Origin of the sequence: Agromyces sp. NPDC056965 (genome assembly GCF_042673425.1) — a bacterium.
Classification (GTDB): domain Bacteria; phylum Actinomycetota; class Actinomycetes; order Actinomycetales; family Microbacteriaceae; genus Agromyces.
Map to the genome: position 1 here is coordinate 1 of NZ_JBHURI010000016.1, position 56,325 is coordinate 56,325.

The 56,325-nt window shown below is 70.5% G+C and carries 50 protein-coding genes and 1 tRNA gene (1 of these 51 only partly in view); 14 read left to right on the plus strand and 37 right to left on the minus strand.

What is annotated here, in order from left to right:
* Positions 1 to 63: 63 nt before the first annotated feature.
* The 6 genes from ACFTQE_RS05880 to ACFTQE_RS05905 are packed head-to-tail and all read right to left on the minus strand — an operon-like array spanning position 64 to position 6,800.
* Positions 64 to 1,527, minus strand: a complete 1,464-nt coding sequence (locus ACFTQE_RS05880; RefSeq protein ID WP_376924182.1) for a polysaccharide lyase 6 family protein — start codon at positions 1,525 to 1,527, stop codon at positions 64 to 66.
* On the minus strand, positions 1,524 to 2,879 hold the full coding sequence (locus ACFTQE_RS05885; protein ID WP_376924183.1) for an alpha-L-fucosidase: 1,356 nt from the start codon (positions 2,877 to 2,879) through the stop codon (positions 1,524 to 1,526). The genes ACFTQE_RS05880 and ACFTQE_RS05885 overlap by 4 nt, the downstream gene beginning before the upstream one ends.
* Entirely contained in the window at positions 2,876 to 3,637 is a 762-nt protein-coding gene (locus ACFTQE_RS05890; RefSeq protein WP_376924184.1) for a tyrosine-protein phosphatase, read from the minus strand. Before ACFTQE_RS05890 ends, ACFTQE_RS05885 begins: the two co-directional genes overlap by 4 nt.
* A 6-nt stretch (positions 3,638 to 3,643) precedes the next feature.
* Positions 3,644 to 4,510, minus strand: a complete 867-nt coding sequence (locus ACFTQE_RS05895; protein ID WP_376924185.1) for a carbohydrate ABC transporter permease — start codon at positions 4,508 to 4,510, stop codon at positions 3,644 to 3,646.
* Positions 4,507 to 5,478: a carbohydrate ABC transporter permease gene (locus ACFTQE_RS05900; protein ID WP_376924186.1), complete on the minus strand. Its 972-nt coding sequence runs from the start codon at positions 5,476 to 5,478 to the stop codon at positions 4,507 to 4,509. Before ACFTQE_RS05900 ends, ACFTQE_RS05895 begins: the two co-directional genes overlap by 4 nt.
* Entirely contained in the window at positions 5,475 to 6,800 is a 1,326-nt protein-coding gene (locus ACFTQE_RS05905) for an extracellular solute-binding protein (protein ID WP_376924187.1), read from the minus strand. The genes ACFTQE_RS05900 and ACFTQE_RS05905 overlap by 4 nt, the downstream gene beginning before the upstream one ends.
* 171 nt (positions 6,801 to 6,971) lie before the next feature.
* On the opposite strand from ACFTQE_RS05905, the gene ACFTQE_RS05910 reads away from it, so the two are divergent.
* A complete protein-coding gene (locus ACFTQE_RS05910) occupies positions 6,972 to 7,973 on the plus strand; it encodes a hydroxyacid dehydrogenase (protein WP_376924188.1) in 1,002 nt (333 codons plus the stop codon).
* A gap of 260 nt (positions 7,974 to 8,233) precedes the next feature.
* Here the strand turns inward: ACFTQE_RS05910 and ACFTQE_RS05915 are convergent.
* The 3 genes from ACFTQE_RS05915 to ACFTQE_RS05925 form a co-directional block, all read right to left on the minus strand.
* Positions 8,234 to 8,305, minus strand: a tRNA-Gln gene (locus tag ACFTQE_RS05915).
* Between the two features lie 97 nt (positions 8,306 to 8,402).
* On the minus strand, positions 8,403 to 9,917 hold the full coding sequence (gene gltX, locus ACFTQE_RS05920) for a glutamate--tRNA ligase (RefSeq protein ID WP_376924189.1): 1,515 nt from the start codon (positions 9,915 to 9,917) through the stop codon (positions 8,403 to 8,405).
* 11 nt (positions 9,918 to 9,928) lie between these two features.
* On the minus strand, positions 9,929 to 10,870 hold the full coding sequence (locus ACFTQE_RS05925) for a LysR family transcriptional regulator (RefSeq protein WP_376924190.1): 942 nt from the start codon (positions 10,868 to 10,870) through the stop codon (positions 9,929 to 9,931).
* Positions 10,871 to 10,951: 81 nt separating this feature from the next.
* Here ACFTQE_RS05925 and ACFTQE_RS05930 point away from each other — a divergent pair, with 81 nt between their 5' ends.
* A complete protein-coding gene (locus ACFTQE_RS05930; RefSeq protein ID WP_376924191.1) occupies positions 10,952 to 11,983 on the plus strand; it encodes an aminotransferase class V-fold PLP-dependent enzyme in 1,032 nt (343 codons plus the stop codon).
* 36 nt (positions 11,984 to 12,019) lie between these two features.
* On the opposite strand, the gene ACFTQE_RS05935 is transcribed toward ACFTQE_RS05930, so the two are convergent.
* The 5 genes from ACFTQE_RS05935 to ACFTQE_RS05955 all read right to left on the minus strand — a co-directional run bounded on the left by ACFTQE_RS05935 (position 12,020) and on the right by ACFTQE_RS05955 (position 17,232).
* On the minus strand, positions 12,020 to 12,793 hold the full coding sequence (locus ACFTQE_RS05935) for a fumarylacetoacetate hydrolase family protein (protein WP_376924192.1): 774 nt from the start codon (positions 12,791 to 12,793) through the stop codon (positions 12,020 to 12,022).
* A 113-nt stretch (positions 12,794 to 12,906) separates the two neighbouring features.
* Positions 12,907 to 13,380: a GNAT family acetyltransferase gene (locus ACFTQE_RS05940; protein WP_376924193.1), complete on the minus strand. Its 474-nt coding sequence runs from the start codon at positions 13,378 to 13,380 to the stop codon at positions 12,907 to 12,909.
* The gene (locus ACFTQE_RS05945; RefSeq protein ID WP_376924194.1) at positions 13,377 to 14,492 is read right to left on the minus strand and encodes a branched-chain amino acid aminotransferase; all 1,116 of its coding nucleotides are present in this window, start codon (positions 14,490 to 14,492) and stop codon (positions 13,377 to 13,379) included. Before ACFTQE_RS05945 ends, ACFTQE_RS05940 begins: the two co-directional genes overlap by 4 nt.
* A gap of 25 nt (positions 14,493 to 14,517) precedes the next feature.
* Positions 14,518 to 15,579, minus strand: coding sequence for a 3-isopropylmalate dehydrogenase (locus ACFTQE_RS05950; RefSeq protein WP_376924195.1), 1,062 nt, complete (start codon positions 15,577 to 15,579; stop codon positions 14,518 to 14,520).
* A 69-nt stretch (positions 15,580 to 15,648) separates the two neighbouring features.
* A complete protein-coding gene (locus tag ACFTQE_RS05955; protein WP_376924196.1) occupies positions 15,649 to 17,232 on the minus strand; it encodes an MFS transporter in 1,584 nt (527 codons plus the stop codon).
* A gap of 104 nt (positions 17,233 to 17,336) precedes the next feature.
* On the opposite strand from ACFTQE_RS05955, the gene ACFTQE_RS05960 reads away from it, so the two are divergent.
* Positions 17,337 to 17,900: a TetR/AcrR family transcriptional regulator gene (locus tag ACFTQE_RS05960; protein WP_376924197.1), complete on the plus strand. Its 564-nt coding sequence runs from the start codon at positions 17,337 to 17,339 to the stop codon at positions 17,898 to 17,900.
* Between the two features lie 84 nt (positions 17,901 to 17,984).
* On the opposite strand, the gene serA is transcribed toward ACFTQE_RS05960, so the two are convergent.
* From serA to ACFTQE_RS06020, 12 genes are all read right to left on the minus strand, one after another.
* Entirely contained in the window at positions 17,985 to 19,574 is a 1,590-nt protein-coding gene (gene serA, locus ACFTQE_RS05965) for a phosphoglycerate dehydrogenase (protein WP_376924198.1), read from the minus strand.
* 134 nt (positions 19,575 to 19,708) lie between these two features.
* Positions 19,709 to 20,098 (minus strand): hypothetical protein, encoded by a 390-nt coding sequence (locus ACFTQE_RS05970; RefSeq protein WP_376924199.1) that lies wholly within the window; start codon positions 20,096 to 20,098, stop codon positions 19,709 to 19,711.
* A 1-nt stretch (position 20,099) separates the two neighbouring features.
* On the minus strand, positions 20,100 to 20,573 hold the full coding sequence (locus tag ACFTQE_RS05975; RefSeq protein ID WP_376924200.1) for a hypothetical protein: 474 nt from the start codon (positions 20,571 to 20,573) through the stop codon (positions 20,100 to 20,102).
* A 25-nt stretch (positions 20,574 to 20,598) separates the two neighbouring features.
* Entirely contained in the window at positions 20,599 to 21,648 is a 1,050-nt protein-coding gene (locus tag ACFTQE_RS05980) for a hypothetical protein (RefSeq protein ID WP_376924201.1), read from the minus strand.
* The gene (locus ACFTQE_RS05985) at positions 21,645 to 22,385 is read right to left on the minus strand and encodes a copper homeostasis protein CutC (protein ID WP_376924202.1); all 741 of its coding nucleotides are present in this window, start codon (positions 22,383 to 22,385) and stop codon (positions 21,645 to 21,647) included. Before ACFTQE_RS05985 ends, ACFTQE_RS05980 begins: the two co-directional genes overlap by 4 nt.
* A gap of 39 nt (positions 22,386 to 22,424) precedes the next feature.
* A complete protein-coding gene (locus ACFTQE_RS05990; protein WP_376924203.1) occupies positions 22,425 to 23,186 on the minus strand; it encodes a copper homeostasis protein CutC in 762 nt (253 codons plus the stop codon).
* Entirely contained in the window at positions 23,183 to 24,529 is a 1,347-nt protein-coding gene (locus ACFTQE_RS05995) for an alpha-L-fucosidase (RefSeq protein WP_376924204.1), read from the minus strand. The genes ACFTQE_RS05990 and ACFTQE_RS05995 overlap by 4 nt, the downstream gene beginning before the upstream one ends.
* 19 nt (positions 24,530 to 24,548) lie before the next feature.
* A complete protein-coding gene (locus tag ACFTQE_RS06000) occupies positions 24,549 to 26,081 on the minus strand; it encodes a M81 family metallopeptidase (protein WP_376924233.1) in 1,533 nt (510 codons plus the stop codon).
* Between the two features lie 80 nt (positions 26,082 to 26,161).
* Positions 26,162 to 27,151: an ROK family protein gene (locus ACFTQE_RS06005; RefSeq protein WP_376924205.1), complete on the minus strand. Its 990-nt coding sequence runs from the start codon at positions 27,149 to 27,151 to the stop codon at positions 26,162 to 26,164.
* Positions 27,152 to 27,204: 53 nt separating this feature from the next.
* Positions 27,205 to 28,134 (minus strand): carbohydrate ABC transporter permease, encoded by a 930-nt coding sequence (locus tag ACFTQE_RS06010; RefSeq protein WP_376924206.1) that lies wholly within the window; start codon positions 28,132 to 28,134, stop codon positions 27,205 to 27,207.
* Positions 28,124 to 29,035: a carbohydrate ABC transporter permease gene (locus ACFTQE_RS06015; RefSeq protein WP_376924207.1), complete on the minus strand. Its 912-nt coding sequence runs from the start codon at positions 29,033 to 29,035 to the stop codon at positions 28,124 to 28,126. Before ACFTQE_RS06015 ends, ACFTQE_RS06010 begins: the two co-directional genes overlap by 11 nt.
* Before the next feature lie 27 nt (positions 29,036 to 29,062).
* Positions 29,063 to 30,313: an ABC transporter substrate-binding protein gene (locus ACFTQE_RS06020; protein WP_376924208.1), complete on the minus strand. Its 1,251-nt coding sequence runs from the start codon at positions 30,311 to 30,313 to the stop codon at positions 29,063 to 29,065.
* A gap of 223 nt (positions 30,314 to 30,536) precedes the next feature.
* Between ACFTQE_RS06020 and ACFTQE_RS06025 the strand changes: the two genes are divergently transcribed.
* The gene (locus ACFTQE_RS06025) at positions 30,537 to 31,724 is read left to right on the plus strand and encodes an ROK family protein (protein ID WP_376924209.1); all 1,188 of its coding nucleotides are present in this window, start codon (positions 30,537 to 30,539) and stop codon (positions 31,722 to 31,724) included.
* 21 nt (positions 31,725 to 31,745) lie between these two features.
* On the opposite strand, the gene ACFTQE_RS06030 is transcribed toward ACFTQE_RS06025, so the two are convergent.
* The gene (locus ACFTQE_RS06030; RefSeq protein WP_376924210.1) at positions 31,746 to 33,005 is read right to left on the minus strand and encodes an alpha-L-fucosidase; all 1,260 of its coding nucleotides are present in this window, start codon (positions 33,003 to 33,005) and stop codon (positions 31,746 to 31,748) included.
* Positions 33,006 to 33,180: 175 nt separating this feature from the next.
* On the opposite strand from ACFTQE_RS06030, the gene ACFTQE_RS06035 reads away from it, so the two are divergent.
* Positions 33,181 to 34,026 (plus strand): hypothetical protein, encoded by an 846-nt coding sequence (locus ACFTQE_RS06035; RefSeq protein WP_376924211.1) that lies wholly within the window; start codon positions 33,181 to 33,183, stop codon positions 34,024 to 34,026.
* 67 nt (positions 34,027 to 34,093) lie between these two features.
* On the opposite strand, the gene ACFTQE_RS06040 is transcribed toward ACFTQE_RS06035, so the two are convergent.
* The 6 genes from ACFTQE_RS06040 to ACFTQE_RS06065 form a co-directional block, all read right to left on the minus strand.
* On the minus strand, positions 34,094 to 35,962 hold the full coding sequence (locus ACFTQE_RS06040; RefSeq protein WP_376924212.1) for a bifunctional metallophosphatase/5'-nucleotidase: 1,869 nt from the start codon (positions 35,960 to 35,962) through the stop codon (positions 34,094 to 34,096).
* 151 nt (positions 35,963 to 36,113) lie between these two features.
* Entirely contained in the window at positions 36,114 to 37,142 is a 1,029-nt protein-coding gene (gene ilvC, locus ACFTQE_RS06045; protein ID WP_375833986.1) for a ketol-acid reductoisomerase, read from the minus strand.
* 48 nt (positions 37,143 to 37,190) lie between these two features.
* Entirely contained in the window at positions 37,191 to 37,700 is a 510-nt protein-coding gene (gene ilvN, locus ACFTQE_RS06050; protein ID WP_375833988.1) for an acetolactate synthase small subunit, read from the minus strand.
* Between the two features lie 2 nt (positions 37,701 to 37,702).
* The gene (locus tag ACFTQE_RS06055; protein ID WP_376924213.1) at positions 37,703 to 39,505 is read right to left on the minus strand and encodes an acetolactate synthase large subunit; all 1,803 of its coding nucleotides are present in this window, start codon (positions 39,503 to 39,505) and stop codon (positions 37,703 to 37,705) included.
* A gap of 44 nt (positions 39,506 to 39,549) precedes the next feature.
* Positions 39,550 to 41,244: a dihydroxy-acid dehydratase gene (gene ilvD / locus ACFTQE_RS06060; protein ID WP_376924214.1), complete on the minus strand. Its 1,695-nt coding sequence runs from the start codon at positions 41,242 to 41,244 to the stop codon at positions 39,550 to 39,552.
* Positions 41,245 to 41,253: 9 nt separating this feature from the next.
* Positions 41,254 to 43,500 (minus strand): bifunctional alpha,alpha-trehalose-phosphate synthase (UDP-forming)/trehalose-phosphatase, encoded by a 2,247-nt coding sequence (locus ACFTQE_RS06065; RefSeq protein ID WP_376924215.1) that lies wholly within the window; start codon positions 43,498 to 43,500, stop codon positions 41,254 to 41,256.
* 87 nt (positions 43,501 to 43,587) lie between these two features.
* Between ACFTQE_RS06065 and ACFTQE_RS06070 the strand changes: the two genes are divergently transcribed.
* Positions 43,588 to 43,989: a RidA family protein gene (locus tag ACFTQE_RS06070; RefSeq protein WP_376924216.1), complete on the plus strand. Its 402-nt coding sequence runs from the start codon at positions 43,588 to 43,590 to the stop codon at positions 43,987 to 43,989.
* 54 nt (positions 43,990 to 44,043) lie between these two features.
* On the opposite strand, the gene ACFTQE_RS06075 is transcribed toward ACFTQE_RS06070, so the two are convergent.
* Genes ACFTQE_RS06075 through ACFTQE_RS06085 form a run of 3 tightly spaced genes read right to left on the minus strand, consistent with a single transcriptional unit; the run spans position 44,044 to position 49,480 of the window.
* Positions 44,044 to 45,987, minus strand: a complete 1,944-nt coding sequence (locus ACFTQE_RS06075) for a YhgE/Pip family protein (RefSeq protein WP_376924217.1) — start codon at positions 45,985 to 45,987, stop codon at positions 44,044 to 44,046.
* The gene (locus ACFTQE_RS06080; RefSeq protein ID WP_376924218.1) at positions 45,984 to 48,869 is read right to left on the minus strand and encodes an MMPL family transporter; all 2,886 of its coding nucleotides are present in this window, start codon (positions 48,867 to 48,869) and stop codon (positions 45,984 to 45,986) included. Before ACFTQE_RS06080 ends, ACFTQE_RS06075 begins: the two co-directional genes overlap by 4 nt.
* Positions 48,870 to 48,877: 8 nt before the next feature.
* The gene (locus tag ACFTQE_RS06085; protein WP_376924219.1) at positions 48,878 to 49,480 is read right to left on the minus strand and encodes a TetR/AcrR family transcriptional regulator; all 603 of its coding nucleotides are present in this window, start codon (positions 49,478 to 49,480) and stop codon (positions 48,878 to 48,880) included.
* 97 nt (positions 49,481 to 49,577) lie between these two features.
* Between ACFTQE_RS06085 and ACFTQE_RS06090 the strand changes: the two genes are divergently transcribed.
* The 7 genes from ACFTQE_RS06090 (at position 49,578) to ACFTQE_RS06120 (ending at position 54,933) form a co-directional block, all read left to right on the plus strand.
* Positions 49,578 to 49,766: a hypothetical protein gene (locus tag ACFTQE_RS06090; protein WP_375834008.1), complete on the plus strand. Its 189-nt coding sequence runs from the start codon at positions 49,578 to 49,580 to the stop codon at positions 49,764 to 49,766.
* Between the two features lie 102 nt (positions 49,767 to 49,868).
* A complete protein-coding gene (locus ACFTQE_RS06095) occupies positions 49,869 to 50,375 on the plus strand; it encodes a hypothetical protein (RefSeq protein ID WP_376924220.1) in 507 nt (168 codons plus the stop codon).
* Positions 50,376 to 50,527: 152 nt separating this feature from the next.
* Positions 50,528 to 51,253 (plus strand): biotin transporter BioY, encoded by a 726-nt coding sequence (locus ACFTQE_RS06100; RefSeq protein ID WP_376924221.1) that lies wholly within the window; start codon positions 50,528 to 50,530, stop codon positions 51,251 to 51,253.
* Positions 51,250 to 52,485, plus strand: coding sequence for a long-chain fatty acid--CoA ligase (locus ACFTQE_RS06105; RefSeq protein WP_376924222.1), 1,236 nt, complete (start codon positions 51,250 to 51,252; stop codon positions 52,483 to 52,485). Before ACFTQE_RS06100 ends, ACFTQE_RS06105 begins: the two co-directional genes overlap by 4 nt.
* Positions 52,482 to 53,657 (plus strand): thiolase family protein, encoded by a 1,176-nt coding sequence (locus ACFTQE_RS06110; protein ID WP_376924223.1) that lies wholly within the window; start codon positions 52,482 to 52,484, stop codon positions 53,655 to 53,657. Before ACFTQE_RS06105 ends, ACFTQE_RS06110 begins: the two co-directional genes overlap by 4 nt.
* Positions 53,654 to 54,343: an energy-coupling factor ABC transporter ATP-binding protein gene (locus tag ACFTQE_RS06115; protein WP_376924224.1), complete on the plus strand. Its 690-nt coding sequence runs from the start codon at positions 53,654 to 53,656 to the stop codon at positions 54,341 to 54,343. Before ACFTQE_RS06110 ends, ACFTQE_RS06115 begins: the two co-directional genes overlap by 4 nt.
* Positions 54,340 to 54,933 (plus strand): energy-coupling factor transporter transmembrane component T family protein, encoded by a 594-nt coding sequence (locus tag ACFTQE_RS06120; RefSeq protein WP_376924225.1) that lies wholly within the window; start codon positions 54,340 to 54,342, stop codon positions 54,931 to 54,933. The genes ACFTQE_RS06115 and ACFTQE_RS06120 overlap by 4 nt, the downstream gene beginning before the upstream one ends.
* 61 nt (positions 54,934 to 54,994) lie before the next feature.
* On the opposite strand, the gene ACFTQE_RS06125 is transcribed toward ACFTQE_RS06120, so the two are convergent.
* Entirely contained in the window at positions 54,995 to 56,113 is a 1,119-nt protein-coding gene (locus ACFTQE_RS06125; protein ID WP_376924226.1) for a glycosyltransferase, read from the minus strand.
* Between the two features lie 88 nt (positions 56,114 to 56,201).
* On the opposite strand from ACFTQE_RS06125, the gene alr reads away from it, so the two are divergent.
* A protein-coding gene (alr, locus tag ACFTQE_RS06130) for an alanine racemase (RefSeq protein ID WP_376924227.1) crosses the window boundary here: on the plus strand, positions 56,202 to 56,325 show its 5' portion. Its footprint extends 1,016 nt past the window's final position; the window shows 124 of its 1,140 coding nt (coding positions 1-124); it begins with the start codon at positions 56,202 to 56,204; its stop codon lies off the right edge, out of view.

Consider the following 56,325-nt stretch of genomic DNA (forward strand, 5'->3'; position numbering starts at 1 on the left):
CGCGTCGAACGACAGCGAGGGCTGATGCCGTACGGCATCCGCCCTCGCAGCCATCGTCGCGCGCTATCGTGCGTGGGGACCGACGTCCTCGGTGCCGAGCGGTCCGCGGAGGCCGGGAGCCGGCGTGTACTCGTGCGCGCCGGCGTCGGCCACGGCACGGCGGCGATGCCCGTCGATGTCCTCGCGCGTGACCTCGTCGTACGAACGAGTCGCGGCGTTGATCGCGGGGCTCGCCCCCGTGATGCGGAAGACGCCGTCGGCATCCTGCTGGAGCGAGGGGTCGACGCGCGTGAAGCCCGAGGCGGGCAGGTCGCCGTCTTCGGCGGCGCCCCACAGCAGGTTGCCCGACCAGGTGAAGCCCTGGGAGTTCGGCACCCGGGCGAGCGCCCCGGCGTCTCCGACGATGATGTTGTCGGCGATCACGGCATCGTGCGGCTCGATCGGACGGTGCGTCTCGCCGATGATGCCGTCGCCGTTGCCGGCGAAGGTGTTCAGGGCGATGAGCACCCGGTCGGCGGCGTCGTTCTTCGTTCGCGACGTCGCGGGCTCGCCCTCGTAGTGATCGCGCACGGTCCCCGCGCCGATCACGACGGCGCTGCCGGTCAGACCGACGAGCGAGTTGTTCACGATGACGTGATCGTTGCCGTAGATGCGGATGCCGTTCTCGCCGCCGATGAGGTGATTGCCCTCGACGCGTGTGCGGTTGCCGTGCCGCAGCACGATGCCGCCGAAGCTCGATCGGATCGTGTTGTACCGCAGCGTGTTGTCCGAGGACTTGACCGAGATCGCCTCGGGGTCTCCGTTCGCGCGCTCGAAGAGGTTGTACTCGATCAATGCGTTCGCGCTGCTGAGCGCTCGCGGGCTCACTCCGAGCCGGATCGGCTCGCCGCCGTTCGAACCCGCGAAGTGGTGGTCGGCGAAGAGGTTGTGGTGCACGTGCGTGTTGCGCGCCATCGCCGTCGTGCCGGCGCCCTCGATTCCGAGGAAGATGCCGAGCGTCGTCTTGCCGTGGAAGTGGTTGTACTCGACGACGGAGTCGTCGGAGCGCACCATGACCCAGTGCAGGCCTTCGACGTCGGCGAAGGTCAGCTCGTTGCGACTCAGCGTGATGCGCGTGCTGTCGGCCGGGATCTCGAGCGTCGTCGACTGCGTCAGCACGAAGCCCGAGATGACCACGTCGTGCGCATCGGCGAACTCGAAGCTCTGAGCGCCGGTGAAGGTCACCCCGCCGACGGTCTCGGCCGCGATCGTGATCGGCCGGTTCTGCCAGCCGCGCACCCCGGCGATGCGGATCGGTGCGCCGTCGGGAACCGCGTAGACGCCGTCGCGAACCTCGATCGTGGTGCCGGGCCTCGCCGCGTCGATCGCCGTCTGCAGCGCTGCGAGGTCGGAGACCGAGATCCGCGGCGGCGCGGCGACGGGCGGTCGGCCTGCCGGCGGCGCCTCTTCGGCGTACGCCGGTGCGGTGCCGCCGGCCGCGGCGACCACCGCGCCCGCGGCCCCGAGAATCAGTGTGCGTCGTTTCATTCGTCCTCCTCGTCGAGGGTGGTCCCGCCGGAGATCTCCGCCGGGTCGCTCAGGAACAGCTCGATGACGGGCACGAGCGTGTCGGGCCGCTGCACCGGGAGCTGGAGCGTGAGGGTGCCAGCGGGCTGTCCGCCCATCTGGGTGTTCTGCGGCGGGCGCTTCGGGTCGATGTGCTCGACACGGATCTCCGAGGCATCCGTCATCAACTGGGCGTAGACGACGCGATCGGCGAGCCCCTCGAGGTGCAGGTGCTTGTACGGCCACGCGAAGAGGTGCACGTAGAGGCGGTCGCCGCGCAGCGTGTAGCGAGCGTCGACGGGTGGCGCGAACGGTGCCGGGCCGGCGCCGCGGATGGCGCGCTCGTGATCGTCCATCCAGGCGCCGAGGGCGGCGAGCGTCTCGGCCGCGCGCGGCTCGATTCGCCCGCGCCCGTTCGGCCCGACGTTCAGCAACAGGTTGCCGCCCTTCGAGACGCCGTCGACGAGCAGTCGCACGAGGGTCTCGGGGCTCTTGAAGTCGAGGTTGTCGCGGTGGTAGCCCCAGCTGCCGTTGAGCGTCTGGCAGGCCTCCCACACGACCGGCCGACCACCGCGTTCCATCGCCCGCACCGGTTGGTACTGCTCGGGGGTCACCAGGTCGCCCGGAATGCCGAGCCGGTCGTTCACGATGATGCCGGGCTGGAGTTCTCGAATCATCCCGAGCAGGTCTTCGGAGCCCCAGTCGGCCGCACCCTTGCCACCCCAGTAGTCGATGCGGTGCTCGTAGGAGAAGTCGAAGAACAGGTAGTCGATGCGACCGTACGAGGTGAGCAGTTCACGGACTTGGCCGTGCAGATACTCACGGTAGAGACGGATGTCGCGGCCCGCCGCCCTGGTCTTGAACTCCTCGTCGTCGCGCTGCGGATGCGTGCCGTCGACGGGGAACTCCTCATGATGCCAGTCGATGAGCGAGTAGTAGAGGCCGACCTTCAGCCCCGCTGCGCGGCACGCCTCGACATACGGGCCGACCGCGTCGCGGCCGTACGGCGTGTTGGTGATCTTGTAGTCGGTCAGCGCCGAGTCCCAGAGGCAGAAGCCGTCGTGGTGCTTCGCGGTCAGCACGACGTAGCCCATGCCCGCCGCCTTCGCCGCCCGCGCCCACTCGCGTGGCTCGTAGTGATCGGGGTCGAATCGATCGAAGTATCGCTGGTACTCGGCGTCGCCCATGCGCTCGTTGCTCTTGACCCATTCGTGGCGCGCGGGCAGCGCGTAGAGGCCCCAGTGCACGAACATGCCGAGGCGGTCGTGCGTGAGCCATGCACCGTCGGGGCCGAGTGCGGGTGGCGATGCGGGGCGATCGTCGATCGTCGTCATGTGGATGCTCCTGGAGAGTGGGCTGATGCTGGATCCGATGCGGAGACCGGGGAGGGAGTGAGGAGTGCCGCGTGCAGCGCCGCCGCGTCATCGGCCGAGAATCCATGCGCGCTCAGGTATCCGGCGGCTCCGCCCCAGGTGCGGTCCACCAGGGCGAGCGTGTCGCGCATCACCGCGGCCGGGGATTCCGTCGCGAGCATCGCAGCGTGGCGCGATCGCGGGTAGGTGCGGGCCAGCCGCTCGGACGTCGCCCGGCGATCGGCGGCGGGAATGAGGTCGGCCGTGAGCGAGTAGTCGGCCACGACGGCATCCCGGTCGGCACCGACCGCGGAGAGCGCGATCGCGATCGTCAGGCCGGTCCTGTCCTTGCCGGCGGTGCAGTGCACGAGGGTCGGATCGCCCTGCGCGATCACTCGCACGGCCGCGACGAGCTCGGCCGACGAATCCGCCAGGAGGTGTGCGTAGATCTCATCGAGCGAGTAGTCCTCGAGGAAGAACGAGCGCGGAGAGCCCAGGTACAGCGGAAGGCGAGTGATGGGGATGCCGGCGACAGCGGTCGCCGCCTGGTCCACCTCGTCGTCGGAGCGGAGGTCGACGATCCGGCGCACGCGCGCCCGGACCTCGTCGGCGCCACGATCGTCGGCCGCCGCGAGGTGACCGGAACGGAACAGCACGCCCTCGCGGATCCTGCCCTGCGATGCCGCCATCCCGCCGACGTCGCGGAAGCCCACGACACCGGCGATCTCGATGACCATCATCCGTGCTCAGCCCTTGAGCGCGCCGGACGTGAGTCCGCGGGCGAACGAGCGCTGGAACAGGAGGAACACGATCACCGACGGGGCGAGCGCCAGCAGCGAAGCCGCCAGCACGACGCCCGGGGTGACCTCGGGCTCGATGCGCAGGGTGCGCAGGGCGAGCGGCAGCGTATAGGTGGCGCTCGAGGTGGAGACGAGCAGCGGGAGCAGGTACTGATCCCAGATCATCGTGAATCCGAAGACGCCGATCACGCCGATCGCCGGCTTGCACAGCGGGAGGATGATCTGGGCGAACACGCGAAACTCGCCTGCGCCGTCGATGCGGGCGGCCTCTTCGAGCTCGAGGGGCACGTCCTTCATGAACTCGGTCATCACCAGGATCGAGAACGCCCAGGCGCCGATCGGCACGATCATGCCGGCGAGCGTGCCCATCAGGTTGATGTGGAGGAGCGGCACGTCCGCCAGCAGGATCGAGAGCGGCAGCGCGAGGATCTCGTCGGGCAGCATCATGGTCGCGAGGATCGCCACCAGGGCCAGCGCCGAGAAGCGGAACTTCTTGCGGGCGAGGGCGTAGCCCGCGAGCACCGACACGACCACCTGCAGCAGCAGGCCGAAGCCGACGACGAAGAACGAGTTCGCCAGGTAGCCGAGCACGCCGAAGTCGAACGCGACCGCGAAGTTCTCGAGCGTCGGCCGGTTCGGCACGACGCTGAGCTCGGTCGGGTCGGTGACCTCGCTGAATGCGCCGGAGAGCAACGCGATCAGCGGCCCGGCGAACAACGTGACGACCACCGCGTACAGCAGCACCTTCACGCCGATGCCGACGACGGTGCGGCTCTCGGTGAGGCCGAGGGCAGTATCGGTTCCGACGCTCATGCGTCCTTCCTCCTTCGCAGCAGGAGCTGCACCACGACGGTGAGCACGAGGGTTGCGAGGAACAGCAGCACGGCACCGGCGGAGCCGACGCCCAGCTTCTGCTGCTCCAGGCCGAGTTTGTAGAGGAGCGTCATCACGACCTCGGTGGACCCGTTCGGGCCGCCGTTCGTCATCAGGTACACCTCGGTGAACACCCGGAAGCCGCGGATGGCAGCCAGGATGAACAAGATCGTGAACACCGGACGCAGGCCCGGCAACGTCACGTGCACGATGCGCTGCCAGCGATTCGCGCCATCGACGGTGGCGGCCTCGTAGAGCCCCCGATCGATGCCGGCGAGGCCGGCGAGGATGATCATCATGTCGTAGGGACCGCCGCGCCAGATTCCCATCAGCATGATCGACCACATCGCCGACTGCGGGCTGTTGATGTACTCGCTGGGGCCGAGGCCGACGTGGGCGATGATCGAGTTCAGGAACCCGTCGTCGGACGGGTGGTACATGATCCGCCACAGCTCCGCGACGACGGCCATCGGGACCACCACGGGCAGGAAGGCGGCGGAACGGATGAAGGAGAGCTTGCGGGTCTGGCCCTCGAGCAGCAGCGCCAGCGCGAAGCCGAGCACGAGGCATCCCGCGGTCTGGCCGAAGGCGAGGATGAGGGTGTTGATCGTCGCGTTGTGGAAGTCCGGCGACGACAGGATCGTCTCGTAGTTGTCGAAGCCCACGAACTCGTTGCCGAGGTAGGGGCGGACGTTCTCCACCGACATGCCGACCGCCTGGACCATCGGGATGTAGCGGAAGACGAGGAAGAGCAGGAGGGCGGGGGCGAGGAAGGCCCACGGGATCCACCACTTGCCCTGAACACGGTGGCGGCGATGCCGCCGGGCGGGCGGCGGGGACGCGCCGGCCCCCGCCGCTGCCTTCGGAGCGTCGGCCGCGAGCACGGCGTCGGCTACATGGATCGTCACTGCTTGAGGATTCCCTGCGTCAGGAGCTCGGCCGTCAGCTTGCCGTCGAGCTTGGTGAGTTCGTCTTCCACGTCGAGCGAGCAGTCCGCGATGAGCGCGTTGATGGTGTCGGCGCTCATCTGACGGACCGGAGTCCAGCTCGGGATGGTCGGGGCGTAGCGGCCGCTCTCCTGGTACGCGGTCGCGAACGTCTGCCAGCGCGGGTCGTCGCGCACGTCGGCGATGTCGACCGTCTCGTTGACCGGCAGCTGGATGGCGAAGGCATCCGTGCCCTCCATGCCGTACGTCTGCGCCTCGGGGCTGACGTACCAGTCGGCGAATGCGGTCTGGCCCTTCGTGTTCTCGGACCCGGCCATCAGGTAGACCGTGCCGCCTTCGGCGAGCACGGAGGAGTCCTTCGGGCCCTGCGGCGCCGGAACGACCTCGTACTTGTCGGCGCCGAGCACCTTGTCGAAGCGCGGCATCATGTACGGGCCGGTCACGTACATGCCCGCGACGCCGGACTCGAACGCCTCGTTGGTCGGCGGGGTGTCCATGCTGGGAGCGCCCGGCTGCATGACGCCCGCCTCGCACTGGAGGTCCCGGAACCACGTGGTCGCCTCGACGGCCTCGTCGGAGGTCATCGACGGAAGCCACTCGTCGCCGGAGCCGGTGATGAAGTCGCCGCCGGCCGCCCACAGGAAGTTCGAGAAGTACCACGAGGCGTAGCCGCGCTTGGTCGATCCGGGCACCGCGAGGCCGTACGTGTCGGCCTGCCCGTTGCCGTCGGGGTCCTGCGTCGTGAAGGCCTCGGCGACGGCGAGCATCTCATCCCAGTCGGTGGGGGCCTCGAGGCCCAGCTTCGCCAGCCAGTCGCTGCGGATCATGAGGGCGTTGGCCTGTGCCGAATACGGGAGGCCGTAGGTCTTGCCGTCGACGGCCTTGCTGGCCTCGAGCGCCTGCGCGGTCATGTCCTTCGAATTCTCGATCTCGTCGAGGTCGATCTCGCGGAGGATGCCCTGCGACTGCATGGTGCCGAGCTGGCTGACGTCGTTCAGCACGATGTCGGGCAGGTCCTTCTGCCCGGCGCGCTGCGCGAGCTTGATCTCGAAGTCGTCGAAGATCGCGGTGACCTCCGCCTTGTAGCCGGTGGCCTCCGTGAAGGCTTCGACCTGGCGGATCGTCGCGGCCTCGCTCGGGCTGCCGGGCGTGGTGCGGGTCCAGACCTCCAGGGTGGCCTTCTCGTCTTGGGGGACCCCGCTGTCACCGGTGGTATCGCCGCCCTGTGCGGAGCATCCGGCGAAGACGAGGGTGGCGACGCCGACCATCGCGGTGGTCCTCAACAATCTCTGCATTGCGCTGTGCATGGTTTCTCCGTTACTTTGGCAAACGCTTGCCACATTGCAAGACGTCGCTTGCGAACCTAACCTAAAGAGCGTCACACTGTCAACGATCATCGGATGTCTGTCCACGTGTCGTGACATCCCTCCACCAACGATGCAGGAGCACCCCAGATGACCGACCGACTTCGCGCAGCACTCGTGATGGAAACGCGTCGCCGCGACGACGTGTATCCCGAAGCGGTCCTCGCCCGCATCGATGCGCTGGTCGACCTCCGTCGCCCGATCCTCACCCGCGAGGAGCTCGCCGCGGATCCCGCTGCGCTGAGCGAGGTCGACGTGCTCTTGACGGGCTGGGGTGCACCCGACCTCGACGCAGCGCTCCTCGCGTCGGCACCTCGACTTCAGCTCGTGCTGCACGCTGCGGGCTCCGTGAAGCACATCGCCGGCGAGGCGTTCTGGCGATCCGGAATCCCCGTCGTCTCGGCGGCGGCGGCGAACGCCGAGCCGGTCGCCGAATTCGCCTTCGCGCAGATTCTGCTCGGCTTGCGCCGGACCGCGCTCGCCGCTCGGACGTTCCAGGATGAGCGCCGGATCGCAGCTGCCCGGGTCGCCACCGGCGTGGCCGGATCCACCGTCGGCCTCGTCGCGCTCGGCGAGATCGGACGACGTGTCGCGGCGATGCTCGGCACCACGTCCGCCAGGGTGATCGCCTACGACCCGTTCGCCGATCCCGATGAAGCGGCCGCCACGGGCATCGAACTCACGAGCCTCGAGGATGTCTTCGAGAGATCAGATGTCGTGAGCCTGCATGCTCCCCTCGTGCCCGCGACCGAGGGAATGGTCGACGCCGCGCTGCTCGCGCGCATGCGATTCGGGGCGACGATCGTGAACACCGCGCGCGGCGGCATCATCGACGAAACCGCGCTCATCCGCACACTCGCGTCGCGTCCCGACCTCACCGCCCTGCTCGACGTCACCTCGCCCGAGCCGCCCACCGCGGACTCCCCCCTGTACACGCTCCGGAACGTCGTGCTCACTCCGCACATCGCCGGCGCGACGGGCGCCGACCGCTCCGCGATGGGTCGCCTGGTCGCAGAGGAACTCGCTCGATTCATCGCCGGCGAGCCACTGCGTCGCCGGGTCGACCCCTCCGTCATCGACCGACTCGCCTGAGCCCCCTACCGGGCTCGTCACCGGCTCGACGGTGTCCGTTCTGGCAATCGATTGCCAGAGCTGACGTCGTCCATGCGCGTGCGGCGCCTCAAGCGAGCGAACCTGACGGCCCGACGTCGCCCGGTGGACATGACGTGCACGCCGAGCCGCATGAGCGGCGTTCACGCCCTTCGCGGCGAGGCTGGGCCACACCCGGAAAACAGCGAAGGCGCAGGACGGGCGACAAGTGATGCCGCCGTGAAATCCTGCGCCTGCAAAAGCTGGGGTACCTGGACTCGAACCAAGAACAACGGTACCAGAAACCGCCGTGTTGCCAATTACACCATACCCCAATGGCCGAATCCGAAGTTCCGTGCCGACATGTAACTCTAGCCTACGGTGCGGCGCCCACCAAACTGAGCAGCGCTCACCCGGCGGGCGCCGCGCGCGTCACGCGAGCAGCGCCGTCAGACGGTCGATCCGCTCGATCGAGTCGACCTTGCCGAGGATCTGCATGGACTCGAAGAGCGGCGGCGAGATGCGCCGTCCTGAGATCGCAGTGCGCACCGCGCCGAAGGCCACACGCGGCTTGAGCGCGAGCCCGTCGACGAGGGCAGCGCGCAGCGCCTCCTCGATCTGCTCGTGCGTCCAGTCCTCGGCCGGCAGTCGATCGAGCGCCTCGCGCGCCGCGGCGAGCACGGCGGGGGCGTCCGCGGTGAGGGCACCGACGGCGGCTTCGTCGAACTCCAGGCCCGCGGCATCCGTGAACAGGAAGCCCAGCATGCCCGGAGCCTCGCCCAGCAGGGCGATGCGCTCCTGGATGAGGGGCGCGCCTTCGGCGAGCACGGCCTCTTCAGCGGGCGCGATCGGGCTGGAGACGGCCCCGGCCGCCTGCAGGTACGGCACCGTGCGCGCTGCGAAGTCGGCGACGTCGAGCTGGCGGATGTGGTCGCCGTTGATCGCCTCGGCCTTCTTCAGGTCGAAGCGAGCGGGGTTCGGGTTGACGTTCGCGACGTCGAACGCGGCGATGAGCTCGTCGCGCGAGAATACGTCGCGGTCGGCCGAGAACCCCCAACCGAGCAGCGCGAGGTAGTTGATGAGCCCCTCGGGGATGAACCCCCGGTCGCGATGGTGGAACAGGTTCGACTCGGGGTCGCGCTTGGAGAGCTTCTTGTTGCCCTCGCCCATGACGTAGGGCAGGTGACCGAAGCGCGGCACGAACGTGGTCGCGCCGATGTCGATGAGCGCGTGGTACAGCGCGATCTGACGCGGCGTCGACGAGAGCAGGTCTTCGCCGCGGAGCACGTCGGTGATGCCCATGAGCGCATCGTCGACGGGGTTCACGAAGGTGTAGAGCGGCGCACCGTTCGGGCGCACGACGACGAAGTCGATCGTCGACCCGACCGGGAAGTCGATGCGGCCGCGCACGAGGTCGTCGAAACCGAGGTCGACCTCGGGCACGCGCAGTCGCAGGGCGGGCTGGCGGCCCTCGGCGCGGAACGCCGCCTTCTGCTCGTCGGTGAGATCGCGGTCGAAGTTGTCGTAGCCGAGCTGCTTCGGCCGCCCGTTGGCCTCGTTGCGGGCGTCGATCTCCTCCGCCGTCGAGAACGACTCGTAGAGGTGGCCCGATGCCTTCAGTCGCTCGATGATCTCGAGGTAGATCTCACCGCGCTGCGACTGCCGGTAGGGGCCGTGCGGGCCGCCGACGTCGATGCCCTCGTCCCACGTGAGGCCGAGCCAGGTGAGCGCGTCGAGGATCTGCGCGTAGCTCTCCTCGCTGTCGCGAGCGGCATCGGTGTCTTCGATGCGGAAGACGAAGGTGCCGCCGGTGTGGCGCGCATGGGCCCAGTTGAACAGGGCCGTGCGCACGAGTCCGACGTGCGGCGTTCCGGTCGGCGATGGGCAGAAGCGCACGCGGATGTCGCTGCCGGTGGCCGTGGTCGTGGGGTGAGCTGTCTCAGACATACCCCTCAATGCTATCGAGCGGCGAGCGATTCCAGCGCGGCGAGTGCTGCGGCGACGGCCGGCACCCGTTCGGCCCCGCGCGCGGTCACGAGATGGAGCGAGCGCACGTCGGCGCGAGCGGTGGGCCTGGCCACGACGTCCTCGTGCCGCGGCGAGGCCGCGAGCGCGAGCGCCGGCAACAGCGCCACCCCGAGCCCCTGTGCGACCATGCCCTCGACGGCGACGAAGTTGTCGGTCTCGAAGGCGATGCGCGGCACGAATCCCGCGGCACCGGCGAGCTCGAGCAGGTGCCCGCGGCACCGCGGGCAACCGGCGATCCACGGCTCGTCCCGCAGCATCCCGAGGTCGACGAAGTCGGATGCCGCGGCGGGATGCCCGGTGGGCAGCACGAGCCGCATCGGCTCGTCGCCGTAGACGCGCACATCGAGCCCGCGTGCGCTCGCCTGGTGCGGGTCGTCGCGGTCGCCGGGGTAGCTGAAGGTGATCGCGAGATCGGCCTGGTCTGCGCGCACCGCCTGCACCGCCTCGGGCGGTTCGGCCTCGACGTAGGTGACGTCGATGCCGGGGTGGGCGGCGGCGAGCGCCGCGATGAGGCGGGGCACGAGCGTCGCCGAGGCGGAGGGGAAGGCGACGAGTCGCACGCGGCCGGAGCGAAGCCCGCGGAGCTCGGCGAGTTCGCCGGCCGCGGCCTCGAGCGCCGTGGCGACGTCTTGCGCATGACGGGCGAGCACGCGGCCCGACTCCGTCAAGCGGATGCCGCGCCCCACGCGCTCCACGAGCGCGATGCCGGTGCGACGCTCGAACCGTCGCAGCTGCTGGCTCACGGCGGGCTGGCTGTAGCCGAGCCATTCGGCGGCCGCGGTGAGCGAGCCGTGCTCGGCGATCTGGTGCACGACGCGCACCGTCTGCAGGTCGAGTGCTGCGGCGAGGGCGTCGATCGAGGCATCCGACATGCATGAATCATAACCGGAGCGCATGTGTGTGATCATTCACCGGGCCTTGTCGAATGAATCACGCGCGCCGAGACTGGGTGCATGCACCACACTCGCGAGCGGTACGCCGCAGGCCGCGGCTATCTCGCCGCCTGCACGATGGGTCTCCCGGCCGATGTCACACGCGACGCGGTGCGACGCGACCTCGAATCGTGGTCGACCGGAACGGCGTGCGGCGTCGAGTACGGACGGATCCACGACCGGGCCCGGGCGCACGCGGCGACGCTGCTCGGCCGCGCGCCGAGCGAGATCGCCACCGGCTCGCAGGTCTCGGTGTTCGCCGCCATCGCGGCGGCCTCGGCACCCGCGGGAGCGGAGATCGTCTGCGTCGACGGCGACTTCTCGTCGGTGATCGGCCCCTTCCTCGCCCGAGGCGACCTGCGCGTGCGTCACGTGCCGCTCGCAGAGCTCGCGAGCTCCGTGACCGACTCGACGTGGCTCGTGTCGTACTCGCTCGTGCAGTCGGCGACGGGCGAGATCGCCGACGCGGCATCCGTCGCCGCCGCAGCCCGGACGGCAGGCGCACTGACCCTCATCGATTCGACGCAGGCCACCGGCTGGATGCCGACCGACTCGCTCGACGCCGACATCGTGATCTGCCACGCGTACAAGTGGCTCTCCGCCCCCCGCGGCGCGGCGTTCGCCGCGTTCTCGACCCGAGCGGTCGACGAGCTGACGCCCCTCGCGGCCGGCTGGTACTCGGGCGGCGATCCGTGGGCCTCGTGCTACGGACCGGAGCTGCATCTCGCCGCGGGAGCGCAGCGCTTCGACGTCTCCCCCGCCTGGCAGGCCTGGGCCGGCGCGGAGGCGGCGCTCGAACTCGCGGCCTCGCTCGACATGGCGGAGGTGCAGCGCCACGACGTCGGGCTCGCGAACGCGTTCCGCTCGCGGCTCGACCTGGCCCCCTCCGACAGTGCGATCGTCGCGTGGCCGGATCTCGACGGCAGCGACCTCGCCGCGCTCGGCGCCGCGGGCATCACCGCTTCGGGGCGCGCCGGTCGGGCTCGTGTCGCGTTCCACGTGTGGAACGACGACGAGGACGTCGAGCTCGCGGCATCCGCTCTCGGGCGCTGAGCGCGACAGACCGTCGCGGACCCGCCGCGCGCCGCGCTACGCCGCCGAGCGAACCGGGTTCGAGAGCGTGCCGAGTCCGGTGACGTCGACCTCGACGGTGTCGCCGTCGACGATCGGCCCGACGCCGGCCGGGGTGCCCGTGAGGATGACATCGCCCGGCAGCAGCGTGAACACGCTCGACGCGTAGGCGATGATCGAGGCGACCGAGTGCACCATGTCGGAGAGGCGGCCCGACTGCCGGCTCTCGCCGTTCACGCGCGTCTCGATCGTGGCGGTCTCGAAGTCGACGTGCGTCTCGATCACGGGGCCGAGGGGGCAGAAGGAGTCGAAGCCCTTCGCGCGGGCCCACTGGCCGTCGCGCTGCTGCAGGTCGCGGGCCGTGACGTCGTTCGCGATCGTGTAGCCGAAGACGTAGTCGTCGGCGTCCTCTTCCGAGACGTTCTTCGCGATGCGCCCGATGACGACCGCGAGCTCGCCCTCGTGCTCGACCCGCTCGCTCTGCCTCGGCAGCACGATGGCATCGCCGGGGCCGACGACCGAGGTGTTCGGCTTCAGGAACAGCAGCGGCTCCGAAGGTGCCTCGCCGCCCATCTCCTCCGCGTGGTCGCGGTAGTTCTTGCCGACCGCGACGACCTTGGAACGCGGGATCACGGGCGCCAGCAGCTTCGCGTCGGTGAGCTTGACGCGCTCGCCCGTGGGCTCGTAGCCCGCGAACATGGGGTCGGCCTTCAGCACGACGAGCTCGTGCTCCTCTTCGTCGACGATGCCGAATGCGATGGTGTCGTCGTGGCTGAAACGCGCGATCTTCATGCCCTCAGCCTACCCGCGGCGGTCTTTCCGCCGAGTCGCAGGACCGACCGGGCGGCACGCCGCGTGTCGCCGGCGCGCCGCGCGAATCGTCCTGCGACTCGGCGGGTTCTCGCTCAGGAGCGGGCCGGACCGTCGGGGATGAGCCGCTTGCCGAGGCTTACCGCCTCGTCGACCTGATAGCCGAGCCGACGGTAGAACTCGATGACGCCCTCGTTCGTCGACCGCACCTGCAGGTTGAGCTTGGGGCAGCCGCGCTCGGTCAGCAGCCGCTCGGCCTCGGTCATGAGCAGCGCGCCGAGGCGCTCTCCACGACGGTCGGCGTCGACCGCGAGGTAGTTCACCCAGCCCCGGTGGCCGTCGTAGCCGACCATGGCCGTCGCCACGACGGTGCCTGCCGACTCCCCCACGAGGAAGAGCTCGGGCTGCACCGCCAGCTTGCGCTCGATGTCGCGGTAGGGGTCGTTCCACGGCACGACGAGTCCGGTCGAGCGCCACAGGGCGACGACCCGCTCGGTGTCGGCGACCTCGAACGCACGGATGCGCAGGCCGTCGCCGACGGCACCGCCACCGCCGGCGAGTTCCGTCACGCGTCGAGTCGGGTCAGCCAGCCGTGGCGGTCTTCTGCGCGACCGTACTGGATGTCGGTGAGCTCCTGGCGAAGCGAAAGCGCGAGCTCGGATGCCGCGGCCCCTGCGTGCACGATCTCGAAGTCGGTGCCGAGGAGGCGCCCGATGGGCACGACGACCGCGGCGGTGCCGCAGGCGAACGCGCCGACGATCTCGCCGGACTCTGCGCCGCTGCGCCACTCGTCGAGCGCGATGGCGCGCCGCTCGACCGCGTGGCCGCGGTCGGTCGCGAGTTGGAGGATCGAGTCGCGCGTGATGCCCTCGAGGATCGAGGGCGACTCGGGCGTGACGAGCGTGCCGTCGCGCTTCACGAGCACGATGTTCATGCCGCCGAGCTCTTCGAGGTTGCCGGCGTCGTCGAGGAACGCGACCTGCTGGCATCCCTGCTCGTAGGCCTCGGCCTGCGGCAGCAGGCTCGACGCGTAGTTGCCGCCGGTCTTGGCAGCGCCGGTACCGCCCTTGCCGGCGCGGGCGTAGTCGGTGGAGAGCCAGATGTTCACGGGCTCGACACCACCGGGGAAGTAGGCTCCCGCCGGGCTCGCGATCACGTAGTAGGCGACCTTCTTCGCCGGACGCACCCCGAGGAACGCCTCTTTCGCGAACATGAACGGTCGCAGGTAGAGGCTCGTCTCTGGCGCGCTCGGCACCCAGTCGGCGTCGACCGCGATGAGCTGCTTGAGCGACTCGATGAAGATCTCGCTCGGCAGCTCGGGCAGCGCCATGCGGCGGGCCGAGCGCTGCATGCGGGCGGCGTTCTCGAATGGCCGGAAGGTGTGGATCGAACCGTCGGCGTGACGGTACGCCTTCATGCCCTCGAAGATCTCCTGCGCGTAGTGCAGCACCGCGGCAGCGGGGTCGAGCGAGATCGGGCCGTAGGGCGAGACCCTCGGGCGGTGCCAGCCGCCCTTCTCCGACCAGCAGATGTCGACCATGTGGTCGGTGAAGTGGTTGCCGAAGCCGGGGTCGGCGAGGACCGCATCGCGTTCGGCGGGCGTCTTCGCCTGCTCGTTGCGGGTGACCTGCCAGATGAGACCGGCTGCCGATGGGGCCTGGAGCGGGAGGTTGATGGTCATGATTCGCTTCCTTCGATGCGCTGGATCAGTCGAGTGCGCCGATACGGGCGGCGATGGCGTCGCCGACCTCGGAGGTCGTGCGTCTGGTGTCGCCGCGCTCGGCGATGTCGGCGACGACCGCCCGCTGCACCTTCTGCGCGGCGTCCGCCCGACCGAGGTGGTCGAGCAGGAGTGCCACGGAGAGGATCGCGGCGGTGGGGTCGGCGAGGCCCTGGCCCGCGATGTCGGGCGCCGAGCCGTGCACCGGCTCGAACATGCTCGGGAACCGGCCGTCGGGGTTGATGTTGCCCGAGGCCGCGAGGCCGATGCCGCCGCTGATCGCGCCGGCCAGGTCGGTCAGGATGTCGCCGAAGAGGTTGTCGGTGACGATCACGTCGAATCGTGCGGGATCGGTGACGAGGAAGATCGTCGCCGCGTCGACGTGCAGGTAGTCGACCGCGACCTCGGGGAACTCCGCGGCCACGGCGTCGACCGTGCGCTTCCACAGCGAGCCGGCGAAGACGAGCACGTTGGTCTTGTGCACGAGCGTCAGCTTCTTGCGCGGTCGAGCGGATGCCGCGGCGAACGCGTACCGCACGACGCGTTCGACGCCGTAGGCCGTGTTCACCGAGACCTCGTTGGCGACCTCCGCCGCGGTGCCGACGCGGATCGCGCCGCCGTTGCCGACGTAGGGGCCCTCGGTGCCCTCGCGGACGACGACGAAGTCGACCTCGCCGGGTGCCGCGAGCGGGCTCGCGACCCCGGGGTAGAGCACCGACGGTCGCAGGTTCACGTAGTGGTCGAGTTCGAAGCGGAGCTTCAGGAGCAGGCCGCGCTCGATGTTCGCGCCCGTGAGGCGGGGGTCGCCGGGCACCCCGCCGACCGCGCCGAGCAGGATCGCGTCGTGGTCCTTGATCGCGGCGAGGTCGTCGTCGGTCAGCACGTCGCCGGTCGCGAGGTAGCGCGCGGCGCCCAGGGAGAACTCGGTCTGCTCGAACACGACCCCCGACGCCTCGGTTGCCGCTGCGAGCGCCTTCAGCGCCTGCCCGACGACTTCGGGGCCGATCCCGTCACCGGGGATGACCGCGAGCTTGACCGTGTCCACCATGAATTCTCCTTCGTGCGCGAGCCCTTCCAGCGTACTGGCCGCACGCGCGCGTGACACCCGCGGCGTCACTCACTCGTGGGCGGCGGCGCCCTTCGGGTTGCGGAGGGCCAGCACGGCGACGACCGCGGCGGCGACCATGAGCGCGACGCCGATGAGCGAGGTGATGACGACGCCCTCGTCGAAGGCCAGGGCGGCGGATGCCGCGAGCTGTTCACCGATCGCAGCGGGCAGTTGTTCGGCGACCGTGGCGGCACCCGCGAGCGTCTCGCTCGCCTTCGCGGCCTGCGCGGCGGTCAGTTCGGTGGGCAGCACGATCGCGGCGCTGTAGTGGGCGGCGAGGATCGACCCGAGCACGGCCGTGCCGAGCACGGCACCGAGCTCGTACGCGGTCTCGGAGACCGCCGACGCGGCGCCCGCCTTCTCGGGCGGCGCGCTCGAGAGGATGAGCTCGTTGGAGACGGTCTCGGCGGCGCCGATGCCGACGCCGAGCATCACGAAGGCGATGACGACGGGCGCGATCGAGTCGGCGGTCGCGAAGAACGCGATGACCGCGTAGCCGCCGGCCGACAGGAGCAGCGCGATCGGCACGAGCACCCGCGGCCGCACGCGACGTGCGATCGGCACGACGGCGAGGCCGGCGATGATCATCGCGACGAGACCCGGCAGCAGGGCGAGGCCGGCTGCGACCGGCGACAGCCCTGCGATGAGCTGGAGGTGCTGCGATACGAAGTAGAGGAAGCCGACGAGCGCGATGACGCTGAACAGGTTCACGAGCACGGCGCCGCCGAACGAACCCTGGCGGAACAACCGGACGTCGAGCATGGGCGAACGGCTCTTGAGCTGACGCCGCACGAACCAGAGGGCGCAGAACAGGCCGAACACGATCGCCTGGATGCCGAAGCCCGAGACGCCCTCGGTGGCGAGGGACTTGATGCCGAAGACGACGGGCACCATCGCGGCGAGCGAGAGGAGCGTGCTCGGGATGTCGATGCGGCCGGGCGCCGGGTCGCGGCTCTCGGGGATGAGCAGCGGCACGAGGATCAGGAGCGGCACGAGCACGGGCACGGCGAGGAGGAACACGGAGCCCCAGTGGAAGTGCTCGATGAGCACGCCGCCGACGAGCGGGCCGAGGGCGCTGCCGGCCGCGAAGCCCGACGCCCAGATCGCGATCGCGAGTCGGCGCTGCTCGCGCTCGACGAAGACGGTGCGGAGCAGCGACAGGGTCGAGGGCATGAGCATGGCGCCGAAGAACCCGAGCGCGGCGCGCGAGGCGATGAGCGCCTCGGCGGTCGGCGCGAACGCGGCGACGATCGAGAGCACGGCGAAGCCGACCGAGCCGATGAGCAGCATGCGACGTCGGCCGAAGCGGTCGCCGGCGCTGCCCATCGCCACGAGCAGGCCCGCGAGCACGAGCGGGTAGGCGTCGATGATCCAGAGCTGCTGGGCGGCCGTCGGTGCGAGATCGAGGGCGATTGCGGGCAGCGCGAAGCTCAGCACCGTGTTGTCGACCGAGACGAGCAGCACGGGCAGCATGAGCACGGCGAGGGCGACCCAGGCGCGGCGGGGCGCGCGTGCGGCCGGCGTGTCGGGCGCCGTCGCGGCGGGGTGCGTGGTCTCGTTCGCGTGCAGTTCGGTCTGGCTGGTGTCTGTCATCTCAGGCTCGTTCGTTTCAGGCGGTTACTGTACCGTCCAGCTGGTATAGTAACAGACATGCCCCACGCGTCGTCAACCATCCCCCCATCGGCCACACTGGGATCATGAGTCGCCCACCCGCCGCCCGAGAAGCAGTGCTCGACGCCTTCGAGCGCATCATCATCGCCGACGGCGAGCGCACGGCGACGCTCGACGCCACCGCCCGTGCCGCCGGGGTCTCGAAGGGCGGCCTGCTGTACCACTTCGGTTCGCGCCACGCCCTCATCGCGGGCCTCATCGAGCGCCTGCACCGGCTCGTCGACGACGACGTCGCCCGCATCCACTCGGCACCCGATGGCCCGATCTCCTACTTCGTGCGCTCGTCGGTCGACCTCGAGTCGGCCATCGACCACAGCTTCGTCGCCACGGTGCGACTCGCCCAGGGCGGCGATCGCCAGGCCGCTGCGGCGATCGACGCCGTGCGCGGCCGGTGGCTCGAGGAGATGGGCCGCCACATCGACGACCCCGCGCTCGCCCTCGCCATCACCCTCATCGGCGACGGCCTCTACTACCACTCCGCCCTACGCGCAGAGGTCGACGCATCGGCGCTCGACTCCGACGACATCGGCCCGGCGCAGATGGACGAGCTCGTCGCCCTGCTCGAGCGCATCGCGCGCACCGGTCGATAGACGCACGACCGGTCGCTCGACGACGGATGCCCCGGCGCGCACTGCAGGGCAGCGACGCGCCGGGGCATCCGGCCGTTCTGATCGCTATTCGGTGATGTCGATCTCGACGAACAGGCTCGCGTCGATCGCCTCGCGCACGCGCTCGAGCACCTCGGCGGGCACCGGCGAATCGACGGTCAGCACGCTGAGCGCCTGCCCGCCCGCCTCGCGGCGTGCGATCTGCATGCCGGCGATGTTAATGCCGGCCTCGCCGAACTCGCGGCCGTAGACCGCGACGATGCCGGGCCGGTCGGCGTACTCCATGACGATGTGGGTGGTCGCGATCGGCACCTCGAGTTCGAAGCCGTTGACGGCGACGAGCTTCTCGATCTGCTTCGGGCCGGTCAGCGTACCGGCCACCGAGACCTGGCGTCCGTCGGCGAGCGCACCGGTGAGCGTGATGACGTTGCGGTACTCGGGCGACTCGGCCGCCGTGATCAGGCGCACGTCGAGCCCGCGCTGCTCGGCGAGGAGCGGCGCGTTCACGTACGACACCGTCTCGCTGACGACGTTCGTGAAGACGCCCTTCAGGGCGGCGAGCTTCAGCGCGCTCACGTCGTAGTCGACGAGTTCGCCGCGCACCTCGACGTCGAGGCTCGTGAGCGGACCGTTGGCGATGCCGGCGAAGAGCTGGCCGAGCTTCTCGACGAGCGGGATGCCGGGGCGCACGTACGGGTCGATGACACCGCCGGCGACGTTGACCGCGTCGGGCACGAGCTCACCCGCGAGGGCGAGCCGCACCGACTTCGCGACCGAGACGCCCGCCTTCTCTTGCGCCTCGTCGGTCGAGGCGCCGAGGTGCGGCGTCACGACGATGTTCGGCAGGCCGAGCAGCGGCGAGTCGCGCGGCGGCTCCGAGACGAAGACGTCGACGGCCGCGCCGGCGATCGTGCGGGCGACGAGGGCGTCGTGCAGCGCGTCTTCGTCGATGAGCCCGCCGCGGGCGACGTTCACGATGTACGCGGTCGGCTTCATGCGGGCGAACTGCTCGGTGCCGATCATGCCGGTGGTCTCGGGCGTCTTCGGCATGTGGATCGTGATGAAGTCGCTCTGCTCGAGCAGTTCGTCGAGGCTCACGGTCTGCACGCCGAGCTGCTGCGCGCGTGCGGCGGTGATGTAGGGGTCGTAGGCGATCACGTTGGTGCCGAACGCCTGCAGTCGCGCGGCGATGAGCGCACCGATGCGGCCGAGGCCGATGATGCCGATCGTCTTCTCGTAGAGCTCGACACCCGTGTACGTCGAGCGCTTCCACTCCCCCTGTGCGAGCGCGGAGTGCGCGGCGGGGATGTGGCGGGCGAGGCTCAGGATGTGGCCGACGGTCAGCTCGGCCGCCGAGATGATGTTCGACGTCGGGGCGTTCACGACCATCACGCCGGCCGCGGTGGCCGCCTTGATGTCGACGTTGTCGAGGCCGACACCGGCACGGGCGACGACCTTCAGCCTCGGCGCAGCGGCGATCGCCTCTGCATCGACCTTCGTGGCGGAGCGCACGAGGATCGCGTCGGCATCGGCCAGGGCCGCGAGCAGCGCGGGCCGGTCGGTGCCGTCGACGGACCTGATGTCGAAGTCGGGGCCGAGGGCCTCGACGGTGGCGGGCGAGAGTTCTTCGGCGATCAGCACGACCGGCTTTGTCACGAACGATTCCTTCGGGGTGATGCGCGCGCACGACACTGCGACTTGCGGTGGGATGCGCCACACGCCGTCGGGGCGCCTTCGTGCTCACTCTACTGGAGCGCGCATGCCGCCTCGGTTGTGTGACGCCCGAGGCGTCACGAGAGGTCGAGGCCGCCGAGCTGGAAGAACGACGAGATGTCGGCGGCGAGCACCTGCACGAGTGCGTACCCGGCGAGGAGGATCACGACCTGTGCGAGCGGTCCGCGCCGGCGGCCCAGCCAGAACGCGACGCCGAACACGAGCAGCGGCACGGCGATGCCCACCACGAGCAGCGCCCATCCTGCCCCGGTGATCGGGATGCCGAGTCCGTCGGCGTAGATGTTCAGGCCGACGAGGTTGCCGACCGCCTCCCACACGTCGTACGCGTAGAAGACGCCGAACGCGACCGCGATCGTGATCGCGAGCCAGAGCGGGGTGGCCGGCCGGGTGACGCCGCGGTCGACGTCGGCCTCGGTCGGGCCGGTGGGAGCGGATGCCTCGGTCATCTCAACCTCGCAGCAGGAACGGGACGGGGACGAGCAGCACGGCGCCGACGATCAGCCAGATCAGTCGAGCACGCCGGTGGCCCGACGCGAGCCAGAGCACCGCGCCGAACCACAACGGCGCCGCGAGCACGGCGAACCAGGTGCCGAGACCGTACATGAACTGCGCGACGGGGTCGGCGAACAACTGGCCCTCTCCGAGCGCCGCGACCAGCCAGCCGATCGCGTAGAGCAGGTAGATGCCGCCCAGCACGCCGAGCACGACGAGTTCGGCCGAACCGGTCTGCGCCGGGGCATCCGTCGCCGTGCCGGTCGTCGTCTCGGACTCGCCGTCGGACGCAGCCTCCCCCGCATCGGGCGAACCGCCCTCGGCTGCCGGGACCGCCGCGGGCGAACCCACGGCCCTCCAGCCGGGCGCGAGGGTCGGGTCGTCGTCGCCCTCCCAGCGCAGCGCTTCGTCGTCGGGGTCGCGGCTCATGCTCACCACAGTAGCGACCGAACGCTCACGGCACGGGAAGGCACTCGCCCTCGACGGACGGCAGCACGATGCCGAACTCGAAGTCGATGTGCGCCGTCTCCACGGCGCCGAGCGATCCGCCCCCCATGTACGGCTCGTCGTGGATCCTCTCGCCGGAACCGAGTCCCGCGGCCTGCCAGGCCGCGACGATGCGATCGGCCGCCGCGACGTTGCCGTCGGTGACCTCGCGATCGTGCTCGTCGCTCGTCGTGTCGGTGATCACCCCGGTCGTGAACTCGCCACCGAGGCGCAATCGGATGCCGCCCTCGCACGCCTCCTCGACGACCGCGAGCGGGCGTGCCTCCGACCAGATCGCGCCCGCGCCGGCGGCCGCGGCCGCGGTGTCGGCGAGCACTGCGAACTGACGGCGCCCCTCCTCGAGCGACGGCAGCGGCGGCTCCGGCACGGCTGCTTCCCCGTCGTACTCGGACGAGCTCCCGGAATCGGGGAATCCGCCGTCGGGGACGCCGTCGTCGTCGATCGGCTGATCAGTCACTCCGGTGGAGAAGAGGAGCACGATCGCGAGCACGGCCGGCACTCCGGCCGCACCGAGCGCGACCAGCAGTCGCGCGACCACCCCCGGCCAGGCGGCCGTCGGTCGCGCACGCACCCACCAGAGCGCCACCGCGGGCACGACGAGTGCGATCACCGACCACGCCCAGCCGACCGATGCGGCGCCCGGCACGGGGATCTGCACGAACAGGGCGAGCATCGGCAACGACAGCGCGGCCCCGCCGAACGGCACGACGAGCGCCTCAGCCGGGGACGCCCACCGCAGGGCGCGGCACACGACGAGCATCGCCGCCGCGCCGACGCCGCCGGCCGCCGCGGCGATCAGGATCGCCGCCGGCACGAGGCCTCCGAGCACGGGGAGGAAGATCTGCAGGCCCGACAGCACGGCGACGAGCGCGACGAGCGCACCGATCAGGATGCTCCGCGCCAGGAGGAGCACGGCCGCACGAAGCAGCTCGTCGGCGCCGGAACCGGTCGGGACTCGCGGCGGCAGGACGGGAACCGGCGGAGGCGCGATCGTCATCGCACGGCGGCTGCAGCCGCGGCGACGGCCGCTCGGACGAGGTCGGGATCGGTCGCGTCGAAGCCGTCGACGCCGCCGCCCGGACCGCTCGGGCCTCCGCGACTCGCGACGCCCCGCGCCGAGAGATGCACCGCGTCGATGCCCGCGGCAGCGAGGCCGGCGATGTCGTCGACGCGGACCCCGCCGCCCGCCATGACCTCCAGCGCGCCGGAATCGGCCGCCATCCGTGTCAGCACCGCGACGCCGGAGCGGCAGTCGGGGGCCCCGCCGGAGGTCAGCACGCGCCGCACCCCCAGCGCCTCGAGCGCGGCGACCGAGGCGATGGGGTCGGCGCTCGCATCGACGGCACGGTGCACGGTCACGTCGCCGCCCGCCGCCGCCTCGACGAACCGCCGGATGGCCGAGCGATCGAGCTCCCCCGCCTCGGTGAGCGCACCGACGACGACGCCGTCGGCACCGGCCGCGATCGCGGCGCGGATGTCGCGGTCGATCGTGTCGAGCTCGTCGGCGTCGTAGGCGAACCCACCGCCGCGCGGGCGCACGAGCACGTGCACGAAGCCGAGCGCCGACGCGTCGTGCGCCGCTGCCGCCGCGACCTCGATGAGGCCGACCGACGGGGTCAGCCCGCCGAGGCCGAGCGCCTGGCAGAGCTCCACGCGAGCGGCACCCGCCGCCAGGGCGACGCGCACCCCCGCGACATCCTGAACGGCGATCTCGACCGGGAGAGTTCGTGACATTCCCGACACGCTACCCGTTCGCGGAGCGACCGCGACGCACTACCTGCTGCGCCACCCCGCCCGCGCCGCGACCGCCGCGCGCACGAGCTGCGCGTCGGTGCGATCGACCGTCTCGGCGCCGCCGCCCGGTCCGCTCGGCGAAGGATCGACCACGGAGCGTCGGGCCGACAGGTGCACGGCCGCGAGCCCGGCATCGAGCAGCGCCGGGATGTCGACCGCGGCGACGCCGCCGCCGGCCATGACCTCGACGCGACCGGCGGCGGCCTCGTGCATCGCGGCGAGCTCGTCGAGACCCTCGATGCTGCGCCCGGCCGCGCCGGACGTCAGCACGCGGGAGACCCCGAGCGCTGCCACCGTCTCGATCAGCTCGCTCGGGCGCGGGACCGTGTCGATCGCCCGGTGGAACGTCGTGTGCAGGCCCTCGGCCGCGGCGATCAACTCGGCGACGACGCGTTCGTCGACCGTTCCGTCCGGTCGCATCGCACCGATCACGACACCGGCGATACCGGTCGACCGAAGCGCACGGATGTCGCGGACCATCGCCGACACCTCGCGGGCGTCGTAGACGAATCCGCCGGCGCGCGGGCGCACGAGGACGTGCACGACGGCGTCGTGGCCGAGCCCCCGAGCAGCCTCGACGGACTCGAGCACGGTGCCGATCGACGGCGTGAGCCCGCCCGTCACGAGGGCGCTGCAGAGCTCGACGCGATCGGCGCCCGCTGCCATCGCGACCGCGGTGCCGCCGGCGTCCTGCACGGCGATCTCGATCGCGGGAGCGGTCACGATCGGCTGCGCGGTCACGCGGTCACGCGGGCGACGGCGATCGGCTCTCCGCGCAGGGCATCGGGGATCGACACGGATGACCCGGCGCTCGACTGCTCGACGACGGCGTCGCCCGCTCCGAGCCAGCTCACCCGCTCGGCGCCGGCGAGCTCGGACGGCAGGCGGATCTCGCCTGCTGCCGGGTCGATCGCGTGCACGAAGACGTCGCCGCCGCTCGCCGTGTACGAGACGGGTGCGCCGTTGCGGTCGCCGGCCCGCTGCCACGGCCGCGTGCCGTAGACGGCCGCTCCGTTGACGCCCAGCCAGCGCCCCATCGCGCTCATGCTCGCCGCCTGGAGTTCGGGGATCGAGCCGTCGGCGCGCGGGCCGACATTGATGAGCAGGTTGCCGTTCTTCGAGACGACGTCGACGAGCAGGCGCACGAGGGCGTCGCCCGAGAGCGAGTGCTCTGGACCCTCGGCCTCGTTGTAGCCGAACGAGAAGCCGAGACCGCGCGTGGACTCCCACGGCGACTCGATGACGTCGTCGACGTGCGTGTACTCGCGCGTGAGGAAGCCGTGGTACGGCACGCCCCAGCGGTCGTTGACGACACCCGACGGCACGCGCTCGAGGTAGCGCTCGAGCAGTGCCGCGACGGCGAACTCGTCGCGGCCCTTGCCTCCGTCCGGCCAATCGATGTCGTTCCAGAGGATGTCGGGGCTGAACCGCTCGACGAGCTCCTCGAGCTGTGCGGCGGAGTAGCGCGAGAAGCGCTCGTCGTTGCGGCGGTAGCGGAAGAGGTCGGTGTCGGACTCGATCGGCGGGAAGTCGCTGACGTGCCAGTCGAGCGCACCCGAGAAGTAGACGCCGAACTTCGCCCCTGCGGAGCGCGTGGCGTCGTGGAACTCGCGGATGAGGTCGCGGCGGGGTCCGCGGCGTGCCGCGTTGAAGCCCGTCGTCGCGGTGTCCCACAGGCAGAAGCCCTCGTGGTGCTTCGTGGTGGGGATGACGTAGCGGGCGCCCGCCGAGACCAGGGAGCCGACGAAGGCGTCGGCGTCGAACGCCGAGGCGTCCCAACGGTCGGCGAGGTCCTCGTAGCTCGTGCCGGTGCCGTAGACGTCCTGGTGGCGCTGCCACGTGGGGCTGCCCGCGATGCGCACGGTGTTGCCGTACCACTCGGCGTACTGGTGATGCGCGTACGCGTCTTCGGTGGGCACGCCTCGGCCGTCGTGCGGGGTGCCCCACGCCGGCACCGAGTAAAGGCCCCAGTGCACGAAGAAGCCCAGCTTCGCGTCGCGGTACCACTCGGGCACGCCCGCCGTCGGGTAGACGGGGGCGTCGGCACCGAAGTCGGGGCCGATGCGGGTCTCGAAGTTCAGCATGTTGTTCCTGTTCGGGGTGTCAGCGAGTGGTTCGGCGGGTCACGACGGCGACGAGGTCGGGCTCGGGGCCATCGGCATCGAAGGGGAAGACGCCCGGCACGAGGTGGCGGTGCCCGAGTCGCAGCAGGTCCTGGTCGACCCCGCCCGGGGTCAGCGCGAGCTTCCAGCCCTGCGCGAGGTCGTAGAGCTCGGGCTCGAGGTAGCCGATCTTCACGACGACGAGGTCCGCCGCGTGCGGGTCGAGGCCGAGCATCGTGAAGTCCGCGAGGTGGTGGAAGGGCTTGCGGCGCTCGGTGATGATCGCGTGCACGCTGCCCGCCTTGATGACGACCTGCGTGCCGGCGTCGGCGTCGCCGTCGGTGATCGAGAACACCGTTCCGGCGATCGGCACCGGCCCCGAGGGCCCGCCGTCGACGCGGCCGCCGACGAGCACGGCGATCTCCCCGCCCACGCCGGCCTTCCTGGCGACCTCGACCGCGGCCGGGTCGAAGATCGAGGCGTGGATGACGGTGAGGTCGCCCTCGGCGAACTCGGCGCGGTCGAGCAGCTGCCCGAGGGTCCAGGACACGTCGCCGGCCCCGCCGGCGGTCGGGTTGTCACCCGAATCGGAGATGAGGTACGGCCGTTCGTCGGTCGCGGCGAGCGCCGCGTCGATCGACTCGGCGAGGGGCAGGGCGTCGGCGACGAACTCGAAGTCGTCGCGGGCGTCCCAGTAAGCGCGCCCGAGCCGCTCGGCCTCGGCGGCGATGACCTGGCGGTCATCGCCCGTGACGACGACGGCCGCCTGGCAGCGGGGCTCGTCGGCCCAGGCGTAGCCGACCCACACCGCGGCGTCGACGACGCCCTCGGTGCGCTCGACCACGGGGACCTCGGCGTAGATGCCGCGCGCGGGCTCGAGGCGGGTGCTCGTCTTCTCGCCGGGCAGCAGCACCGGCACCTGCAGCCATGCCTTGTACGGGCGGCGCTCGAGCACGTCGGCACCGACGGAGGATCGAAGGCGCGTGAGCAGGTTGAACACCGCTCGCTCCTTCGTGTTCCACACGTCCTCATGCGGAGCCATGCGGTAGCACGTGATGAGGTCGACCGCGTCGAGCAGCTCGCGCGAGACGTTGCCGTGCAGGTCCATCGACGTCGAGACGAGCGTCGCCTCGCCGAGCTCGGCACGCACCGCACGGGCCAGGTCGGCCTCGGCGTCGACCATGCCGACGACGCTCATCGCGCCGTGGATGTCGAAGAAGAACCCGTCGAACGGACCCTGGGCGCGGATGCCGGCGATGATCGCGCGCTTCATCCGCTCGTACGTCTCGCGCGCCACCGCTCCGCCCGGCAGCGACCGTCCGTGCGTGAGCGGCACCCATTCGGCCGCGCCCCGCAGCTCCGATCCCTCGGAGAGGAACGGGTAGTAGGCCATCAGTGCGGCGCCCTCGCGCACCGTGAACGCCTCGTCGCCGCTCAGGTGCGGCGAGAAGGTGCTCGACTCGATCGAGATCCCGGCGATGCCGATGCGGGGTCGCGCGAGGCCACCTGATTCGATGGCGCCGAGCGGCCCCATCCAGATCTCGGATGCCTCCGGGGCGATCGTCTGCTCGTCGTTCATGTTCTGCTCCTCGGTAACTCTGCGTCGAACCCGGCTCACGCCGTCATGCCGACCGGAGATGCTGGTGCTGCGACATCCGCCTCGATGTCGATGGCGGCCGCTGCGCGCTCGTCGGCGAGCGGCCAGGCGAGCGCTGCCGCGCCGAGCGCGACGGCACGACCGCCGAGTCGTGCGGGATGCACGGCGAGTGCGAGTCCCGAGACCGGCTCGTTCTCCGCGAGCGTCGCGGAGAGCGAGGGCTCGAGCACGTCCCAGGCCTCGCGCACTCCCCCGCCGACGACGACCTCGACGACGTCGAAGAGGTTCACGGCGGTGGCGATCGCGAGCGCGAGGGCGTGACCGGCCGCGTCGAAGACGGCGGTCGCGTCTGCGTCTCCGGCCCGTGCGAGCTCGGCGATCTCGACACCCGTGGTGCCGTCGGCGCCGACGCGCTCGGCGTAGCGCGCCTCGATCGATCGGCCGGAGGCGAGCGTCTCGAGGTGCCCGACCTGACCGCACGTGCAGACGAGGTCGCTGTACCCGGGCGTGTGCCCGATCTCGCCGGCCGCGCCGTGCGGGCCGCTCAGGATGCGGCCGTCGATCGCGACCGCGCCGCCGACGCCCGTGCCGAGCGTGATACCGATGGCATGCGCCGAGCCGGCGACGGATCCCCAGCGGAGCTCGCCCATCAGGAATGCGTTGACATCGTTCTCGGCCGCCACCGGAACGCCGAGCGCGTTCGAGAGCTCGGGCCCGATGGCGTAGCCGACCCAGTCGGTGAACGACTCGGATGCCGCGCGCACCGTGCCGCTCGCCTGGTCGATGACGCCCGCGGCGCCGACGCCGGCGGCGACCGTGACGAGCCCCGAGCCCTGCTCGAGCGAGCGGACGAGTGCGGCGGCGGCGGCCGTCATCGCCGGACCGCCCTCGCGAGCGGGGGCCGGCACGACGCCGGCCGCGAGAACGGTGCCGGAACGGTCGCAGAGCACCGCCGAGATCTTGGTGCCGCCGATGTCGAGTCCGGCGACCACGTGCTGCGAAGCCATGGTGGTTCCTGTTTCAGAGTGGAGACGGGCGGTGCTGGTGGAGCGGACGGGCACTACCGACCGCCGAGCCCTGCCATCGCGATGCCCTTCACGAGGTGCTTCTGCAGCACGATCACGAGCAGCGTCGTCGGCACCATCGAGATGATCGCAGCGGCCATCTGGAGGTCCCAGCGCGTGCCCTGGAGGCCCGAGAACGACGCGAGGCCGACCGGCAGGGTGCCGTGGGCGGCGTAGTCGACCGTGACGATGAGCGGCCAGAGGTAGCTGTTCCAGAAGGAGAGGAACGTGAAGACCGAGAGCACCGCGACGGCCGACTTCGCGAGCGGCAGGATGATCTGCAGGAACGAGCGGACGGGGCCGGCCCCGTCGACGCGAGCCGCCTCCTCGAGTTCGAACGGGATGCCGCGGAAGAACTGGCGCATGAGGAAGGTGCCGAACGCTGTGAACGCGAAGGGCAGGATGAGCGACTGGTAGGTGTCGACCCATCCGAACCATTGCATGACCTGGAACATCGGGATGACGAGCACCTCTTGCGGCACCATGAGCGTCGCGAGGAAGAGCACGAAGACGGCGTCGCGGCCCTTCCAGCGCAGGCGCCCGAACGCGTAGCCGGCCGTCGTCGACACGGCGAGCACGACGAGCGTGCCGGTGATCGAGACGAAGAACGAGTTGCCGATGTAGGTGAGGAACGGGCCGTAGGCGAAGACGTCCGCGAAGTTCGACCAGCGCACCTCCGACCCGATGAGGGTCGGCGGCATCGAGAACATCTCGGAGTTCGGCTTCAACGCCGAGAAGAAGGCGTAGACGATCGGCGAGACGAAGATCGCCGCCGCGACGTAGACGGCGATGTGGGCGAAGACGAGCCGCACGCGGCCGCGCTTCGTGAGCGGTTCGCGACCGCCCGAACGGCCCTCGCGCTCTACGGGGGCGTCCGTCTCCGCGTCGTAGACCGCGGTCGCGGCCGGGAGCGTGTCAGTGCTCATAGTGCACCCACTTCTTCTGCGCGCGGAACTGCAGCGCGGTCAGGATGATGATGATGGCGAAGAGGATCCAGGCGGCAGCTGCGGCGAGGCCGAGCTCCTGGAACTTGAAGCCCTGGTTGTAGATGAACTGCACGAGCGGCTGGGTCGCGTTGCCCGGTCCGCCGCCGGTGAGCAGCTGCGGCTGCACGAAGACCTGCAGCGCCGTGATCATCGTCATGATGCTCGCGAAGAACAACGACGGCGAGATCATGGGCAGCGTGACGCTCCAGAGCATCCGGAAGCCGCGGGCGCCGTCGATGCGGGCCGCTTCGATGACGGACTCGGGCAGTTGCTCGAGCGCTGCCGAGAAGATCAGCATGTTGTAACCGAGCCCCTGCCAGACCGACATCATGACGACCATGATCATGGCCCACTGCGGGTCGGCGAGGAAGTTCGGCAGCTCGACCCCGAACCAGGTCTGGGAGAGGCCGTTGAAGAGGCCCTGCGGCTGCAGCATCATCTTCCACACGAGCACGTTCGCGACCATTGGCGTCACGACGGGGATGAAGAAGAGCACCCGGAGCACGCCGCGACCGCGGATGCGGGCGCTGAGCGAGATCGCGAGGAGCAGCGACAACGCGACGCTGATGGGCACGTAGAGCAGGGCGAAGACGAAGGTGTTCCGCAGCGCCGGCCAGAAGTCGGGGCTCTGCGTGAAGAGCTTGACGTAGTTGTCGAGCCCGACGAACGTCTTCTCGCCGAAGGTGGGCCAGTTGAAGAAGCCCATGACGATGGACAGGACGACGGGGACGACCGTGAACAGGGCGAGCCCCGCCAGGGCTGGGCTGACGAAGCCCAGCGCCTGACGGGATTCAGCCCTGGCGAGCGTCCCTCGACGAGGCATCTGCTTGGTGTTCGACATCTCGAGAGGGGTCCTTGCCGGTGGTGCTTATTCGCCGAACTGCTGCTGAGCGGACTCGAGCACGTTCGACATGGATTCCTGGCCGTTGTAGACGCTCACCAGCTGCGGCTGGATGTAGGTGCCGACCTTCGACCAGTTGTCGCTGACGTTCTGGCCCTCGACCTGCTCGAAGGCGCTCGTGAAGACGGCCTCGACCTGGTCGCGGTACTGCTCGTCGATCGACTCGAAGTAGAGCGGCTGCGACGAGACGCGGGCCGGGTAGCTGCGACCCGAGGAGGCGATGTAGTCCTGCGAGTCGGTGCTGAGCAGGGAGCCGAGCACCTTGAGCGCGGCCTCCTTGTTGTCGCAGTCCTTCGCGATGCCGTAGCCCGAGCCGAGGATGAGTCCGAGCGAGCCGTTCTCACCGGTGGGGAGCGTGGTCATGCCGGCGGTGAAGCCGGAGTCGTTGTTCAGGTAGCCGACCGCGTTCCACGTGCCGTCGACGGCCATCGCCGCGTTGCCGCCCGTGTACTGGTTCTCGCCCCAACCGGTGTCGGAGGCCGATGCGACCGGTGCCGCGACCTTCTCGTCGGTGACGAGGCCCGAGTACCAGGTGGCCGCGTCGACGAAGTCGGGGTTCGTGAGGTCGAGCGTGCCGTCGGCCTCGACGGGCTGCGTGCCCGACTTGGCGATCGGGAGCGCCTGCCACTGGAAGTCGCCCATGCCCACGGCGAATCCGTACTTGCCGTCGGTCGTGGCGGCCTTCGCGGTCGCCTCGAAGTCGTCGAAGGTCCAGCCGGCCTCTGGGGCGGCGACGCCGGCGGCGTCGAGCATGTCCTGGTTGTAGTAGACGAGCATCGTCGAGATGTCGAACGGCAGGCCGTACATCGTGCCCTTGTTCGAGAGGATGTCCTCGCTGCCGGGCGCGAAGTCGGCGGGGTCGAGCCCAGCGGTCTTCAGGTCGGCGTCGGTGAGCTCGGCGAAGCCGGCGGTGTAGCTCGAGAGCATGCCCGAGTTCATCCCGGTGACGCAGGCCATGTTGCCCGAGGCCATGTTGGTGGTGAGCTTCGTGAAGAAGTCACCCCACGGCGCCGTGCGCAGCTCGATCTTCAGGTCGGGGTTCTGCTCCTGCGCGATCGCGAGCTGGGCGTTCAGGGCGTCGGTGTCGTCCTGGCTCCCGGCCCACATGTCGATCACGATGGTGTCGGACGACGCCTCAGCGCCTCCGGTGCTGCAACCCGTCATCACGAGTGCGGCGGCGGTCGCGACCGCCATCGCGCCGACGTGGATCTTCTTCATTGAATGTCGCCTCCTCAGGCATAGAGACACATGATTGATCAGTTCTTTCGAGCCTCGAACGAACTTCGTCAACTTGGTGCGTAAAGTCATCATGCCAGACGAGTGAATTCTTCGCCAGCTTTCATCGGATGTCTGTCAGGAATCCTTGATTTTCCGCGGGTCGCTCTCGCCACAGCGCGCAGCCCGTACTAGTCTCAACTTAATTCGACCTCGAAAGAAGCCTATGTCACCGTCGACACCGCAGACGCCCCCGGCACCGCCCCAGCACGCCCGGCAGATCGTCGAGCTCATCGCCAGGGGCGAGGCGAGTTCGCGCAGCGACCTCTCCCGGATCCTCGGCCTCGCGCCGTCGACCATCTCGCTCCGCGTGGCCGAGCTGACCGAGCTCGGCGTGCTCCATGAAGAGGGCGTCGGCGTCTCCAGCGGCGGCCGCCGTCCCCGCATCCTCCGACTCCACGGCGATCGCGGCAGCATCCTCGTCGCCGACCTCGGCGGCGGCCATGCCCGCGTCGGTCGCGTCGATCTCAGCGGGGCGCTGCTCGCCACCGCGTCGATCCCCGTCGACGTCGGCGATGGGCCCGAGGCGACCCTCGCCGCGATCGCCGCGGCCATGCGCGGACTCGCGACCGAGGTCGATCCCGAGTTCCGCGGCATCCGCGGCGTCGGGCTGGCGCTGCCCGGCCCCGTCGACGTCGGCACCGGCGGCGTCGACCAGCCGTCTCGCATGCCGGGGTGGCCCGGCTTCCGGGTGCGCGACTGGCTCAGCCGCGAGTTCGGCGTGCCCGCGGCCGTCGACAACGACGCCAACCTCATGGCGCTCGGCGAACACCGCGCCCAGTTCGGCGCGACCCGTCACAGCGTCACGGTGAAGGCGGGCACCGCCATCGGCAGCGGCATCATCGTCGACGGCGTGCTGCACCGCGGCGCCACCTGGGCGGCCGGGGACGTCACGCACACACGCATCGACGCGGCCGACGACCGGCCGTGCTCCTGCGGCAACACCGGATGCCTCGAGACCGTCGCGAGCGGGGCGAGCCTCGTGCGCCAGATGAACGAACGCGGCATCCCGGTGCGCACGACGGCCGAAGTGCTCGCCCTCGCCCGCGACGCCGACCCGGTCGCCACGACGCTCGTGCGCACCGCTGGCACCTATCTCGGTCAGGTGCTCTCGACCGTCGTGAACTTCTTCAACCCCGACGCGCTCTTCCTCACGGGCAGCATGTCGTCGAGCGAGCCGTTCATCGCTGCAGTGCGAAGCCGCATCTACGAGGGCTGCCACCCGCTCGTCACGCAGCGGCTGCGCATCGAGGCCGCGTCGACCGGCCCGAACGCCGGCCTGCTGGGTGCCGCGCGGCTCGTGCTCGACGAACTGACGTTCAGCTCCGAGGATGCGGTGCCCGCAGTGCGCTGACCGCGGTGAGCCGACCCCGGCTCAGGCCAGCGTCAGCTCGATCACGGGCACCGCGACATCCGGCTGCCTGACCGGAAGCGACACCGTGAGGGTGCCCGCCTCCTCCCCCGCCGGGCGCATGACGTTCGCCACCTGGTCGGGGTCGATGGTCGTCGTGCGAAGCCACGAGCCGTCGTGCAGGAAGCGCGCGTACGAGACCTTGCCGGCGAGCGCCGGCAGGTGCACGAATCCGAGCGGCCAGCTGAACAGGTGCAGGTAGAGGCGGTCGCCTCGGAGCGTGTAGACCCCCTCTCGCGGGGGCGCGTACGGCGCATGGCCCGCCCCGACGATCGCATCGCGGTGCAGCTCCATCCAGTCGCCGATCTCGCCGAGCAGGCTCCGGTCGATCGGCGGGATCGCGCCGCGCCCGTCGGGTCCGACGTTCAGCAGCATGTTGCCGTCCATCGACACCGAGTCCGCGAGCATGCGGATGAGCAGCGGCGCGCTCTTGAAGTCGTGGTTGTCGCGGTGGTACCCCCACGAGCCGTTCGTGGTCTGGCACGCCTCCCAGGTGACGGGTTCGCCATCCCGCACGAGCGGCTTCGTCGGCTGGTACTGCTCGGGCGTCACGAAGTCGCCCGGCACGCCGAGCCGATCGTTCACGAGCATCTCGGGCTGGAGTTCCCGGCAGAGGGCGAGCAGCCCCTCCGCGTCCCAGTCCTCGGGGCCCTTGCCCGCCCACCCCTCCTTCGTCTCGGGGTAAGTGAAGTCGAAGAAGAGGTAGTCGATCGTGCCGTAGCGGGTCAGGAGCTCTCGCACCTGCCCGTGCAGGTACTCGCGGTAGCGCTCCATCGAACGGCCGTCGTTCAGCGCGTGCGCCTCGGGGTCGTCGCGCCGCGGGTGGTTCCAGTCGACCGTGAAGTCGGGGTGATGCCAGTCGATGAGCGAGTAGTACAGGCCGACCTTGAGGCCGGCGGCCCGGGTCGCGGCGACGTACTCGGCCACGAGATCGCGGTCGCAGACCGCACGGGTCGTGAAGTCGGTCAGCTGGGAGTCCCACAGGCAGAAGCCGTCGTGGTGCTTCGCGGTCAGCACGGTGTAGCCCATGCCGGTCGCGACGGCCGTCGCGGCGATCTCCGTCGCATCGAAGCGGTCGGGTTCGAAGTGCGCCACGTACGGCAGGTACTCCGCGTCGGTCAGTCGTTCGTACGTCTGCACCCACTCGTGGCGGGCCGCGCCGCTGTAGGCACCGAAGTGCACGAAGAGCCCGAATCGGGCCGTGTCGAACCAGTCCTGTCGCATGTCGTCCTTCTCGTTGCGGCGTTGCCTCCATCCTGACACACAGACATCGGATGTCTCCCCCATCGGTGTTGCGCGCGGTCGATCACGCCGCGGTGACGATTCCGCGTCGATCCCCCACCCGGGCCCGCATTCCCAATATGCTCTTCGCGGCACTCAACCCCTCGGAAGGACGAACGTGGCAGAGCAGCGCAAGAAGAAGGTCGTACGAGTCGAACCCACTGCGGCAGCAGGCAGCGCCGGCGGCACGACCGTCGCCGATGCGACCGCCGCGCCGACGTGGACGCCGACGCCCGAGGCGAAGAAGCAGGCGACGACGTTCCGTCTGATCGCCGGCGGCCTCTGGCTCCTCGCTATCGGCGGCGAGGCCTTCACCATCTTCTGGGTGCTGCGTCAGGCGCCCGTCAACATGGTGCTGCTCATCATCCTGATCGTCGTGATCGGCGCGCTCGCGATCGGCGGCTCACTGCTCTGGAAGAAGGCAAACCGCCTCGACCCCGCGTCGAAGGAGGACAAGGTCCGCTTCTTCGTGCAGAACCAGCTCGGCGCGATCATCGCCGTCATCGCGTTTCTGCCGCTCATCATCCTGATCTTCACGAACAAGGACATGGACGGCAAGCAGAAGGCGCTCGCCGGCATCATCGCGATCGTCATCGGCGGCGGCGCCCTCGCCCTCGGCATCGACTACGCCCCGCCGTCGGTCGAGCAGTACACCCAGGAGTCGAACACGATCGAGCAGCTCACCGGCCAGGACCTCGTGTACTGGACCAAGTCGGGCTCCGTGTTCCACGTCTGCGCCGAGGTGCCCGACGTCAACAAGGAATCGAAGGACGGCCAGATCTACGAGGGCACCGTTGCCGACGCGCACGCCGCAGGCAAGGATCGCCTCGTCAGCTACTGGGAGCGCGAGGCCGTCAACTACTGCGGCTACTCGCAGGAGCAGGTCGATGCCGTGGCGAACAGCGCGGAGTCCGACTCGGAGGAGCCCGCCGAGGCGCCCGAGGAGACCCCCGCAGCGGAGTAGCTGCCGGCCGATGCACTCGACGAAGGCCCGCCCGGGACCCGGGCGGGCCTTCGGTGCACTCGACAGGTCAGAACACCGGCGTGCCGCCCCGCACGAGCCGCCAGTTCTCGACGTGGAACGTCGCCGGGTCGATCGTGCCCGCTGCGGAGGCGTACGAGACGATCGCCTCGCGGATCGCGACCTGCGCGTTGTAGACGACCGGAGCGGTCGCGATGTGCGGGAACCCGCCGCCTCCCGATTGCCTGTAGTTGTTGACCGCGACGAGGAACTGCCGGTCGGGCGCGACGAGGACCCCCTCGTACGACATCCCGACGATGCGCGACCCCAGCGGCTGCGAGATGTCGACGGCGTAGTCGATGCCCGAGAACTGGTCGTAGTTGTAGTCGGGCGTGTTTCCGGCGTTCGTCCACGACGCGGGCGCGACCGGTGCGTCGGGGGCCACCTGGGTGAAGTACTTCGCCGAGTACTCGAGGTAGTCCTTGATCTGCGCGCCGGTGAGGACCGAAGCCATGAGCGTGTTGTCGTAGATGTAGAGCCCAGCGACATCCTTGATCGTCACGGCACCGGCCGGGAAGGTCGCCCCGCGGTTGAACGGCGCCGCGATCGAGATGATCGGGAGCCCCGCCTCGGGCGTGCCCGCGACCGCAGTCGCCACCGTCGCAGTCTGCACGACGTTGACGTAGTCGAGGATCGCGGTGTCCTTCCAGCACGCCTCGGCCGCCGACATGGCCTCGGTCGACGTCGCGACCGTCTGGTTGACGTAGGCCACGACGGCGTCGTGCTGCGCGCGGATCACCGCCACGAGCGCCGGGTCGTCGACGACGGTGTTCGTGTTCACCGTGAGCGCCGAACTCGAGACGACCGACCACGAGCCCCGCTCGAACTCGAGGTCGAGATCGAAGACGCTCACGCGCTGCCCCCAGTTCTTGGGCTCGCTCATCACGACCTGCTTGCCGGTCGCCGTGTTCGTGACGAAACGCTCCGGCACCTCGCGGTGGGCGTGCCCGAAGAGGATCGCGTCGATGCCGGGCACCTGCTCCGCCATGAGCGCCGCCGCATTCTCGACCGGAAGGTCGCCGCCGTACGACGACGTGCCACTGTCGCCCGAGTGGGCGCTCACGACCACGATGTCGGCGCCGGCGGCACGCATCACGGGCACCCAGCGCGCCGCCGCCTCGACGAGGCCCTCCACCTCGATCTTGCCGCTGACGTTCGCCTTGTCCCAGATCACGACACCGGGATTGGTGAGACCGAGCACGCCGACGCGGACGGGCGGCAGGCCCTTCACCTTCATCTTCTTGATCGTGTACGGACGGTACGCGGGCACCTTCGTGCCGGCGTGCACCGCGTTCGCCGCGAGCACCTCGGCGTCCATCTGCGAGATCCAGTTGTCGAGGAACTCGAGGCCGTAGTTGAACTCGTGGTTGCCGAGCGCGACGGCGTCGTACCCGATCGCGTTCATCTGCGCGGCCATGGGATGGATCGCACCGGTCTCGGTGACGGGCTCCACCGTCGCGTAGTAGAAGCCGAGCGGCGTGCCCTGGATCGTGTCACCGGCGTCGAAGAGCAGCGTGTGCTCGCGCCCGCGGTCGGCCCGGATCTGGTTGACGACGCTCGAGACGCGGGCGAGCCCCACCACGTTGCCGGCGCTGTCGCTGAACGCGGCGTCCTTGTAGTAGTCCCAGTTGACGACGTTGCAGTGCAGGTCGGAGGTGCCCATGACCGTGATCGTCAGCGACTTGCCCTTCGGCACGGCATGGGCGGCCTGGGCAGCGCCGGGCCAGCCTGCCGCTGCGAGGGCTCCGGCCGCGGAGATGCCGACGAGCACGTTCCGTCGGCTGAGACCGGATGTCTCGGGCGGGGCGTCGTCGGGTACGGCGCACGAGCACCAGCGCGGTGTGGGTTCGGGGTGGTGGTGGTGTGAGAGTTCGCTCATGGCACCACATGCGACCACACCCGGCACCCTCGTGACAAGGGTTTCGCCGCAACGCGCGCTGCTCATTCGTGCACGGCGCGAGAACGGCCCGCCCCGGAGCATCCGGAGCGGGCCGTTCAGCGCTGCGCTGCAGCGTGGTTGGTGGCTGCGACTAGCGCGCGACCTCGCCGTCGACGTAGTCGTCGTCGTTCGAGGCGTTCCAGGCGAAGAGCTTGCGGAGCTCGCGGCCGGTGGCCTCGATCGGGTGCGCCTCGCCCTTGGCACGGAGCTCGAGGAACTCCTTCTGGCCGTTGTCCTGGTCGTCGATGAAGCGCTGCGCGAACGCGCCCGACTGGATGTCGGCGAGCACGGCCTGCATGTTCTCCTTGACGTGCGGGTCGATGACGCGCGGGCCCGAGACGTAGTCGCCGTACTCGGCCGTGTCGGAGACCGACCAGCGCTGCTTGGCGATGCCGCCCTCCCACATGAGGTCGACGATGAGCTTCAGCTCGTGGAGCACCTCGAAGTAGGCGACCTGCGGCTGGTAGCCGGCCTCGGTGAGGGTCTCGAAGCCGTACTGCACGAGCTGCGAGACGCCGCCGCAGAGCACGGCCTGCTCGCCGAACAGGTCGGTCTCGGTCTCTTCGGTGAAGGTCGTCTTGATGCCGCCGGCGCGCAGGCCGCCGATCGCCTTGGCGTACGAGAGCGTGAGCGGCCAGGCGCTGCCCGACGCGTCCTTCTCGACGGCGACGATCACGGGCACGCCGCGGCCGGCCTCGTACTCGCGACGCACGGTGTGGCCCGGGCCCTTGGGGGCGACCATGACGACGTCGACGCCCTCGGGCGCCTCGATGTAGCCGAAGCGGATGTTGAAGCCGTGACCGAACACGAGGGTCTTGCCCTCGGCCAGGTTGTCCTTGATGGACTCGGCGTAGATGTGGCGCTGGTACTGGTCGGGGGCGAGGATGACGATGACGTCGGCCCAGGCGGCCGCGTCGGCGACGCTCTTGACCTCGAAGCCGGCCTCTTCGGCCTTGGCCTTCGACTTCGAGCCCTCCTTGAGTCCGATGACGACCTCGACGCCCGAGTCGCGGAGGTTCTGCGCGTGCGCGTGGCCCTGCGAGCCGTAGCCGATGACGGCGACCTTCTTGCCCTGGATGAGGGCGAGGTCGGCGTCCTTGTCGTAGTAGATCTCAGCCATGATGCTGTCTTTCTCCTTGATCGGGGATGGTGCAGTTCGTGAAAACGGTCAGTTCTTGAAGACGCGCTCGGTGATGGACTTGCCGCCACGGCCGATCGCGAGAAGGCCCGACTGGGCGATCTCCTTGATGCCGTAGGGCTCGAGCACCTTGAGGAACGCGGTGGTCTTGCCGGAGTCGCCGGTGACCTCGATCACGAGTGCGTCGGTCGACACGTCGACGACGCGGGCACGGAAGAGGTTCACCGCCTCGAGCACCTGCGAGCGGGTCGTGTTGTCGACCCGCACCTTGATGAGCAGGTGCTCGCGCTGCACGGCCTGTGCAGGGTCGAGCTCGACGATCTTGATGACGTTGACGAGCTTGTTCAGCTGCTTCGTCACCTGCTCGAGCGGCAGTTCCTCGACGTCGACGACGACCGTGATGCGGCTGAGCCCCGCGATCTCGGAGTGGCCGACCGCGAGCGATTCGATGTTGAAGCCGCGGCGGGCGAAGAGCCCCGCGACGCGGGTCAACAGGCCGGGCTTGTCCTCGACGAGGAGCGAGAGCACGTGTGTCGACATGGTCAGTCCTCCTCGCTGAATGCCGGCGAGTGATCGCGGGCGTACTGGATGTAGCTGTTCGAGACGCCCTGCGGCACCATCGGCCACACCATCGCGTCGGCCGAGACGACGAAGTCGATCACCACGGGGCGGTCGTTCGTCTCGAGCGCGAGCTTGATGGCGTCGTCGATCTCCTCTTCTTTCGTGACCCGGATGCCGAGCGCGCCGTAGGCCTCGGCGAGTGCCACGAAGTCGGGGATGCGCACGCTGTCGTGCCCCGTGTTCAGGTCGGTGTTCGAGTACCGGCCGTCGTAGAACAGGGTCTGCCACTGGCGCACCATGCCGAGCGAGGAGTTGTTGATGATCGCGACCTTGATCGGGATCTTGTTCAACGTGCAGGTCGCGAGCTCCTGATTGGTCATCTGGAAGCATCCGTCGCCGTCGATCGCCCAGACCACGCGGTCGGGTTCGGCGACCTTCGCGCCCATCGCGGCTGGGACGGCGTAGCCCATCGTGCCGGCGCCGCCCGAGTTCAGCCAGGAGTTGGGGCGCTCGTACTTGATGAACTGCGCGGCCCACATCTGGTGCTGGCCGACGCCCGCCGCGTAGACCGCCTCTGGGCCGGTGAGCTCGCCGATGCGCTGGATGACCTGCTGCGGGGCGAGCAGTCCGTCGGACGGCGTCGAGAACCCGAGCGGGAACTCCGCCCGGAGCCCGTCGAGCGTCGCCCACCACTCATCGAGGTCGGGGGTGCCGGACGCGACGGCGTCGCGGTAGGCGGCCTCGAGGTCGACGAGCACGTCTTTCGCGTCGCCCACGATCGGCACGTCGGCGACGCGGATCTTGGAGATCTCGGCCGGGTCGATGTCGACGTGCACGACCTTGGCGTTCGGTGCGAAGAGCGCGGCCTTGCCGGTCACGCGGTCGTCGAAGCGGGCGCCGAGGGCGATGAGGAGGTCGGCCTCCTGGAGCGCGATCACGGCGGGAACCGTGCCGTGCATGCCCGGCATGCCGAGGTGCTGCTGGTGCGAGTCGGGGAAGGCCCCGCGCGCCATCAGCGTCGTCACGACCGGGGCGTTGGTCGTCTCGGCGAGCGCGAGCAGCTCCTCCGATGCACCCGAGCGGATGACTCCGCCGCCCACGTACAGCACGGGGCGCTTGGCCTCGGCGAGCAGCTGGGCCGCGGCCGCGACCTGCTTGCCGTGCGCCTTCGTGATCGGCCGGTAGCCCGGCAGGTCGATCTTCGGCGGCCAGCGGAAGACCGCCTTCGCCTGCTGCGCGTCCTTCGTGATGTCGACGAGCACGGGGCCCGGTCGGCCGGTCGAGGCGATGTGGTACGCCGCCGCGATGGTCGCCGGGATCTCCGAGGCATCCTTCACCAGGAAGGAGTGCTTCGTGATCGGCATCGTGATGCCGACGATGTCGGCCTCCTGGAAGGCGTCGGTGCCCATGAGGTTCGAGAACACCTGGCCGGTGATCGCGAGCATCGGCACCGAGTCCATGTGGGCGTCGGCGATGGCGGTGACGAGGTTCGTCGCGCCGGGGCCCGACGTCGCGATGGCGACGCCGACCTTGCCCGACGAGGAGGCGTACCCCTCGGCTGCGTGGCCGGCGCCCTGCTCGTGGCGCACGAGGATGTGCCGGAGCTTGTTGCTGTCGAGCAGCGGGTCGTAGACGGGGAGGATCGCGCCGCCTGGGAGGCCGAACACGTCGGTGATGCCGAGCATCTCGAGTGAACGGACGACCGCCTCGGCGCCCGTGATCTCGACGGGAGCGCCGGAGGGCACGGTGGCGGGCGATGGCACGGGACTGGATTCCGTGGTCATTCGGTTCCTGTTCTGGTGGACGGTGTGTGCGGGAGACGCAGCACTCAGCCCGTCGTGGCGCCTTCTGCGGCGGAACGCACGAGCTTCGAGTACTTCGCGAGGACGCCACGGGTATAGCGCGGGGGAAGCGGAGCCCAGCCTTCACGGCGGGCAGCCAGCTCGGCATCATCGACAAGTAGGTCGATGGAACGAGCTGCGATATCGACCCGTATGAGATCACCATCGCGCACGAAGGCGATGGGACCTGCGTCCACCGCTTCGGGTGCCAGATGGCCGATGCAGAGGCCGGTTGTGCCGCCTGAGAATCGACCGTCCGTCAAGAGTAGTACATCTTTTCCGAGACCGGCGCCCTTGATGGCTGCGGTGATGGCGAGCATCTCGCGCATGCCGGGCCCGCCCTTGGGACCCTCGTAGCGGATGACGACCACGTCGCCGGCCTTGATCTCGCCCGCCGTGAGCGCGTCCATCGCGGCCCGCTCGCGCTCGAACACGCGGGCAGGGCCCTCGAACGTCGCGGCGTCGAACCCGGCGGTCTTCACGACCGCGCCCTCGGGTGCGAGCGAACCGTGCAGGATCGTGAGGCCGCCGGTCTCGTGGATGGGGTTGTCGAGCGTGCGGAGCACCTCGCCGTCGAGGGGCGGGAGGTTCAGCTGCTCGAGGTTCTCGGCCATCGTCTTGCCGGTGACCGTGAGCACGTCGCCGTGCAGCAGGCCGGCGTCGAGCAGCGCCTTCATCAGCACGGGGACTCCGCCACGACGGTCGACGTCGTTCATGACGTACTTGCCGAAGGGCTTCAGGTCGCCGATGTGCGGCACCTTCGCGCCGATGCGGTTGAAGTCGTCGAGGGTGAGGTCGACCTCGGCCTCGCGGGCGATCGCGAGCAGGTGCAGCACGATGTTCGTCGAGCCGCCGAGCGCCATGCCGACCGCGATGGCGTTCTCGAACGCCTTCTTGGTGAGGATCTGACGGGCCGTGATGCCGTGCTTCAGCAGGTTGACGACGGCCTCGCCCGAGCGGTGCGCGTAGTAGTCGCGGCGGCGGTCCGCGGAGGCCGGAGAGGCCGACCCCGGGAGCGAGAGGCCGAGCGCCTCGGCGACCGAGGCCATCGTGTTGGCGGTGTACATGCCGCCGCAGGCACCTTCACCCGGTGCGAACGCGCACTCGATGCGGTGCGCGTCTTCAGCGCTCATCGTGCCGGCCTTCACCGCGCCGACCGCCTCGAACGAGTCGATGATCGTGATGTCCTTCTCGGTGCCGTCGGACAGGCGCACCCATCCGGGCGCGATCGAGCCCGCGTAGAGGAAGACCGACGCCAGGTCGAGACGGGCGGCCGCCATGAGCATGCCCGGGATGGACTTGTCGCAGCCCGCGAGCAGCACCGAGCCGTCGAGGCGCTCGGCCTGCATGACGACCTCGACCGAGTCGGCGATGACCTCGCGCGAGACGAGGGAGAAGTGCATGCCCTCGTGGCCCATCGAGATGCCGTCGGAGACGGAGACGGTGCCGAACTGCAGCGGGTAGCCGCCACCGCCGTGCACGCCCTCCTTCGCGGCCTGCGCGAGACGCGCGAGCGAGAGGTTGCAGGGGGTGATCTCGTTCCAAGAGGACGCGATGCCGATCTGCGGCTTGTCCCAATCGGCATCTCCCATGCCGACGGCGCGGAGCATGCCCCGGCTGGTCATTGCTTCGATACCGTCGGTGACGGTGCGGCTACGAGGTTTGGGATCGAACTCCGACATGCATCGAGTCTATGGCCAGCGCGAGGGGCCCCCGTGCGTCGTTTCACGGGCTTCGGCGAGGCGCTCGAGCAGATCGGCGACGTCCTCCGGACTGCGCACGCGGTGGGCAGCGAGCGACCTGCCCTGACCCACCTTGACGCCCAGGTCCTCGGATTCGAGGGCGGCGAACGCGTCTTCGTCGGTGACGTCGTCGCCGACGTAGATGACGGCGCTGGCACCCGCGTGCTGACGGAGCCGGTTGAGCGCCTCCCCCTTGTCGCTCGGGCGCACCGAGAACTCGATCACGCCCTTGCCGCCGCGCACGGTGAGCTCGGGGATCTCGGCTTCGACGCGTGCCCTGGCTGCCACCTGCAGGTCGCTCGCGGCGTCGGGTGCGACCTTCCGCGTGTGCAGCGCGAGGCCGGCCGGCTTCCACTCGACCCATGCGCCGTCGACGCCCGAGGCGATCTCGTCGAGCACGCGGGTGAGGTGTTCGAGGGCCGCGAGCTCGCCGTCGCGGAGGTCGATCGTGACGCCTCCCCCGTCGAGCTGCAGCTCGACCCCGTGCGATCCGCTCATGAGCGTTCCGGCCGGCGGGTCGGCGACCTCCTTCAGGCTCTCGAGGGCTCGCCCCGAGACGATCGCGACCCGGGTGTCGTCGGTCGCGGCGAGGCGTTCGATCGCGGCACGGGCGCGACCCGTCGCGCGTGCGTCTTCGGGCCGGTCGACGAGCGGTGCGAGCGTGCCGTCGAAGTCGAGGGCCACGAGCAGCCGATCGGTGCCCGCCAGGCGTGTGATCGCGGCATCCAGCCCATCGGGGACGCCGGATGCGATGATGCCGGCGCCGGTGAGGGTCTTCAGGAAGGTCGACGACCACTTCGCGACGTCGTTCTCGCGCACGCGCCGCCGGAGTGCCCGCATGCGTCGGGCGCGCTCCTTGCGCGGCATCTGCGCCGCCTCGACCATCGCGTCCTTCAAGCCCTCGATGTCGTGCGGGTTCACGAGGATCGCCTGGCGGAGTTCGTCGGACGCCCCGGTGAACTCGCTGAGCACGAGCACGCCGTCGTCGTCGAAGCTGCAGGCCACGAACTCCTTCGCGACGAGGTTCATGCCGTCGCGGAGCGCGGTCACGAGCATGACGTCAGCGGCGAGGTAGAGGGCCACCATCTCCTCGCGCGGGTAGCCGTGATGGAGGTAGGCGATCGCCTGGTGGCCGAGCGTCGAGTAGTCGCCGTTCAGGCGCCCGACCATGAGCTCGATCTCGTCGCGCAGCTGGCGATAGGTCTCGACGCGTTCGCGCGACGGACTCGCGACCTGCACGAGCGTGACGTCCTCGACCGAGAGCCGTCCGTCGCGCAGCAGCTCGCCGAACGCCTTCAACCGGTGCCGGATGCCCTTCGTGTAGTCGAGGCGGTCGACGCCGAGCATGATCGTCTCGGGGTTGCCGAGGCTCTCGCGGATCTCGTGTGCGCGCGCCTGCACGTCGGGGCGCCGCGCGAGCTCCTCGAAGCCGGCCGAATCGATCGAGATCGGGAACTGGCGGGCGACGACGCGCCGCACCTCGCCATCGGGGCCGGGCACGTCGATGACGCTGCCGCGCGTCGCGTAGCCGAAGAGCCGACGCACCGCACGACTGAAGTTGCCGGCATCGGCGGCGCGCTGGAACCCGATGACGTCGGCGCCGAGCAGGCCGTCGAGCACCTGCCGTCGCCACGGCAACTGCGAGTAGATGCCGTATGCCGGGAACGGGATGTGGTTGAAGAAGCCGATCACGAGGTCGGGGCGCTTCTCGCGGAGCATCCGCGGCACGAGCTGCAGCTGGTAGTCCTGCACCCACACGACCGCGCCGGGCGATGCCGCGCGCGCAGCGGCCTCGGCGAAGCGGCGGTTCACCCGGACGTAGGCGTCCCACCACTCCCGGTGGTACGAGGGCGGCGCGATGACGTCGTGGTAGAGCGGCCAGAGGGTGTCGTTGGAGAAGCCCTCGTAGTACTCCTCGAGCTCCGACTCCGAGAGCGGCACCGGGATGATGTTGATGCCGTCGTACTCGAACGGGTCGAACTCGCGATCGGCGACGCCGGCCCAGCCGACCCAGGCGCCGTCGGCGGCGCGCATGACGGGTTCGAGGGCGGTCACGAGCCCGCCGGGCGAGCTCTTCCACGTGGTCTCCCCGTCGGGGCCCTGCAGGTAGTCGACCGGCAGCCGGTTCGAGACCACGATCATGTCGTAGGCGGCGTCGACGTAGAGCTCGTCGCGTGATGGTTCAGGGGCGTTCATGAGCGGATGTCCCTCCTCGCGCTCCGCTCAGGCTAACAGTCGACGCGAACCGCCTCCGCTGTCGGCGGCAGGTGGGAGCATGCGGGCATGGAGATCACACGAATCCAACCGGCCGGTCTCGTGGTGAGCCCGGCGTTCAGCCACGTCGCGATCGTGCCGGCAGGCGCGACCACCGTCTACGTCGGCGGTCAGAACGGGGTCGACGAGACGGGTGCCGTCGTCTCCGACGACGTCGCCGCCCAGTCCGTCAGGGCCATCGACAACGCCGCCATCGCGCTCGAGGCCGCAGGGGCCTCCCTCACCGATGTCGTGCAGTGGACGGTGTTCATCGCCGAGAGCGCCGACCTCGGCGCCGCCTACGGGGCGATCGCGCCGAGACTCGCCGGGGCCGGGGCCCCGCCGCTCGTCACGGCCGCCCTGGTCGCGGGGCTCGGCGTACCCGGGGCCCTCATCGAGGTGAGCGCGATCGCCGCGCTGAACCCCGACTGACGCCCGGCGCCGCCGCTCCGACCCCGGCACTCTGTGCCGGGGCGGAGCCGGGCGCTACCCGAGGGCGGCCGAGGCGAAGCCGATCGAGCGGATGCCTCGGCGCCGGCCGACGACGAGCGTCGTGCCGAGCACGCCCACGAGACCGAAGACGACGAGCACGCCGGCCGCCATCGCGACGGACCCTCCCGCTGCGCCCGAGACGATGAACTGCATTCCCTGCACCGCCCACGTGAGCGGCAGGAACGGGCTGATCGCCTGGTACGGCCCGCTCAGCACCTCGATCGGGTAGAGACCTCCCGCTGCGGTGAGCTGCAGCGCGACGAGCACGAGCGAGATGAGCAGGCCTGCCCGGCCGAGCCAGACCGTCAGGAACGCGTGCAGCGAGGTGAACACGAGGGCGAGCAGGGCGGCGAACGCGAGCGTCTGCGGCAGCAGGCTCCACGTCACGCCCATGACGCCGTGCAGCAGCAGCACGACGGCGACCGCCTGCGCGAGGGCGATGAGGCCGGCCCGAGCGAGGGTGCGCCAGACGAGCCCGCCGGTCGAGGCGGTGGAGCGCAGCGCCTCACGCCCGAAGGGGCGGAACACGAGGAAGAGCGCGAGCGCACCGAGCCACAGGCCGACCGGCACGAAGAGCATGCCGATGACCTCGCCGACGCCGGCGATCTCGTGGTCGCGGGTCGCGTCGACCGTGACCGGTTCGGCGATCACCTCTGCGGTCTTCGAGGCGTCGATGTCGGTGAGCGCGCTCGCGCTCTCGGCACCCGAGGCGAGCCCCGAGGCGAGCGCGTCGGCACCGCTCGCGAGCTGCGTGGCGCCGCTCGCGGCATCCGTCGCACCGCCCTGGAGCGCGCCGAGGCCGCCCGCGAGTTCGTCGAGGCCCGAGGCGAGGCCGTTCGCCCCGTCGCGGATGCCGCCAGAACCGGCGGAGAGCTGAGCGGCTCCGGCCGCCGATTGGGCGATGCCGCCCTGGATGCCGTCGATGCCTCCCCTGGTCTCCGCCGCGAGCGCCGCTCCCCCGGCTGCGAACTGCGATACGCCCTGCTCGACCTGGTCGAGGTAGCCGAGGTGGACGGTCAGCTCGGGATACTGCTCGATGAGGCCCGGGTTCTTCTCGATGTACGCGTTCAACGCGTCGACGCTGCTCGTGAGCTGACCCGACGCCCCGGTGATCATGCCGACGTACTGGTCCCATCCATCCGACAGTCCGTCGAGCCCGGCCGCGCCGGTGCTCAGCTGACCGAGCCCGCCCGCGAGCCCATCGACGCCCTGCGTGTACTGGGTGACACCCGCGGCGTACTGGTGCGCGCCGCTCGCGGCATCCGCTGCGCCGCTCGTCGCGGTGGCGACCCCGTTCGAGAGCGTGGTGAGGCCACCCGCGAGGGAGCCGACACCGCTCGAGAGCTGCGTCGCGCCGTCGGCGGCGTCGCCGAGCGAGCCGCCCATCGTCGCGAGGTTCGTGTAGAAGCCCTCGAGGTACTGCGCCGTCAGCTCGCGGCCGAAGGTCGCCGACATGGCGTCGCCGACCGACTGGGCGACCGACCCGGCGAGGTAGCCGTGGGCGTCATCGGTTCGGATGTCGAGGTTCGCCTGCGTCGGGTCCGCGCCCGAGAGCGAGGTCACCGACTCCGAGAAGTCGGCGGGGATCGTGAGCACCGCATAGGCGTCTCCCGAGGCGAGGAGGTCGGCGGCCTCATCGTCGTTCGAGATCGTCCACTGGAACCCGGAGGTCTCGGGGTCGGTCAGCTCGGTCACGAGCAGTCGACCGGCGAGCACGGGCTGCTCGGTGCCGTCGGGCAGCGTCATCGTGACCATCTCGTCGTTGTTCACGACGACGGCCGGGATCTGCTCGAGGTTGTCGCCGCCGCTGCCGACGGCGCCCGAGACGAGACCGGCGACGGCGAGCGGCACGGCGACGACCGCGGCGACCAGCACGCCGAACCGCACGCGTCGCTGCCCCGGCGTCGAGCCGAAGAGTCGGGAGAGTCGGGTGCTCATCGGAGGGCCTCCTGGATTCGCGAGACGGGTTCGAGGGTTCGGATGCCGCGGGCCGCGAGCTGCGGCGAGACCGCGGGTGACACGGCCGACGGGCCGACGCCGACGATCACCGTGACCTGGGCGGGGACGAGTTCGGCGAGCGCGTGCCAGAGGCCGCCCGTGGCCGAGCCCGGATCGTCGTCGAGGTCGATGACGATCGCCTTCGGCCGCTCTGCCAGCGCCGCGGCGACGGCGACGATCGTGCGGGCTTCGACGCCCAGGGCGGCGAGCGGCGTCTCGGTCGTGAACCTCGGCCCGTCGGGGCCGTGGCCGACGGCGGCGGCCGCCCGCTCGGTCCAGGTGCGGACGAGGCTGTTGGACGGAGCGATGCGGTACCACGGACGCGTCGCGTCGAGGCGGCCGGCGATGAGTTCGCCGACCGTGCCGCCGGGCGCCGCGTGGGCGGCGACCTCGGCGATCGCGACGCCGCGCATGACGGCGCCGGCGCCCGAGGGCAGCGGCGAACCGAGCACGGCGAGACGGCCACCGACCGGCGCGAGCCGGCCCGCGAGCGTCGCCGAGACGACGCGGCGGTCGACGGCGTCGCCCTGCACGACGAGCACGCCGCCCGCCGGCACCTCGACGGTCAGGGGGCCGATCGGGCGTTCGGGCAGGCCGAAGACGGCGCCCTCGGCGTTCACGGCGGCGGGTCGCGAGGCGGCCCACTCCTCCTGCTCGAGGTGGGTGCGCAAGCCCTCGCCCTCGATGTCCACGTTCGGCAGCACCCGTGCCAGCCACTTGGGCAGCCACCAGGCGGCGTTGCCGGCGAGGGCCATCGCGGCCGGGACCAGCGTCATGCGCACGAGGAAGGCGTCGAACGCGACCCCCACGGCGAGCGCGAACGCGATGCCCTTGATCACGCCGGCACCCTCGGGCACGAAGGCGAAGAAGACGAAGAACATGATGAGCGCTGCGGCGGTGACGACGCGCGCGGCGTGCTGGAATCCGTGCACGACGGACCTCCGCGCGTCACCGGTCTTCACGAACTCCTCGCGCATGCCCGAGACGAGGAACACCTGGTAGTCCATGGCGAGGCCGAACAGCACCGCCATGAGCAGGATCGGCAGGAAGCTCAGGATCGGCCCGGGCTCGACGTGCAGCAGATCGGCGAACCAGCCCCACTGGAAGATCGCGACGGTGACGCCGATCGCGCCGAATGCCGAGAGCAGGAAGCCGAGGGCGGCCTTGATCGGCACGAACACCGAGCGGAACACCATGAGCAGGAGCACGATCGAGAGCCCGACGACGATGAGCGCGAACGGGATCAGCGCATCGGCGAGCCGGTTCGAGATGTCGATCGCGACGGCCGTGTAGCCGGTGACCGCGATGGGCGTGCCGTAGTCGGCGGTGATCGAGGGTTCGAGCTCGCGGATGTTCTCGACGAGCACCTTCGTCGCCGGGGCATCCGGTGCACTCTCGGGGATGACCTGGATGATCGCCGTGTCGGCGGTCGGGTTCGGCAGCCCCTGGCCGACGAAGGCGACGTCGTCGAGCTCGCCGATGCGAGCTCCGATCGCGTCGAGGTCGCCGAAGATGTCGGTCGTCTGCGTGATGTCGACGGTCAGGATGAGCGGGCCGTTGTAGCCCGGCCCGAAGCCCTCGTCGATCATCTCGTACGCCTCGCGCTGGCTCGAGCCCTCGGTGCCCGAACCGTTCGGCAGGTTCAGGTCGAGGCTGAGCGCCGGCACTGCGGCGGCACCGAGCACGCCGACGACGAGCACCACGAACACGACGGGAGCCTTCAGCACGAGGTCCACCCAGCGGCGGCCCATCGTGCGCTTGCCGCCGTCGTCGGCGGCGTTCGCCCGCCGATGGGCGCGACTGCCGGGCTTCGGCACGAGCTTGCGGCCGAACACGCCGAGCAGGGCGGGCAGCAGGGTGACGGCGCCCGCGACGGCGATGAGCACCGCGAACGCGGCGCCGACGCCCATGACGCTGAGGAACGGGATGCCGACGACGAGGAGGCCCAGCAGCGCGATGATCACCGTGAGGCCGGCGAAGACCACGGCGCCGCCGGCGGTCGCGACGGCCTCGGCGGCCGAGTCCTCGGGATCCTGTCCGCGAGCGAGTTGGTTGCGATGCCGGGAGAGGATGAAGAGCGCGTAGTCGATGCCGACGGCGAGGCCGATCATGACGGCGAGCATGGGGGCGGTCGAGGAGACCGTCGTGAACGCGGCGACGATCGAGATGCCGCCGAAGGCCGCGCCGACGCCGACGAGCGCGGTCAGCAGCGGCATTCCGGCCGCGAGGAGCGAGCCGAAGGTGATGATCAGCACGACGGCGGCGAAGAGCACGCCGAACACCTCGGTGATGGTGAGGCCGAAGCTCGTCTCCTGGAAGACGTCGCCGCCGAACGCCACGGCGAGGCCGGCGTCGCTGCCGAGCTCCCCCGTCGCCTCGACGGCCTCGAGCGATTCGGGCGTGACGTCGGTCACCTGGCCGTCGAACTGGATCTGGATGTAGGCGGTGCGACCGTCGCCCGAGATCTGGTCGCCCGCGTACTCGTCGAAGGGCCCGAGCACGCTCGCGACGCCGTCGACCTGCTCGAGCTCGGCCTCCATGGCCTCGATCGCCTCGCGCGCCGATGCGGCCTCGACGGTGTCGCCGTCGGGAGCTTCGACGACGGCCTTGGCGGAGGCGCCGGCGGTCTCGGGGAACACGGCGGCGAGCTGGTCGATCGCCGTCTGCGACTCGGTGCCCGGGATGGCGAAGGAGTCCTGCAGCTGGCCGCCGAGCGCGAGGCCCGTGCCCAGCAGGCCGCCGAGCAGGAGCACCCACGCGACGATGACGTACCAGGCACGGCGGAACGCGAAGCGGCCGATGCGGTGGAGGAGGAGAGCCATGGTCGGGCCTATCGGGTCGGGCGGCCGTCGGCCGTCAGCAGGAGTTCGGAGAGCACGGAGATGAGGGCGTCGCGCACGTCGGCGTCGGCGAACTGCTGCTCGTCGTCCTCGAGGAACGTGGCCCCGGCGACGAGCGTGTACGTCGCGCCGGCGAGTGCCACACCGAAGCGCATCTGCTCGGCGAGGCTGGCGTCGTCGGCGCAGATCGAGTCGGCGAGACCGCGGATCGCGGTGTTCGCGCGCTCGATGACCGGCAGGCCGCGGAGGGACTGGCCCTGGTTCACGAAGGTGTGCACCGCGAGGCGGTTGCCGAGCAGGAAGTCGACGAAGCTCTCGATGAAGACCGCCCGCGCCGCCGCCGACCGGCCGCCCGCGACGAAGTCGCCGAGCAGGGCCTCGAGCAGGTCGATCGCCGGGCCGATCGCGGCCTCGAGCAGCGCCTCCTTCGAGGCGTAGTGGTAGAGCACGCTCGACTTCGAATAGCCGGCGTGGTCGGCGATCTGCTGGAGCGAGCTCGCGGCGAAGCCGACGGTCGCGAACTGCTCGAGCGCGACCTGGCGCAGTTCGTCGCTGGCGCGCACGCGGGACGGCATGGATGCATCGGAGGGCATGCTTCCACGGTAATTGACCGATCGGTCAGCTCCTGCACGATCGGTCAGATTCACGGATGTCTCCCAGCCGCCGGAAACGGCGCGGTAGCGTTGCGACATGCGCAAGTACCTCTTCAGCGGCGCCGTGATCAGCGCCATCATCAGCGGCATCGGCGTCGTGAAGACCACCGCCACGGGCCCGCGCGACTGGCGACTGCTGCTCATGTGGGTGTCGTGGGCCGCGAGCCTCGCGATCGCGATCGGCACGGTCGCCGAAGAGACCAAGCAGGGCGAGATCGGCGAATAACGACGCCGCGCCGGCGTTGCGCGGCGTGTCATTCGCAATCCGCACCACGGTGCCCGAAACTGGGACGAACGACCCGAGACGAACCCACGAGAGGGGCCACCGATGTTCCGCCGCTGGCGCCGTGCACGGCTTGCCGCCCAGGCCTCCGCCCATGTTGCCGCCCCGACACCGCGCCCTTCTGCGGCAGACCTTCGTGGCGAGCACATCTTCGAGCTGCTGAACTCGCGGCTGTCCGAATTCATCGGACCGGGCGGCGGTTGGTCGCTCGTGCGGAAGTCCGACGGCGACACCGACCGCATCTTCCACGCGATGCTCACGCACCAGATCGCGGCGGAGCTCACTCGCGCCATCCTCGACGAACGCGATTCGGTCGCGGTCGTCGTGCCGGCCGGCGAGGAGACCCTCGCGCTCGGCTGGGAGCCCGCACCGCTCATCGTCTGGGCCGACCCCGTCGAGACGGCCGTGCCGACCGAGGCCGTGGCCGAGGCCGTGGCGCCGATGGACGTCGTGCCCCACGACGAGCTGTTCGCCGAGGCATCCGAGATGGTCGAGGCCGCAGCGCTGCCGACGATCGGTGCCGCCACGGCGCTCGAGGCACGCGCGGCCTGACCGGCCGGCGCCCGCGCCGACCCGCTGACGCGAGTGACACCGCGCTCCAAATTCGACGGCGCATTCTTGTATCGCCAGCTGAGAATGCGCTCCCCCGCTCCTCGTAGCGTGATTTCCGGGCAATCGCCCGCACGCCACGAGAGGGGAACCCGTTGAGCTCCGCCCACAGCACCAGCCAGAGCAACAACCCGAGCACGACCGAGTCGAGCGCGACGCCGCCGCCGGCCCGCCCACGGCGCAGCAGCGCCCGTGACCTCGCCCAGATCGCCGTGTTCGCCGCGCTCATCGCCGCGCTGGGCCTGCCCGGGGCGCTCTCGATCGGCGGCACCGCGGTGCCGATCACGTTCCAGACCCTCGGCGTCATGCTCGCCGGCGCCATCCTCGGCGCACGCAAGGGCACCCTGTCGGTGCTCCTCTTCATCGCACTCGTCGCCGCGGGCCTGCCGCTGCTCTCGGGTGGCCGCGGCGGTCTCGGCGTGTTCGTCGGCCCCTCGGTCGGCTACCTCATCGGGTGGCTGCTCGGCGCCGCCGTTATCGGCTGGGCGACGGCGCGACTGCTGCCTCGATACCCGATCGCGCCGGCGCTCGCATGGACCGCACTCGGCGGCATCGTCGCCATCTACCTCGTCGGGGTGCCCGTCTTCGCCGCCATCACGGGCACGCCGCTCGGCGGAGCGCTCCTCGCCTCGACCGTCTTCCTGCCCGGCGACATCCTGAAGGTCGTCGTCACCGTGCTCGTGGCGAAGGGCGTGCACCGGGCATGGCCGGGACTCATCGAGCCGCGTTCCTGGCCGTGGGCGTCCCGATCCGGCGCGGCCACCTCCGCCCCGGCACTCGACCCGGCTTCCGACTCGACCGCTGCGGACCGCTCGGCGTGAGCGACTGGCTGCGGGGACCGCGGGGCGCGCTCGCCCTCGCGTTCGGCGGCGACGCCGTGCGCTACGGCGAACTCGCCGACGCGGTCGCCGCGGCCCCGCTGCCGGGCGGCGACGGCCTCGTCGCCTGCCCGGTCGGCACGGAGTCCGCGCGCCTCATCACGCTCGTGCTCGCCTGCCTCGAGCGCGGTCGCCCGGTGCTCGTCGGCGGCGATGCGGCGGATGCCGCGCGGATCGCGCCGCACCTGCCGGAGGGCACGGAACTCGCGGTGCTGACGTCGGGCTCGACCGATCCGACGGGCACCCCGCGCGCGGTCGCGCGCACGAACGCCTCGTGGCTCGCATCGGCAGCTGCGCTCGCCGAGATCGCCGAGCTCGGAGCCGACGATCGGATCGCCGTCACCGGACCGCTCCACGTCTCCATGCACCTCTACGCGGCACTCCACGCGCTCTGGATGGGCGCCGCGGTCGGCGACGAGCTCGCCGGCGCGAGTGCGGTGCACGCGACGCCGACTCGACTGGCACGACTGCTCGAGTCCGACTCGATGCCCGCGGCGGCGATCGTCGCCGGAGCCGCGATGGGCGACTCCCTGCGCGCGAGGGCGACGGATCGAGGCATCCGCGTGACGGAGTACTACGGTGCGGCCGAGCTCTCGTTCGTGGCGGCCGGCCGCCGCGGCCCCCTCACGCCGTTCCCCGGTGTCGAGGTCGAGCTCCGGCCGACCGCGGCGGGCCGGGAGCTCTGGGCCCGTTCCCCGTATCTCGCGCTCGGTGTCGTCGGCGGGGGCATGCTCCGCCGCGATGACGATGGGTTCGCCACCGTGGGCGACCTCGCCGAACCGGTCGGCACCGAGGGGTTCCGCATCGTCGGGCGCGGCGACGCCGCGATCACGACCGCGGGCACGACCGTGCTGGCCGAAGACCTCGAGGCGCGCATCGTCGCCCTGCCCGGGGTCGTCGCAGCGGTGGTCCTCGCCGAGCCGCACGAACTGCTGGGCGAGCGAATCGTCGCCGTCGTCGAACTCGACGGCACGACGGATGCCGCGGCGGTCGTCGCCGCCGCCCGGGAACGCCTTCCGGCGGCCGAACTGCCCCGGCGCTGGTTCGTGAGCGCCGTTCCGACGACCGTCTCGGGCAAGTCGGCGCGGGGGCTGCTCCGCGCAGCGCTCGCAGCGGGAACGCTCGGCCCGGCCCTGCCGTCGCACCCGACGGCCTCCGATCGGAGCAACGCATGACCCGCGGCCCCGACACTCGCTCCGCGCCCGTCATCGTCGCCGCTCGGCGATCGGCGATCGGCACGGCGGGCCGGAGCTTCGCATCGCACACCGTCGACGCGATCGCGGCGCCCGTCCTCGCCGAGGTCGCTGCCGCAGTGGCGCCGAGCGGCCTGCAGATCGACGACGTCGTGGTCGGCAACTGCATGGGGCCGGGCGGCGATGTCGCACGCGTCGCCGCGCTCCGGGCGGGGCTCGACAGCTCGGTGCCGGCGGTCACGGTCGACCGGCAGTGCGGTTCGGGGCTCGACGCCGTCATGCAGGCGGCCGCCCGCGTCGCGGCCGGCCACGGCGAGCTGTTCCTCGCCGGCGGTGCCGAGTCGGCGTCGACGGCACCGCACCGGTCGTGGCCGGACTCGGGTGAACGCTACTCGCGCGCGCCCTTCGCCCCGACCGGCTTCCCCGATCCCGACATGGGCCCAGCGGCCGACCGGCTCGCCGCGGTGCGCGGCATCTCGCGCGAACGGCAGGACGCCTGGGCCGCCCGTTCGCACGCACGCGCCGCCGCGGCGCAGGCGAGCGGCGTCTTCGACGGCGAGATCGTCGTGATCGACGGCGTCGCACGCGATGATCGCCCGCGGGCGTCGATGAATGCGGATCGGCTCGCGCGATTCGCGCCCGCATTCAGCTCGGCCGGCGGCACGACCGGCGCCGGGACGGGGACCGGCACGGTCACCGCGGGCAACGCCTGCGGCTTCTCCGACGGCGCGGCGATGATGGCGGTCACGACCGGCCGAGTGGCGCGCGACCTCGGCCTCCCGTCGCTCCGCGTCGTGGCGGCCGCCGTCACCGGCAGCGATCCCGAACTGCCGGGCCTCGGCGCGGCGCCCGCTGCTCGCCTCGCGCTCGCACGTGCCGGTCTCGTCGCCGCCGACCTCGGGTTCGCCGAGATCACCGAGGCCTTCGCGGCGCAGCTCCTCGCGGTCGGCGACGAACTCGCGCTCGACGAGTCGATCATCTCGGGCGACGGCGGCGCCATCGCCCTCGGACACCCCTGGGGCGCGTCGGGCGCCGTGCTGCTCGTGCGGCTCGCCGCCCGCATGATCGCCTCCGACGACGCCCGCCCGGGGCTCGCCGCCTGCTCGATCGGCGGCGGCCAGGGCATCGCCATGATCGTGGAACGGACCGCATGACCGAGATCGCCTTCGACCACGTCAGTCACGACTTCGATGGGGAGCGCGTCGTCGACGAGGTCTCGCTCGTGCTCCAGGAGCACCGCATCGGCATCGTCGGTGCGAACGGCTCGGGCAAGTCGACCCTCGCCCGCATGATCAACGGCCTCGTCACGCCGACCGCCGGCCGCGTCTCGGTCGGCGGGCTCGACCTCGCCCGTCACGCTCGAGAGGTGCGCCGCACCGTCGGCTTCGTGTTCACGAACGCCGACAACCAGATCGTCATGCCGACGGTGCGCGAGGACGTCGCGTTCACACTGCGCCGTCACAAGCTCGAGCGAGCGGATGCCGCGGCCCGCGTCGACGCGGCGCTGCACCGGTTCGGGCTCACCGAGCTGGCCGACCGGCCGGCGCACCGCCTCTCGGGCGGTCAGAAGCAGTTGCTCGCGCTCGCCTCGGTGCTCGTCGCCGAACCGGCCGTGATCGTCGCCGACGAGCCGACCACGCTGCTCGACGCACGCAACGCGCGACTCGTCGGCGACCACTTCGCCGAACTGCCGCAACAGCTCGTCGTGGTCAGCCACCAGCTCGAGCTGCTCGACGGCTTCGACCGCGTCATCGTGATGGAGCGAGGGCGGGTCATCGCCGATGATCGACCCGAGGTCGCGCTCGATGCCTATCGCGCGATCATCGGCAGCCCGCGATGATCGGGGTCTTCCATCCCGGCCGATCCCCCGTGCACCGGGCGCCGGCGCTCGCGAAGCTCGGCCTGCTCGCCGTGCTCGTCACGGTGATCGCCCTCCAGACCTCGCTCCTCGCCCTCGCCGTCGCCTCCGGCCTCGTGGTCGCCCTCTTCGTCGTCGCCTGGCTCCCGGTCGGGCTCGTCTGGCGGCAGATCATCCCGATCCTGTGGCTCCTCGCCTTCGCGGTCCCCGTGCAGGTGATCTTCGGCGGGTGGGAGGCCGCAGCGACGATGGCGGTGCGACTCGTGCTGGCCGTCGCTCTCGCGGCGCTCTACACCCTGACCACGCCGGTCACGGCGACGCTCGATGCCATGCAGGCGCTGCTCCGCCCGTTCCGTCGCTGGATCGATGCCGATCGCGTCGGCCTCACGCTCGCGCTCACGATCCGGTGCGTGCCGCTCCTCGCCGACATCGTGCGCGAGGTGCTCGAGGCGCGGAAGGCCCGGGGCGCGGAGGGTTCGGTCGTGGCGCTCGCGGTGCCGGTCATCGTGCGGGCACTGCAGACCGCCGAGCACCTCGGCGACGCGCTGACCGCGCGCGGCTTCGACGACTGACCGCCACCTCGACGGCGGCGCTCTCCGACACCGGTGTGATCGCCGAGGCTGAACGCCGGCGTCAGAGCGGCGCAGCCGAGGTTTCGAATGGGGCTGCGCCCACCTCGGCGCGAACCCGATCGGCGAGCGCGATCAGCTTCTCGGTGCCATCCAGCCTTCCGAAGGATGCGGCCGCGCGACCCATCCGCTCGCGAACCCCGGCATCGCGCAGAACGGGAATGATGCGTTCGACGATGGCGCTCGCAGTGAAGTCCGCATCGTCGATGAGCAACGCCCCACCGGCCTGCACCACCCCGCGCGCGTTGAGCGCCTGTTCTCCGTTCCCGACGGCGTACGGCACGTACGCCGCGGGAATCCCGAGCGCGCTGAGTTCGCTCACAGTCGCCGACCCCGATCGGCACACGGCCAGGTCGGCGAGAGCGTACGCCAGATCCATCCGGTCGGCGTAGGGCACGACGACGCGGGCTTCGGAACCGGCGGCGTCCACATCATCGACGTTCGCGCCACCGGTCACGTGCAGGATCTGCCAGCCCTCGGCGATGATCTCGGGCCATGCCTGCGCGAAGGCCTCGTTGATCCTGCGGGCACCCGTCGATCCGCCGAAGACCAGCAGCACGGGCTTGTCGGCGTCGAGCCCGAAGTACTCCGCGGCAGCTGCCCGCGACCCGGCACGATCCAGCGTGGCGATCTCGGCACGAAGCGGCATCCCGACGAGCTCTCCCCCGCGCAGGGGCGTCTCGGCGAAGACCGTGCCGACGGCTGCGGCGCGGCGCGCACCCCACACGTTGGCGAGCCCCGGCCGGGCGTTCGCCTCGTGGACGACGTAGGGAACGCCTTCCCTGCGCGCGGCGACGTACGCGGGAGTTGCGGCGAAACCGCCGAAGCCGATCACGACATCGATGTCGCGATCACGGACCAGCGTGCGCGTGCGCGCGACCGCGCGGCGAAAGCGCCCGGGGAACTGCAGCGTTCGGCGGTTCAGTCGGCGCGGGAAAGGCGCCTTGGGGATCATCTCGAGCACGTGCCCACGCTCGGGAACGAGTCGCGCTTCGAGCCCCTCAGCAGTGCCCAGCACGAGGATCGAGGCGTCCGGCTCGCGTTCGCGCAGGCGATCTGCGACGGCCAGGAGTGGATTGACATGTCCCGCGGTCCCGCCCCCTGCCAGCAGGTAGTTCGTCATGTCGGCAGCCTATTCTGCCGTCCGCATATCGTGCGTGTATCGAAAACCGGATACTCCGTGGCAACACGCCGATCGTTTGACTGCTGTCATGCACTCATCCGCTTCGGAGCTCGTCGTGCACGACGAGGCGATCCGTGAGAACACGGCCAGATTCGCCGCGATGACCGAGGGCCGGGTCATGGCCGTGTTGAAGGCCGACGCGTTCGGCCATG

Excerpts from the sequence above, each read along its gene's own strand:
- ACFTQE_RS05880 (WP_376924182.1), bottom strand. The coding sequence starts at position 1,527 with ATGAAACGACGCACACTGATTCTCGGGGCCGCGGGCGCGGTGGTCGCC.
- ACFTQE_RS05885 (WP_376924183.1), bottom strand. The coding sequence starts at position 2,879 with ATGACGACGATCGACGATCGCCCCGCATCGCCACCCGCACTCGGCCCC.
- ACFTQE_RS05890 (WP_376924184.1), bottom strand. The coding sequence starts at position 3,637 with ATGATGGTCATCGAGATCGCCGGTGTCGTGGGCTTCCGCGACGTCGGC.
- ACFTQE_RS05895 (WP_376924185.1), bottom strand. The coding sequence starts at position 4,510 with ATGAGCGTCGGAACCGATACTGCCCTCGGCCTCACCGAGAGCCGCACC.
- ACFTQE_RS05910 (WP_376924188.1), top strand. The coding sequence starts at position 6,972 with ATGACCGACCGACTTCGCGCAGCACTCGTGATGGAAACGCGTCGCCGC.
- gltX (WP_376924189.1), bottom strand. The coding sequence starts at position 9,917 with ATGTCTGAGACAGCTCACCCCACGACCACGGCCACCGGCAGCGACATC.
- ACFTQE_RS05925 (WP_376924190.1), bottom strand. The coding sequence starts at position 10,870 with ATGTCGGATGCCTCGATCGACGCCCTCGCCGCAGCACTCGACCTGCAG.
- ACFTQE_RS05930 (WP_376924191.1), top strand. The coding sequence starts at position 10,952 with ATGCACCACACTCGCGAGCGGTACGCCGCAGGCCGCGGCTATCTCGCC.
- ACFTQE_RS05935 (WP_376924192.1), bottom strand. The coding sequence starts at position 12,793 with ATGAAGATCGCGCGTTTCAGCCACGACGACACCATCGCATTCGGCATC.
- ACFTQE_RS05945 (WP_376924194.1), bottom strand. The coding sequence starts at position 14,492 with ATGACCATCAACCTCCCGCTCCAGGCCCCATCGGCAGCCGGTCTCATC.
- ACFTQE_RS05950 (WP_376924195.1), bottom strand. The coding sequence starts at position 15,579 with ATGGTGGACACGGTCAAGCTCGCGGTCATCCCCGGTGACGGGATCGGC.
- ACFTQE_RS05955 (WP_376924196.1), bottom strand. The coding sequence starts at position 17,232 with ATGACAGACACCAGCCAGACCGAACTGCACGCGAACGAGACCACGCAC.
- ACFTQE_RS05960 (WP_376924197.1), top strand. The coding sequence starts at position 17,337 with ATGAGTCGCCCACCCGCCGCCCGAGAAGCAGTGCTCGACGCCTTCGAG.
- ACFTQE_RS05970 (WP_376924199.1), bottom strand. The coding sequence starts at position 20,098 with ATGACCGAGGCATCCGCTCCCACCGGCCCGACCGAGGCCGACGTCGAC.
- ACFTQE_RS05975 (WP_376924200.1), bottom strand. The coding sequence starts at position 20,573 with ATGAGCCGCGACCCCGACGACGAAGCGCTGCGCTGGGAGGGCGACGAC.
- ACFTQE_RS05980 (WP_376924201.1), bottom strand. The coding sequence starts at position 21,648 with ATGACGATCGCGCCTCCGCCGGTTCCCGTCCTGCCGCCGCGAGTCCCG.
- ACFTQE_RS05985 (WP_376924202.1), bottom strand. The coding sequence starts at position 22,385 with ATGTCACGAACTCTCCCGGTCGAGATCGCCGTTCAGGATGTCGCGGGG.
- ACFTQE_RS05995 (WP_376924204.1), bottom strand. The coding sequence starts at position 24,529 with ATGCTGAACTTCGAGACCCGCATCGGCCCCGACTTCGGTGCCGACGCC.
- ACFTQE_RS06000 (WP_376924233.1), bottom strand. The coding sequence starts at position 26,081 with ATGGGGCCGCTCGGCGCCATCGAATCAGGTGGCCTCGCGCGACCCCGC.
- ACFTQE_RS06005 (WP_376924205.1), bottom strand. The coding sequence starts at position 27,151 with ATGGCTTCGCAGCACGTGGTCGCCGGACTCGACATCGGCGGCACCAAG.
- ACFTQE_RS06010 (WP_376924206.1), bottom strand. The coding sequence starts at position 28,134 with ATGAGCACTGACACGCTCCCGGCCGCGACCGCGGTCTACGACGCGGAG.
- ACFTQE_RS06015 (WP_376924207.1), bottom strand. The coding sequence starts at position 29,035 with ATGTCGAACACCAAGCAGATGCCTCGTCGAGGGACGCTCGCCAGGGCT.
- ACFTQE_RS06020 (WP_376924208.1), bottom strand. The coding sequence starts at position 30,313 with ATGAAGAAGATCCACGTCGGCGCGATGGCGGTCGCGACCGCCGCCGCA.
- ACFTQE_RS06025 (WP_376924209.1), top strand. The coding sequence starts at position 30,537 with ATGTCACCGTCGACACCGCAGACGCCCCCGGCACCGCCCCAGCACGCC.
- ACFTQE_RS06030 (WP_376924210.1), bottom strand. The coding sequence starts at position 33,005 with ATGCGACAGGACTGGTTCGACACGGCCCGATTCGGGCTCTTCGTGCAC.
- ACFTQE_RS06040 (WP_376924212.1), bottom strand. The coding sequence starts at position 35,962 with ATGAGCGAACTCTCACACCACCACCACCCCGAACCCACACCGCGCTGG.
- ilvC (WP_375833986.1), bottom strand. The coding sequence starts at position 37,142 with ATGGCTGAGATCTACTACGACAAGGACGCCGACCTCGCCCTCATCCAG.
- ilvN (WP_375833988.1), bottom strand. The coding sequence starts at position 37,700 with ATGTCGACACACGTGCTCTCGCTCCTCGTCGAGGACAAGCCCGGCCTG.
- ACFTQE_RS06055 (WP_376924213.1), bottom strand. The coding sequence starts at position 39,505 with ATGACCACGGAATCCAGTCCCGTGCCATCGCCCGCCACCGTGCCCTCC.
- ilvD (WP_376924214.1), bottom strand. The coding sequence starts at position 41,244 with ATGTCGGAGTTCGATCCCAAACCTCGTAGCCGCACCGTCACCGACGGT.
- ACFTQE_RS06065 (WP_376924215.1), bottom strand. The coding sequence starts at position 43,500 with ATGAACGCCCCTGAACCATCACGCGACGAGCTCTACGTCGACGCCGCC.
- ACFTQE_RS06070 (WP_376924216.1), top strand. The coding sequence starts at position 43,588 with ATGGAGATCACACGAATCCAACCGGCCGGTCTCGTGGTGAGCCCGGCG.
- ACFTQE_RS06075 (WP_376924217.1), bottom strand. The coding sequence starts at position 45,987 with ATGAGCACCCGACTCTCCCGACTCTTCGGCTCGACGCCGGGGCAGCGA.
- ACFTQE_RS06080 (WP_376924218.1), bottom strand. The coding sequence starts at position 48,869 with ATGGCTCTCCTCCTCCACCGCATCGGCCGCTTCGCGTTCCGCCGTGCC.
- ACFTQE_RS06085 (WP_376924219.1), bottom strand. The coding sequence starts at position 49,480 with ATGCCCTCCGATGCATCCATGCCGTCCCGCGTGCGCGCCAGCGACGAA.
- ACFTQE_RS06090 (WP_375834008.1), top strand. The coding sequence starts at position 49,578 with ATGCGCAAGTACCTCTTCAGCGGCGCCGTGATCAGCGCCATCATCAGC.
- ACFTQE_RS06095 (WP_376924220.1), top strand. The coding sequence starts at position 49,869 with ATGTTCCGCCGCTGGCGCCGTGCACGGCTTGCCGCCCAGGCCTCCGCC.
- ACFTQE_RS06110 (WP_376924223.1), top strand. The coding sequence starts at position 52,482 with ATGACCCGCGGCCCCGACACTCGCTCCGCGCCCGTCATCGTCGCCGCT.
- ACFTQE_RS06115 (WP_376924224.1), top strand. The coding sequence starts at position 53,654 with ATGACCGAGATCGCCTTCGACCACGTCAGTCACGACTTCGATGGGGAG.
- ACFTQE_RS06120 (WP_376924225.1), top strand. The coding sequence starts at position 54,340 with ATGATCGGGGTCTTCCATCCCGGCCGATCCCCCGTGCACCGGGCGCCG.
- ACFTQE_RS06125 (WP_376924226.1), bottom strand. The coding sequence starts at position 56,113 with ATGACGAACTACCTGCTGGCAGGGGGCGGGACCGCGGGACATGTCAAT.